Raw genomic sequence first — 57,671 nt, 5'->3', positions numbered from 1 at the left:
GGGCTCGGCTCGGCGGGGCGCACGGCGCGGGCGAAGAGGGCGCGGACGGCGGCGCGCAGATCGCGTACGGCGATGAGCGCGAGGTCGTCGGCGACGTACGCCTCGCTTCCCGGCAGGACATCCGGGTGCGCCCGTACCCAGGCGGTGAGGCCCGTGGGCTCGGCGAGATCGTCCGCGACTCCCCCGTGGTCGTCGTGCCGGACGGTCAGGGCGAGGTCGAGGGCGAGCCGTGCGTCCCTGCTGAGCGAGTCGTCCATGGCGCTAATGATACGTTCGCCCGCATCCATTAGATCCCTGCGTTGCCGCTCGCGTAGAGCCTTGCGTTGCCGCTGCGGGTGACACACCGGTCCGCGAGCACGTCCCGCGCACTCATACCGCGTCAGAGCATCGCCAGCCCGGGGTCGTGCAGGAAGGCGCCTGTGTCGGCGAGCAGCTGTGAGCCCTGCTGACCGTCGACGAGGCGATGATCGAAGGACAGTGCCAGCTGAGTGACCCACCGCGGCTCGATCTTCTCGGTCCCCGACGCGTCGGTCACGACCCAGGGTGTACGGCGGATGGCACCCATGGCGAGGATGGCCGCCTCACCCGGGTTCAGGATCGGCGTTCCCGTGTCCACACCGAACACGCCGACGTTCGTGATGGTGATGGTCCCGTCCATCATCGACTGGGGTGTTGTCCTGCCGTCGCGGGCTGTGCCGGTGAGCGCGGCGAGTGCTTCGGCGAGTTCACGCAGCGACATCCGGTCGGCGTGCTTGATGTTGGGGACGATGAGCCCTCGCCCTGTCGCGGCGGCGATGCCCAGGTTGACATAGTGCTTGAGCACGATCTCCTGCGCCGGCTCATCCCAACTGGCGTTCGCCTCGGGGGTGTTGCGCAGGGCCAGCAGGAGTGCCCGGGCCACGAACAGCAGCGACGTGACGCGCAGATCACGGAACTCGCGGCGGGCGGCGACCGTGTCACGGAGCCGCATGGTCGCCGTGATGTCGACCGTCATGAACTCGGTGACGTGCGGTGCCGTGAACGCGGAGGCGACCATGGCGGCCGCGGTGTGCTTGCGTACGCCGCGAATCGGGATGCGGGTCTCGGCTGCGGCCTCCGAAGTCGCGGGCTTCGGAGCTTCCGCCGCCACGGGCTGAGCCTCCGCTGCCCGGCGTACATCGTCGCGGGTGACGGTGCCCGCAGGGCCTGTGGGGGTGACGGTGGTGATGTCGACGCCGAGGTCTTTGGCGAGTTTGCGGACGGGGGGCTTGGCTGCTGTCCGCTCTGTGGCCGGTGCCTGGACGAGAGCCGGCGCTATTGGCTGGTCTGTAGGCGGTGTCGCCCCAGGCCGGCGACGTCTGCGGCGACCGCTGCCCTCCTGCGGGCCATACCCCACCAGCAGCGCCTCCCTGTCGGGACCCGGTTCCGTCACGTCGGGAGCGCCGCTGACCTCACTGAGGATGGTGATGAGGGGTTTGCCCACGGGCAGGGTCTCCCCGTCCTGCGCGTGCAGTGTCCCCACAACACCCGCATACGGAGAGGGGAGTTCGACGGCAGCTTTGGCCGTTTCCACCTCGACAATGATCTGGTTGATCTCCACGGAGTCGCCCACCTGCACTGCCCACTGGAGAATCTCGGCCTCGGTGAGTCCCTCGCCGACATCGGGCAGCAGGAAAACTTGCTCGTTCGACACGGTGATCCGCCCCTCCTCTAGTAGCTCAAGCTGTGGTCGAGGGCATCGAGGATCCGGTCGACACCCGGAAGCCAGTCCGACTCGAGGCGGCTCGGCGGGTACGGGGTGTCATATCCGGTGATGCGGAGAACCGGCGCTTCGAGGAAGTGGAACTCCTCCTGCTGGATCCTCGCGGCCAACTCCGCCCCGAACCCGTGGGACAGGGATGCCTCGTGGGTGACCAGGGCCCGGCCGGTGCGGTGGACGGACTTCCGTACGGTGTCCAGGTCCAGCGGTGACAGGGAGCGCAGGTCGATGACCTCGACGCTGCGGCCTTCTTCGGCGGCGGCCTCGGCTGCTTCGAGAGCTGCCGGGACCATGGGGCCGTACGCGATGAGTGTGGCGTCGGTGCCGTCCCGCAGCACACGGGCTCGGGCGAACGGTGCCGGTGTCCGGTCGGTGACCTCGCCCTTGGTCCAGTAGTGCCGCTTGGGTTCGAGGAAGATCACCGGGTCGTCGTCGTCCACGGCCTGGCGGATCATGTCGTACGCGTCCTGCGGGTTGGAGCAGGTGACGACCTTGAGTCCGGCGGTGTGGGCGAAGTAGACCTCGGGCGATTCCGAGTGGTGCTCGATGGAGCCGATGCCGCCGCCGAAGGGGATGCGGATGACCACGGGCAGGGTGATCACACCGCCCGAGCGGTGCCGGAGCTTCGCGAGCTGGCTGATGATCTGGTTGACGGCCGGGTAGACGAAGCCGTCGAACTGGATCTCGCACACCGGGCGATAACCGCGCATCGCGAGACCGATGGCGGAGCCGACGATGCCTGCCTCACCGAGGGGAGTGTCGATGACTCTCAGGCTGCCGAACTCCTTCTGCAGACCGTCGGTGACGCGGAACACCCCGCCGAGGCGTCCGATGTCCTCGCCCATCAGCAGGACTTTGGGATCGTCCTGCAGGGCTTTGCGAAGCCCGTTGTTGAGGGCCTTGACCATGGAGATGCTCATCGAACGGCTCCGATCTCCTGGCCGGCGGCGAGGTACTGCGAGTGCTCTGCCAGTTGGCGCCTGAGCTCGACCGGCATGTCTGTGTAGGTGTTCTCGAAGGACGAGGCATCGTCCGGCGGGGGCAGTGCCCGGCAGCCGGCCCTCAGACGTTCGGCCAGTTCTTGTTCTCGTCGCTCGATATCGGCGAAGTACTCCTCGTCGACTACGCCTTCGCCGCTCGCGGTGAGGTGCAGGCGCAGACGCTCCAGCGGATCCTTGGCCGTCCACTCGTCGGTCTCGGCGGAGGGGCGGTAGCGGGTGGCGTCGTCGGCGGTGGTGTGCGCGTTGATCCGGTAGGTCACCGCCTCGATGAGGGTCGGCCCGCCGCCGGACCGGGCACGGGTCAGCGCTTCACGGGTCGCCGCGAGACAGGCCAGCACGTCATTGCCGTCGACGGAGACGCCGGGAAAGCCGAAGCCGGCCGCGCGTTGAGCGACGGGGACACGGCTCTGCACGCTGTAGGGAGCGGAGATGGCCCACTGGTTGTTCTGGCAGAAGAAGACCACGGGGAGGTTCTGGGCGGCGGCCCAGAGGAACGCCTCGTTGGTCTCGCCCTCGCTCAGTGCTCCGTCACCGAGGAAGACCAGTACCGCGGTGTCGCGTGTGCCGTCCCCGGAGCCGATCACGTCGTCCCGGACCAGGCCCATGGCGTAGCCGACCGCGTGCAGGGTCTGCGCGCCGATGACCAGGGTGTAGAGGCCGAAGCGACGCTCGTACGGGTTCCAGCCGCCCAGTGTCGAACCGCGGAAGAGGCCGAGGAGCGACACCGGATCGAGTCCGCGGCACCAGGCCACGCCGTGTTCCCGGTAGGTGGGGAACACCATGTCCTGCTCGGCCAGCGCGTAGGCCGCACCGACCTGGGCCGCCTCCTGACCGCGCAGAGAGGGCCACAGGCCCAGTTCCCCCTGGCGCTGGAGCGCGATCGCCTCGGAATCCAGGCGGCGTACCAGCGCCATGTCCCGGTAGAGGGCCAACAGATCGATCGCGGGAGGGAGTTCGAGTCTGCTGTCGGGCCCGAGTATGCCCTCGGGTGAGAGGAACTGGATCGGGCCGTCGGCGGGTTGGGCGTCGTCGGTCGGCTTGGATTGTCTACGTGGCACAGCGGCTCTCGATTCGGATGCTCGCGTTTCGGGATGCTTGCGTTTCGGATGCGCCCGCCGATCGGGCGTCGGCGGATGGCTGGACGGCAATCACCGCTACGTGTCAGCGCGGTGCCATACGGAGCGCCCCGTCGAGGCGGATCACGCAGCCGTTGAGCATGGGGTTGTCGATGATGTGCTCGACCAGCGCGCCGTACTCGTCCGGCGCACCCAGCCTGGAGGGGTGGGGCACGGAGACCTCCAGCGCCGCACGCGCCTTCTGAGGCAGTCCCGCCATGAGCGGTGTGTCGAACAGCCCGGGCGCGACGGTGACCACTCGGATGCCCTTGTCCGCCAGGTCCCGTGCGGCGGACAACGTCAGCGAGACGACGCCGCCCTTGCTGGCGGCGTACGCGGCCTGCCCGATCTGCCCGTCGTACGCGGCGATGGAAGCGGTGCAGACGATGATCCCGCGGTCACCGTCGACGGGGTCGTTGCCCGCCATCACTGCCGCGGCGTTGCTCAGGACGTTGAAGGTCCCTACAAGGTTGATGTCCACCACGCGGCGGAACTGGTCGAGCGGGAGCACACCCCGGCTGCCGATGATCCGTCCAGGTGTGGCCACTCCGGCGCAGTTGACGGCCACACGGACCGTGCCGAGTTCAGCGGCCTCGGCGAATACCGCCCGCACCGCGGACTCGTCCGTGACATCGGCCGCCACGAAATGTGCGGGCTTGCCGAGGTGGTCGGCGAACTCACGGCCTGCTCCGGTGGGCAGGTCCAGAACCACCACGGTGGCTCCCTGCCAGTGCAACCTCTCGACCACGGCACGCCCGAGGCCGGAAGCGCCGCCGGAGACGACGGCTACGGCATCGCGATACTGCACGGCAGTTCTCCTCACAGGTAGACATCGTGTAGGCATGAAGGGTTGGCGTGCGGACATGCGGGTTGGCGTCTGTGGCGCTGGTCAGCGTGCGGGATCCGCGAGTTGACGACTGATCACCAGGCGCTGGATCTGGTTGGTGCCCTCGAAGATCTGCGTGATCTTCGCTTCCCGCATGAACCGTTCGACCGGGTGGTCGAGCACGTATCCCGCGCCGCCCAGCACCTGCACCGCATCGGTCGTGACCGCCATCGCCGTATCGGTCGCGATCAGCTTGGCCACACTGGCCTGCCGTGTGTACGGCTGGCCGTTGTCCTTGCGGCGTGCGGCGACCAGGTAGGTCGCTCGGGCGGCTTCGGTCCTGGCTGCCATGTCGGCCAGCAGGAATCCGACGCCCTGGTGCTCGATGACCGGCCGCCCGAACGTCTGCCGCTCCCGGGCATAGCCGACCGCGTAGTCCAGAGCGGCCTGTGCAATGCCGACGGCGACCGCGGCGATCCCGAGCCGGCCCGCGTCGAGCGCCGACAGGGCGATCTGCAGTCCCTGGCCGGGAGCGCCCACGACTCTGTCCTCGGGGATGACCGCGTCCTCGAAATGCATCTCGGCGGTGGTCGAGCTGCGCAGACCCATCTTGCGTTCCGGTGTTCCCGCGACAAGCCCTGCCGTGTCGGCGTCGACGTGGAAGCAGGAGATGCCCCCGCTCGCGTCAGGGGAGGTCCGCAGGAACACGGTGTAGAAGTCGGCCTGACCACCGTGTGTGACCCAGGCCTTGGTGCCCCGTGCCGTCCAACCGTGCGGCGCTGGTGCGGCGGACGCGCGCAGCGCCCTGGGATCGGAACCCGCGTGGGCTTCGGACAGGGAGTACGCGCCCAGAGCCTCGCCGCTCAGCATCCGCGGCAGGAGTTCGGCCTGCTGCGCCTCGGTGCCGAACGTGGTCACCGGGTGGCAGGACAGCGTGTGCACGCTCATGCCGACGGCCACCGCGGCCCAACGTGCGGCAATCTCTTCCAACACCTGCAGATAGACCGTGTAGGGCTGTCCCCCGCCGCCGACGTCCTCGCTGAACGGCAGAGTCAGCAGCCCGACCTCGCCCAGGAGGCCGAAGACCTCGCGGGGGAACTCGCCCCTTTCCTCGAACTCGGCGGCCCGTGGCCCCAGTTCCTTGTCCGCGACGTCCGTGACCAGTTCCAGCAGGTCATAGGCCTCGCGGGATGGCAGTTCGCGTTCCACTTTCACTGCATGGGCCCTCTCCTGCGGTCGCGTCCTGGTGGACTCGGGGATGACCACAGTCGACAGCGCGCTGCCCATGATGCAATTAACCTGCCGAGATCTTGTTGTGCGCGCAAACTTTATGAAGTCTGATCAGGGTTCTACGCAAAGAACCTGCTCATGAGTGAGGTGTGACCATGCCGGATACAGAGCACGTCGACAGCGTCGACAGCACGATCATCGACCTGCTGGTGCAGGACGGCCGCCGGACGGTCACGGAGATCGCGGAGCAGGTCAGCCTGTCTCCCTCCGCCGTGAAGCGGCGCATCGACCGCCTCGAACGGGTCGGGGTGATCGCGGGCTACACGGTCGTGCTGGATCACGGCAAGCTCGGCTCCAGCTTCGAGGCCTTCGTCGAGCTGAGGTTCTCGGGGGACGTGAAGGTCGAGATGATCACCATGGCGGCCACCAGCGTCACGGAGGTCCTGGAGGTCTTCACGGTGGCCGGGGATCCCGACGCACTGGTCCGGGTCCGCGTGTCCGGCGTCCAGCATCTCCGGGATGTCATCGACCGGCTGCGCCGCTCGGGGCCGGTGATCGGGACGAAGACCTTGATGGTGCTGGGTGCGTGGCGGCGGGACGGCCGAGCCTGATCGGACAATTATTTGCCCAGAGGGCACATTAAATTGCCTCCTAGGTTGACTTCCCTGGTTTGCCGGGCGCACGCTGAAGCAGGCCCAGCAGCACCGAACAGGGAGGCATGAGCACATGTCCGTGTCGACTGAGAGCGCCGGCGCAGAGGATCTGGACGGCATCGGCGAGCTCGACATACCCCAGCTGTCGGACGTGAAGGGTTCGGTCGAGTCCGAACGCCGGCACCGCAAGGAACAGCTCGCGATCGCCTTCCGGATCTTCGCGCGTTACGGCTTCGACGAAGGCATCGCAGGGCACATCACGGCACGCGACCCGGAGTTCCCCGACCGGTTCTGGGTCAACCCGTACGCCGTGCACTTCTCGAAGATCCGGGTGAGCGATCTACTGCTCATCGACGAGGAGGGGCAGGTGATCGAGGGCGATCGCCGCACCAACAAGGCCGCCTTCTGGATCCACTCCTCGATTCACCACGCGCGCCCCGACGTGGTCGCCGTCGCCCATGCTCATACGATCCACGGCCGGGCGTTCGCCTCGCTGGACAAGCTTCTCGACCCCATCGTCCAGGAATCGTGCGCCTTCGCCGGGGACCATGTGCTCTTCGACGAGTACAAGGGCCTCGTGCTGGAGAAGGCGGAGGGCGAGCGCATCGCCGACCGGCTGGGAGACAGCAGGGCGGCGATCCTGCGCCATCACGGGTTGCTCACCGTGGGCCGGTCCGTCGAGGAAGCGGCCTGGTGGTTCATCACGATGGACCGGGCCTGCCAGATGCAACTGCTGGCCGACGCGGCGGGCAAGCCGCGGATCATGAGCGACGAGGAAGTGACTCTGGCTCACCGGCAGTTCAGTAACGCCAACATGGCCCGGCACAACTTCAACCTCCTCGCCGGACTCGTGGTGGACGAGGAGCCCGACGTCCTGCGGTGACGGAGACGCCGAGGCGCGTGCGCCGATCCCGAAACGAGACTGGAGACGCAATGTCGATTCAACGAGTGAACCCGGACACCGTCGCGCCCCCGATCCAGGGCCTCTACACCCACGCGGCGATCGGCACGGGCAGCCGCTTCATCGCGATCGCCGGGCAGATCGCGCTCGACTCCGACGGCGAGCTCGTCGGACCTGGAGACCATGAAGCGCAGGCCGAACAGGCCTTTCGTAACTTCAAGGCCGCGCTGGAAGTCGCCGGCGCCACCCCGGACGATCTGATCAAGAACACGATTCACGTCGTCGGTCACAGACCTGAGTTGATCGGCCCCATCTTCGCTGCGGGGCAGCGTGCTTTTGACGGCAAATGGCCGGTATCGGCGAGCACTTTCCTCGGTGTGCAGACGCTCGGCCTCCCCGAGTGGCTCATCGAGGTCGACGGGTTCGCGGTTCTGCGGTGAGGCACGCCCACTTCCCCCGCATGCACGCAGCTACGACAAAGGATTCCTGATGCCGCTTCTCCCTGGCGTGCAGCGCCTCATCGACATGGCCTCGGACGGTCCGTCGTTGTCGGACATTCCCATTCAGCAGGCCCGGCTTCAACTCGACACGTTGGCGGCGAGTTTCGGCACGGGTGACCGAGTCGGCTCCACCTCAGACATCGACATCCCGACACCGTCGGGAACCGTCCGCGCGAGGGTCTATCACCCGGAAGAGAGCTCTGGCCTGCCGCCACTGCTGTACTTCCACGGCGGCGGATGGTCGGTCGGTGGGCTCAGCACCTCCGACGCCCTGTGCCGCAAACTCACCGCACGCAGCGGGGGCGTGGTGGTGAACCTCGACTACCGGCTGGCACCCGAGAACCCGTACCCCGCCGCCGTCGAGGACGCGCTCGCCGCAGCGGCTTGGCTCAGCCGGAACGCCGCCGACCTTAATGCCGGCGGACCAGGGATCCTCGTCGGTGGTGACAGCGCCGGGGGCAATCTCGCCGCGGTCGTCGCGCAGGCCTCGCGGTCCACGGACGAGTTCACGGTACGTGCTCAACTGCTCATCTGCGCGGCGGTGAACCTCGGCCATCGCCGTGGCTCCTACGTCGAGTTCGCCAAGGGCTACTTCGTGTCGACGAGCGAGTTCGAGCACTGGATCAGCCTCTACGCCCCTGACCAGGATCTGTCGGACCCTCGGCTGTCTCCGGCCGCCGCCACCGAACTCGCGGGCACACCTGCCGCCTTGGTGGTCACCGCCGAGTACGACCCGCTCCGTGACGCCGGGGAGGAGTACGCCCGCGCTCTCCGAGCCGCCGGGGTCGACGTGTCCCTGTTCCGCGTCGACGGGCAGGTCCACGACTTCCCCGTGCTGGGCAATCTCATTCCAGAGGGGGACACGGCGGTCGACGCCATCGTCGATCGGTGGCGCGCGCTGCTCGCAGGCGGGCCTGAGGTGAACTCCGCCTGATTTCCCGAGTACAGAGCGGCCATCGCAATTTCCCGCGATGGCCGCTGCTTTGTGCCTGGGCCCAACCCAGGTAAGGGCGCGGGGAGTTGTGCCAGCCCCCCGCGCCTTGTGGTCGAACGACGTCAGAAACCGCGCCGGGCCCCGCCGTCGACCGACAGCATCACCCCGGTCACATAGGAAGCCGCCGGCGACAGCATGAACGCACCCGCGCGCCCGAACTCCTCCGGAACTCCGTACCGGCGGAGCGGGATCGCGGACTCGTTGGCGGCTCGCTGGGAATCGGGATCGGGGGCCAGGCCGTCCAGCTCGCGCATGCGATCCGTACCGATCCGCCCCGGCAGCAGCCCGAAGACGCGGATGCCGCGCGGGCCCAGCTCGTCCGCGAGGGACTTGGCGAACCCGGCGAGTCCGGGCCGCAGTCCGTTGGAGATGACCATCCCGGGCGCCGGTTCGTGCGCCGTGATGGACAGTACGAACCCGATGGAACCCCCGTCCCCCAGTTCCGCGGCGGCCGCCCGGCCGAGCCGTACCGCGCCCAGGAACACCGACTCGAACGCCGCCTGCCACTGCTCGTCGGTGTTGTCCGCCACGTTGCCCGCGGGCGGTCCGCCGACGCTGACGAGGATGCCGTCGAAGCCGCCGAACAACTCCCGTGCGGCGGCGATCAGTTGCTGCGGCGCCTGCGGGTCGGAGTTGTCCAAGGCGACTCCGGCCGCGTTCGGCCCCAGCTCGGCCGCTGCCTCGGCGGCGCGCTTCTCGTCGCGGCCGGTGACGACCACCTTGGCCCCGTCGGCGACCAGTTCGCGCGCGACGGCGTAACCCAGCCCGCGCGTCCCACCGGTGACGACGTACACCCTGTCCTTCAGCTCGAGATCCATGACTCCGGTCCCTTCCTAGCGGCCGAGGGCCGTGGTGACGACCGCGTCCACCTGCGCCGCCAGCTTGGTGTCGTCCTCCTCCGTCCAGGCCCACACGACGTGTCCGTCGGGCCGGATCAGGGCGGCGCGTACGCCCTCCCAGGCGTCCCGCGTCCGGTCGGGCGCCCCGCCCTGCACGGTGACCCGCTCCTGGACGAGGTCGGCGAGCGCGCCGTCGGCAGTGAGATCGAGCAGGACGTACGAGTCCGCCCGCAGCGCGCCGAACAAGGTGCTCTCCGTGCCGGTGAGGGCGAGGTCGGGGGCGCGGGTGCCGGTCACCGGGTGGGCCGTCGGGTCGGTGCTCGGGTAGGCGACGTCGAGCGCGGTGAGCCGGCCGGCCAGAAAGTCGCTGAACTCCCGTGACTCGGGGACCATCCGGCTGAGCAGGTCGCGCAGGGCGAGCCCCTCGGGCGAGAAGGCGTGGAACAGGTATGTCTGCGCGCGGCTGTGCTCCATCAACTGCTCGCCGACCGGGTACCGGTCGCTGTGGTAGCTGTCAAGGAGCCCGTCCGAGGCCCACCCGTCGATCGTCGCGGCCAGCTTCCAGCCGAGGTTGAAGGCGTCCTGGAAGCCGACGTTCATGCCGACGCCGCCGGTGGGGTAGTGCTGGTGGGCGGCGTCGCCCGCGAGCACGACGCGTCCGCGCCGGTAGTGGGTGGCAAGCCGGGTGGCGTTGCCGAAGCGGGAGAGCCAGGACGGGTCGCGCATGCCGAAGTCGTCACCGGCGATGTTGATGACCTTCTGCCGCAGTTCGTCCAGCGTGAGGTCGCCGGGCCACTCGGTGGTCGCGCTGTCGGGGCTGGTGCCGGCGATGCGCCAGCGGTTGTCGGGCAGCGGAATGATCATCAACCCGCCGCGCTCGTCGAAGCTGTTGAAGCCGGGCGGGGGCGGGTTGTCGAAGAGGACATCGCCGAGCCAGCCGAGGTAGGTGGAGGGCGTGCCGGGGAAGTCGATGCCGGCGGCCTCACGCACGGTGCTCCTGGTGCCGTCGCAGCCGGCGATGTACTCGGCCTGGATCTCGTACGGCCCCTCCGGCCCCTCCACCTGGACGGTCACCGAGTCCGCGTGCTCGGTGAAGCCGGTGACGCGATGCCCGCGCCGGATGGTGGCGCCGAGCCCGAGGGCGTACTCCTCGAAGAGCGCCTCGGTGCGAGCCTGGGGGATGAAGAGGGTGTAGGGGAACGGCGTGTCCAGGACGGAGAAGTCGAGCCGGTTCGCGAGGTTGGCGAAATGGCCGGTGGAGATCTTCAGGCTCTCGTCGAGGAACCGCTGGTGGATCCCGCGTGAGGCCAGTACTTCGACGCCGCGCGGGTGCACGGTGAGCGCCTTGGAGCGCTGGTCGATCTCGGTGCGTTCTTCCAGAACGGTCACGGAGATGTTGTTCAGCCGCAGTTCGGCGGCGAGCCAGAGCCCGACGGGGCCGCCTCCGGCGATGACGACCTGCTGAGTTTCCATACGATCACCCATTTCCTGGTCGAATTCTTGGTCACCGACCAAGGCCTTCGAGATGCAGTAAACTAGGTCAGTGACCAATAGGCAACAGAGCGACCGGCTGGATCCGGCCACGGTGATCCGCGCAGGACTGGACCTCCTGGACGAAAAGGGCCTGGACGCGGTGTCCACGAGAGCGGTCGCCGACCGTCTCGGCGTGCGGATCAACACCGTGCAGTGGCATGTGAAGACCAAGGCCCGAATGCTGGAGCTCATGGCGGACGCCGTACTCGGCGAGATCCCGCTGACCGGCCTGCCGGCCGCCCCCCACGAACGCGCCCGCGAGCTGACCCGGCGCTACCGCCGCGCCCTGCTGTCCCATCGCGACGGCGCCGCACTGGTGGTGGGTACCTACGCCGCCGAGCCGAACACCCTGCGCTTCGCGGAGACCCTGGTGGAAGCGCTGCTGAAGTCCGGCCTTGGCGACCGCGAGGCCGCGTGGACCGCGTGGGCGGTCACCTACTTCACCCTGGGCCTCACCCAGGAGGAGCAGGCGGTCGACCAGCGCCCACTGGGCGACATCCTGGCGAGCGCGATCTCCGGGACGACCTATCCCTCCCTCCACCGCGTGGCCGGACATCTCGCACCGACGTCCTTCGACGAGCGGTTCGAATTCGGGGTGGCTGCGATCCTCGCCGGGACGTAAGGGGAGGCCGGCCGATATTTGCCAACTCGGCAACATGCGTTGTCTATGAGGCGTGTATGTTACGACCATGGCGGACGACAACGAGCTGGACGCTTGGGTAGGTCATCGACTGAAAGACCTGCGCAGTGAACGCGGCATCACACTGGTGACCTTGTCCGAGCAGACCGGCATCTCCGTCACACACCTCTCCCGCCTGGAGAAGGGGCACCGGCAGCCGTCCATCGGCAGCCTCCTCCAGATCGCCCGGGTGTACGGGATCTCGGTGAGCGAGCTGATCCAGGAGCAGGAGCTGGAGGACTACCACCTCGTACGAGCCGACGATGCGGTCGAGCACCCCGGGCAGGACGGGCACTACACCGTCCTGAGCGGCCCGGGATCGACGATCGCGGTCATCCGTGTCGAGGTGGAGCCCGGAAAGTCGACCAAGGACGCCAAGCACGCGGGCGAAGAGTGGCTGCACATCCTGTCGGGCGACGTCGATTTCCGCCTGGACGGCAAGGACATCGCCCTGAGCGCCGGCGATTCCCTTCACTTCGACTCGTCGAAGGTTCACCGCTTGACCAACAAGGGCGAGAAACCGGCCACCGTGCTGGTCGCGTCGACCGCCGCGACGATGCCGATGCATCACCCGGTTCCGTCACCGAAACCCCGGCGCTGACCGTTCGCCGACCGGTCAGAGAAGCGCGAGCAGTTCGCGGGCCAGGACCTGCGGCTGCACCAGTACCTCGACGTGAGTGACCTCAGTAAGGGTGACAAGGCGGAACCCGCGCTTGGCCACTGCCGCAGCGGTGTCGTTGAAGAACTCCTGGGCCGCGCAGTGAATGTAGGTCACCTGCTTGCCATCGAGGACTTCCTCGCTGCCGGGTCCCAGCGGTTCGGCATGGGTGAGGCGAGGCATGGGGGTCAGGCCGTTCTCCAGCCACGTGGCGCCGTCCTCGTCTGCGCCGAGCGCGCGCGGGTCCAGCGGGGCGACCTCCCAGTCCGGGCCTCCCTCGGGGGCCGTGAACGCGTCCTCCAGCCAAGGAAGCACCGTGAAGGCCGACTCACCGGTGGTGGGGGCGAAGGCGTCCACGTACACGATCTGACTGATGCGATCCGGGGCGAGGGCCGCCACCCCGGTGATGACCATGCCGCCGTAGCTGTGGCCCACGAGGATCGCGTCGTCGACCCCCTCGATGGCGAGCAGGTCGGCGACCTCCTGGACATTGGCGGAGAGCCCCACATCCGGCCGGGACAGATCGTGTTTCTCGGCGAACCCGGTGAGCGTGGGAGTCAGTACACGGTGACCCGCCTCTTCCAGAACGGGCCGCATGCGGTCCCAGACCCATCCCCCACCCCAGGAACCATGAATCAGTACGAATGTCGCCATTTCGCTCTTCCTCCTGCGAGTCGCGCGTCCCTGCGGACGGCTGCTCCCAGGATCGGGCGAGCAGCACACACGGTCAACCCACAGGGCGATTTAATTTGCCCAGTAGGCAAACACCACCCCGCAGTCGCCCGCCCGTAAGCAGCCGAACCATGCACGCCGCGCACCAGACGACACCCGAAGAGAAGCGCAACAACGCCGCCGGTCATGTACCTCAGCGGCCTCGGGCCGACCCCCGAGAGGGATCGGTCGGCGTCGGTGCACTCCCGCCGACGCGTACAGCGGTCATCCTCCCCTCCTGACCTCAAGAAAGAAGGGAGGATCACCTCCGAAGCAGCACAGGTCAGGTCAGGTCGAACTCGCCCTCCCGCGCCCCCGACACGAACGCGCCCCATTCCGCCGGGGTGAAGATCAGGGAAGGGCTCTCGGGCCGGCCACTGTTGCGCATCGCGATGAAGCCCTCGACAAAGGCGATCTGGACGTCTCCCCGTCCTCGGCTGCTGGAATGCCACTCTGCTGCACTGAGGTCCAGCTCCGGCTTGTCCCAGCCCGCGAGCGGGTGCTGCTCAATGGTGCTTTCGGCCACGTCCGTGCTCCTCCCGGTTCGTCGTCCGCGGCCAGCCTAGCGATCGGTTCGGGCGGCGGACAGGCCACGTGAGGGGGACGGTTTCAGGAGGCGGGCGGCGCGGCCCCGACCAGCCACATCGAGAAGAACTGGGATCCGCCGCCGTAGGCGTGCCCCAGCACCCGGCGAGCCCCGTCGACCTGGTGATCTCCGGCCTGGCCGCGCACCTGAAGTGCCGCCTCGGCGAACCGGATCATGCCGGAGGCGCCGATCGGATTGGTGGAGAGCACCCCACCCGACATGTTGACGGGCAGGTCCCCATCAAGCTCCGTCACCCCGGATTCAGTGAGCTTCCAACCCTCTCCCTCCTCGGCGAAACCGAGGTTCTCCAGCCACATCGGCTCGTACCAGGAGAACGGTACGTACATCTCGACGGCGTCGATGTCACGGCGCGGGTCCGCGATCCCGGCCTGCCGGTACACGTCGGCCGCGCAGTCCTTGCCCGCCTGCGGCGAGACAAAGTCCTTGCCCGCGAAGAGCGTTGGCTCGCTGCGCATCGCGCCGCCGTGCAGCCAGGCGGGCGGCCGCGGCGAACGGGCCGCCCCCGCGCGGTCGGTGAGAACCATCGCGCACGCCCCGTCCGAGGACGGGCAGGTCTCGGAGTACCGGATCGGGTCCCACAGCATGGGCGAGGCCTGGACCTTCTCCAGCGTGATGTCGTGCTCGTGGAGATGCGCGTACGGGTTCTTGAGCGCGTTGCGACGGTCCTTGTACGCGACCAGCGAGCCGACCGTGTCGGGCGCGCCCGTGCGCCGCATGTACGCCCGTACGTGCGGCGCGAAGAAGCCGCCCGCCCCGGCGAGAAGCGGCTGTGTGAAGGGGATCGGCAGCGACAGGCCCCACATGGCGTTCGACTCGGACTGCTTCTCGTAGGCGAGGGTCAGGACGGTGCCGTGGACGCGCCCCGCGATCAGGTTGGTGGCGACGAGTGCCGTCGATCCGCCGACCGAGCCCGCCGTGTGCACCCGGAGCATCGGTTTGCCGACGGCACCGAGCGCGTCGGCGAGATAGAGCTCCGGCATCATGACGCCCTCGAAGAAGTCGGGCGCCTTGCCGATGACGACCGCGTCGATGTCCGCCCACGTCAACTCGGCGTCGGCCAGCGCTCGTTGGGCGGCCTCGCGGACCAGTCCCGCCATCGACACGTCCCGTCGGGCGGCCACATGCTTGGTCTGGCCGATGCCTACGACGGCCACGGGCTCCTTGCTCATCGGGCATCCCCTTCGAGTACGGCGACCAGGTTCTGCTGGAGGCACGGGCCCGAAGTGGCATGGGCCAGCGCCCGGTCGGACTCACCGCGATGGATACGGGCGGCGGCCTCACCGATGCGGATGAGCCCCGTCGCCATCACCGGGTTGGCGGCGAGTGCCCCTCCGGAGGGGTTGACGCTCACCTCGTCCCCCAGGCGCAGCGACTTGCGCAGGACGACCTCCTGGGAAGTGAACGGTGCATGCAACTCGGCGGTGTCCACGGGCCGTTCGAAGGCGCCGGCCCGCTCGGCGGCGAGGCGCGTGGACGGCGAGTCGGTCAGGTCGCGGACGCCGAGGCTGTGCGCCTCGATGCGGTGGTCGATGCCCCGGATCCAGGCGGGCCGCTCGCAGAGCTCGCGGGCCCGCTCCCCCGCCGCGAGGATCACGGCGGCGGCTCCGTCGCCGATGGGCGGGCAGTCGCCGGTGCGCAAGGGACGTACGACGTAATCGCCCTGAGCAACCGAACCCCTCAGCTGGGCATGGGAGTTGGCGGATGCCGACGCGCGGCTCCGGGAGGCCACACCGGCGAGCGCGGGTTCGTCGGTCTCGCCCGCGTCGATGAGCGCCTGCGCCTGCAGTGCCGCGAGCGCGACGGAGTCCGGCCAGAGCGGCGCCAGGTAGTACGGGTCGAGCTGCCGGGTCAGGACGTCCCGTACGGAGCCGGGCGACGACTTGCCGTACCCGTACACGAGCGCCGTGTCGGCGTCGCCGGTCAGCAGCTTGGTCCACGCCTCGTACAGTGCCCAGGCGCCGTCCATCTCCACGTGCGACTCGGAGATCGGCGGCCAGGCGCCCACCCCGTCGAGCGCCATGGTGAAGGAGAAGGCACGGCCCGCGAGGTAGTCCGTGGAGCCGGAGCAGGTGAAGCCGATGTCGCTCGTCTTCAACCCCGTCTGGTCGAGGACGTCGTGCAGGACCGGGATGAGCATCTCCACCTCGGAGTGCTCGTCGCTGGTGCGCCGGTGGTCGGTCTGCGCGAAGGCGACCACGGCAATCTCACGCGTCACAGCAGCTCCTTGTACATCTCGTAGTCCGCATCCGGCTCGCCGGTCGGCCGGTAGTGCTCGGGGTAGCGGCCACCCTCCGTCCACACCGGCTCGACGCGCAGCCCCATCCGCACCTGGTCGTAGGGGATGCCGCCGATACGGCCGTGCAGCGCGAGGTCCGCGCCGTCGAGGGCGATGTGCGCGTAGACGTAAGGCACTTCGATGTCGAGGTTCTTCGCCTTGATGTTGACGATGCAGTACGTCGTGACCGTGCCGCCCGGACCCACTTCCACCTGCTCCGATGTGGCCACGCCACATGTGGGGCACGCACCCCTGGGCGGGACGTACACCTTGCGGCAGGACGGGCAGCGTTCGCCGACGGTCCGCTGCTCGGCGAGGGCGTTGATGTAGGCGGACTGGGCGCGGCCCGGCGAGTAGACGTAGTCGAGGCGGGCCGGGGCGACGATTCCGGTGACCATGTCCTCGAAGCGGCCGTCGTGCCCCTGCCCGGTGGGCTCCGACGGATCGCCGTCGTACGGCTCGAAGCAGGCGATGTCGGTGATGGCACCGGAGCGTTCGCCGGCCCAGCGGATGCGGACGCGCATGCCGGTGTGGACGGCGTCGGGGCCGGGGGCATCGAGTGCGTGCAGCAGGCCGGTGTCGGCGCCGTCGAGCCGGACCAGGACCCAGGCGAAGGGGGTGTCGAGGGGCTGGCCGCGGCGGGGTTCGTGATTCCACGCCCAGGTGGTGACGGTGCCGGTGGGCGCGACTTCGACGAGGTCGCGTATCTCCTCGGCGGTGACGGGGTCGTACTCGACGGGCGGGACGAGGGTGCGGCCGTCGCCGGTCCGCACGCCGAGCACGACGCGCTCGCGGAGACCGGTGAGGAACGCGCTCTGGACGGGGCCGAGCGAGCGGGTGAAGGGGAACTCGACGACGAGGGGGGCTTTGAGGACTTCGGGCATCCCGGATGTCTCCTTCGGAGGTCAGGCGCGAGTCTCTTTCGGAGATCAGGCGCGCCGGTAGACGGGCGGGCGCTTCTCGGCGAAGGCCCGGGACCCCTCCTTGGCGTCGGCGGTGTCGAAGACCGGCCAGCCGCGGGCCAGTTCGGCGGCGAGCCCGTCGGTCTCGGTCATCTCGGCGGTCTCGTACACGGATGCCTTGACGGCCTCGACGGCCAGCGGGCCACAGGCGTTGATCTGCTCGGCAATCGCGAGGGCCTTCTCCAGGGCGGTGCCGTCGGGGACGACATGCCCGATCAGGCCGATGTCGGCGGCTTCCCGCGCCGTGTACGGGCGGCCGGTGAGCAGCATTTCGAGGGCGTGGGTGCGCGGGATCTGCCGCTGGAGGCGGACCGTCGAGCCGCCGATCGGGAACAGGCCTCGCCGCACCTCGAAGAGCCCGAAGGTGGCCGACTGGCCGGCGACACGGATGTCGGTGCCCTGGAGGATCTCGGTGCCGCCCGCGACGCAGTGCCCTTCGACGGCGGCGATCACCGGCTTGCGGGGACGGTGGTGACGGAGCATCGCCTTCCAGTGCAGATCCGGGTCCGCCTTCATCCGGTCCCGGTACTGCTGGCCGTCCATGCCCTGGCCTGCCAGCGCCTTGAGGTCCATCCCGGCGCAGAAGGCGCCCCCCGCACCGGTGAGCACGATCGAGCGGATCGCGTCGTCCTCGTCGGCCTCGATCCAGCCGTCGTACAGGCCGACCAGCATCGGCAGCGAGAGCGCGTTCTTGGCCTCGGGCCTGTTGAGCGTGAGTACCAGTGTGGCGCCTTCGCGCTGCACGGTGAGGTGTTCTGTACCACCCATTTGGCTTCCTCCCCGTCTGGGACCGTCCCGGACCGTCTCCGGTCGCCTCCGGTCGTGCAGTCGTCTCCGACCGTCTCGGATGCGAGAACAGGTTGCAGGAGGCGCGGAGCCAGTACAAGAGTTTTCTGACAGGTAGTCAGATTTCTTCTGCGCGGACCCTTCACAGTTGGGTCCGGCTTTGCTCTGATGACCGTCGAGCCGATGGCGCCGAGCCGATGGGCCGCCAAAGTCGTCCGGGGTCAGGAGGAGCGGTGGAGTACAACCTTGCCGACCTGTTCGAGTCGGTCGTCGACGTGGTCCCCGACCGCGAGGCACTCGTGTACATCGACCACCCCGGCACGGGCGCGGAACGCCGGCTGACGTACGCGCAGTTGGACGCGGCCGCGAACCGCATCGCGCACCATCTGATCGACAGCGGCGTCCGCCCCGGCGAGCACCTCGGGCTGCACCTCTACAACGGCATCGAGTACCTGCAGACCGTGCTGGCCTGCCTGAAGGCGCGGATCGTCCCGGTCAACGTGAACTACCGCTATGTGGAAGAGGAGTTGGTCTACCTCTACCGGGACGCGGATCTGGTGGCCCTGGTGTTCGACGCGGAGTTCACGGAGCGGGTGGCGGCGGCGCTGCCGCGAGCCTCGGCCCTGCGGCATCTCATACGCGTGGGGACGGCACCCACGTCCACTGCTGCTTCGCCGCCCCTAGTGGACTTCGCCGACGCGGAGGCCGCCGGATCCCCCGAGCGGGGTTTCCCGGCGCGCTCGGCGGACGACCAGTTCATCATCTACACCGGCGGCACGACCGGAATGCCCAAGGGTGTGATGTGGCGTCAGGAAGACCTTTTCTTCTCCGGGTTGGGCGGTGGGGCCCCGACGGGCGAGCCGGTCAAGAGCCCGGAGGAGCTGGCAGAGCGCGTCGCGGCCGGAGGCGAGGGCATCACCTTCTTCCCCACTCCCCCGCTGATGCACGGCACCTCGACACTCACCGCCTTCATCGGCTTCAACTTCGGTCAACGCATCGTGATCCACCGCAAGTTCGTGCCGGAGGAAGTACTGCGGACGATCGAGAAGGAGAAGGTCACCAGTGTGTCCCTGGTCGGCGACGCGATGCTGCGGCCACTGATCGACGCACTGAATGGCCCCTTGAAGGGCACCGACTGCTCCTCCATGTTCAGCGTGTCCTCGTCCGGCGCGATCATGTCGGAGACCGTGCGCGAGCAGTTCCAGACGCTCGTGCCGAACGTGATGCTGCTGAACAACTTCGGCTCGTCGGAGTCGGGCTTCAACGGCACGGCGACGGCCGACTCGGGGCCGGAGCGGGGTTTCCGGATCCGCGTCAACTCCCGTACCCAGGTGGTGGATCCGGCCACCTACGAGCCGGTCGCGGTCGGCGAACCGGGGCGGGTGGCACAGCGCGGCCACGTGCCCCTCGGCTACTACAACGACCCGAAGAAGACCGCCGAGACCTTCTTCCAGAAGGGCGACGAGCGCTGGGTACTCCTCGGCGACATGGCCACCGTCGACGAGGAGGGCATCGTCACCGTCCTCGGCCGCGGCTCCCAGTGCATCAACACCGGCGGCGAGAAGGTCTATCCGGAAGAGGTCGAACAGGCCCTCAAGTCCCATCCGGACGTCTACGACGCCCTCGTCGCCGGCGTACCGGACGAGAAGTGGGGCAACCACGTGGCAGCGGTGGTCCAACTCCGCCGTGGCGCGGACCACCCGTCCCTGGACGACATCCAGACCCACTGTCGCACCCACCTCGCGGGCTACAAGATCCCGCGCCAGCTCGTCATCACGGAGACCATCCAGCGGTCACCGAGTGGGAAGGCGGACTATCGGTGGGCACGGTCGGTGGCGGTGGAGTCGGCCGACTGAGTCTCCCGGGGCACAAAAGCCCGGGTCTCAGGCGAACCGCTCCCGCAACTCCCGTTTGAGGATCTTCCCGCTGGCATTGCGCGGCAACTCGTCCACGAACAGCACCTTCTTCGGCGCCTTGAAGTGCGCGAGCTTCTCCCGTGCGTGCGCGAGGAGTTCGGCCTCGGTGACCTCACCGCGGGGGACGACAACCGCCGTGACCGCCTCGATCCAGCGCTCGTCGGGGAGGCCGATCACCGCCACCTCGGCGACTCCCTCATGCGTGTACAGCGCGTCCTCGACCTGGCGTGAAGCGACCAGTACGCCACCGGAGTTGATGACGTCCTTCACCCGGTCGACGACGGTGAAGTAGCCGTGGGCGTCCCGCACGACGAGGTCCCCGGAGTGGAACCAGCCGTCGCGGAAGGCCTCGGCCGTCTCCTCCGGCTTCTCCCAGTAGCCCTCGCACAACTGCGGTGAGCGGTAGATGACTTCACCCTGAGTCCCGTCGGGCACCTCCTTGCCGTTCTCGTCGACCACCCGCGCGTCGACGAACAGGACCGGGCGTCCGCAGGAGTCCATCCGCCCCTTGTGCTCGTCGGGCGCGAGGACCGTGGCCAGGGGACCGATCTCGCTCTGGCCGAAGCAGTTGTAGAAGCCCAGCTTCGGCAGCCGTTCGCGCAGCCGTTCCAGAACGGGCACCGGCATGATCGACGCCCCGTAGTACGCCTTGCGCAGTCCGCTCAGATCACGTGCAGCGAAGTCGGGGCGGTTCGACAGGCCGATCCACACGGTGGGCGGCGCGAACAGGCTGTCCGCGCGGCCGGCCTCGATCAGGTCGAAGATCTGATCGGCGTCGGGCCCGTCGAGGATGATGTTCGTCGCACCGACCGCGAGATACGGCAGCAGGAACACGTGCATCTGCGCCGAGTGGTAGAGCGGCAGCGAGTGCACGGGACGGTCCCCCGCGCTCAGGTCGAGGGCGGTGATCGCGCTGAGGTACTCGTGCACGAGGGCGCGGTGCGTCATCATCGCGCCCTTGGGCAGGGCGGTGGTGCCCGAGGTGTAGAGCAACTGCACGAGGGTCTCGCTCCGCGGCTCGGCGCCGTCGTAGGCGGGTGCCGTGTCCAGCCGCGCAAGCAGTGAGTCGTCCGCGTCGCGCAGTGGCAAGGTGCGTACACCGTCCGGCAGTTGACCCGCGAGGTCCGGGTCGGCCAGGACCAGCGAACTGCCGGACTGACCGACGATGTACGCGAGGTCGTCGCCGGTCAGGTTCTGATTGACAGGCACGTGTACGAGTCCCGCGCGGGCGCAGGCCAGGAAACCGATGAGGTACACGTCCGAGTTGTGGCCGTAGGCTCCGACGCGGTCGCCCGGGTCGAGCCCTTGCTCCAGCAGCACGCTCGCCGCGCGGGAGACGGCCTCGTCGAGTTCCGCATAGGTCCAGGAGCGCTCGCGGTAGTCGACCGCGACGCGAGCCGGGACACGCCGGGCGCTGCGCCGCAGGACTCCGTCAACCGTGCTGCCGTGTTCAGGCTTCATGACACGTGATCCTGGGTCCGCCGCACGAAGGAGGTCAAGCTGACGCACGTAGATCGGCAGCGCCCACCCCAAGGCTCCGGGGTCACCCGATGGTGCGGGCGGGCAGTGCTCGGCCGGACTCATCGTCCTCCGCGCTGTGCCGCCACCGCCCCCGTGTACGTCTCCCGCGTCAGATCCTGAGGGCCGATACCGAGTTCGGCGAGGACCGCGCGTACGTCGTCCAGCGCGGCCGTGAAGTCGTCCTCGGCCGCCAGGGTTTCCACCTCCAGGAACGTCCCGTCGATCTCGGGAACCCGGACCAGCGTGGCGAACATCTGTCGGCCGCGGGCCTCGAAGTCGTAGTTGCGGCACCGCTTCGAGAAGGCGATCGCCGGAACATAGCCGAGCCCCTGCAGGATGGCGTGCGCCGCCTGGGAATCCTCAACACGGGTTTCACGCTCGGGCCTCGAGCCGGAGGCCTCGTCGACGGTCGCGTCCTTGAACGTCAGCAACGTCCGCAGGCCGTTCGGGCTGCGGACGGTCCGCACCCGCAACTCCTGGTCCTGTCTCTCCAGCAAGCCGTCGGGCAGATCGTAATAGGTGTCCTGGTACACCTCGAGGCGAGCCTCAGCACGCTCGTCCAGCTGCCCCATGACCGCCTCGGGCGAGCGAACCCGCGCCTTCAACTCCACCTCGATCACAGGTCGTTCCCTTCTTCAGACTTCGCGACGACGATGCCGATTCCCGCATCGAAGGCGCTGCCGAACATGGTGGAGTCCATGCGGATGAGCCGCCAAGTAGCCAGCTCTAACCGTCATCGCGGCACAGGCAGAAGGGATGCCCGGCCGGGTCGAAGAGCACGCGCACGTTGTCCTGCGGTTGACCCGGCGCCAGGGACGCTCCCATGGCGACGGCCTCGGCGACCGCCTCGTCCAGGTCGCCCACCTGGAAGTCGAAGTGCATCATCGGGCGCTGCTCCCCGTCGGCCGGTGGCCACACGGGCGGCCTGTATCCGGTGGCCTGCTGGAAGACGACGTAGACGGACCCCTGCGGCGGAGCGACGACGGCCGTGCCGGGCTCCTCGTGCACGATCGACCAGTCCAGCAGTTCCGCGTAGAAGCGGGCCAGGGCCCCCGGGTCCGGCGCTTCGAGCGCGGTCCCCCACCACATGCCGCTCGTTCGAGATCGCATGCTCGACCGTATCCCGGGGCTACCAGGGTCGGCACCTGTCCTTCGGATCACCATGCGGCCGGGGGCGCAGCTCTCTCCCCCCTCCCCCGGTCGACCGGGAATCGCGTCACCCGGTCACCCGACCCACCGACCCACCGAAGAGGCTCGCGAAACATCCTGGCGGTCGCGCGTCGGTCCCCGGCACAATCCTCGCCATGAAGATCACCGCGCGCGAGCTCAACCGGGCCACGCTGAGCCGCCAACTCCTGCTGGAGCGGGAGCCGCTGAACGTCGTCGATGCGGTGCGTCGCGTTGTCGCGCTGCAGGCGCAGCACCCCGCTTCGCCGTACCTCGCGTTGTGGAACCGACTCGAAGGCCTTTCCCTGGCCGATCTGGACGCCGCCTTCGCCGACCGCGCGGTCGTCAAGGCGACCCTGATGCGGATCACGCTGCACGCGGTTCATGCCGACGACTACCAAGTGTTCCGCGAGGCGATGCAGCCGACGCTGTACGGCTCGCGTCTGGGCTACCGCTTCGCTGAGGCGGGGCTCACTCCGGCGGACGGCGAGGAACTGGTGCCGGAGCTGCTGGCGTTCGCCGACCGGCCGCGGACGGCCGCCGAGATGCAGGAATGGGTCGAGGAGCGGCTCGGGGCGGAGAAGAAGGCAGGGGCGTGGTGGGGGCTGCGGGCGTATGCACCGCTGCTTCATGTACCGACGGGCGGGCCGTGGTCGTTCAACACCCGGTCGTCGTACGTCGCGGCGCGGACAGGGCCCGTGCCCACGGGGCGGGAGACGGCACCGCAGGCGCTGCAGAGGCTCGTCCTGCGCTATCTGGAAGGGTTCGGTCCGGCCTCGGTGGCGGACGTGGCCCAGTTCGCCATGGTGCAGCGCGCACCGATCCGCGCGGCTCTACGCGCACTGGGCGGCTCCCTCGATCAGTTCGAAGGACCCGACGGCACCAGCCTGTTCGACATCCCCGGCGCCCCGCGCCCGCCCTCGGACACCCCGGCCCCGCCTCGGGTCATGGCCATGTGGGACAGCACCCTGCTGGCCTACGCCGACCGCAGCCGCATGATCCCGCCGACCTATCGACGACTGGTGACCCGCAACAACGGCGACGTGTTGCCCACCCTGCTGGTCGACGGCTACGTCGCCGGCGTATGGCGCCCGGCTGACGGCGGCATCGAGGCCACGGCCTTCCACGACCTTCCGCCCGCGGCGTGGGAGGCACTCGCCGAGGAGGCGCGGTCACTGACCACGGTGCTGGCCGACCGCGACCCCCGGGCCTACAGCCGCTACGACCACTGGTGGGCCAAGCTTCCCAACCTTCAGGCACGACTCCTGCTGGCCTAGACCACTCGGGTGCGCCCCTCCCAATACGGATCCCGCAGCCGCCGCTTATAGAGCTTCCCGTTCGGATCGCGAGGCATCGTCTCGATGAAGTCGACGCTCTTGGGGCGCTTGTACCCCGCGAGTTGATGTTCGCAGTGGTCGAGGATGTCCGCGGCGAGGGCGGCGCCGGGCTCATGTCCGGGCGCGGCCTCGACCACCGCCTTGACCTGCTCGCCCCAGTCGTCGTGCGGGATACCGAAGGCGGCCGCGTCGGCGACGGCGGGGTGGGTGAGCAGCGCGGCCTCGATCTCGGCCGGGTAGATGTTGACCCCGCCCGAGATGATCATGTCGATCTTGCGGTCGCGGAGGAAGAGGTAGCCGTCCTCGTCGAGGAGGCCGAGGTCGCCGACGGTGAAGAAGTCGCCGATGCGGTTCTTCTTCGTCTTGCTCTCGTCCTTGTGGTACGAGAATCCGCCGGTGCTCATCTTCATGTAGACGGTGCCGAGTTCACCGGGCGGCAGCCGGTTGCCGTCGTCGTCGAAGACGGCGAGTTCGCTGATCGGCCAGGCCTTACCGACCGTGCCGGGCTTCTTCAGCCAGTCCTCGGCGGTCGCGAAGGCCCCGCCGCCCTCGCTGGCCGCGTAGTACTCCTCGACGCACTCGCCCCACCACTCGATCATGGCCCGCTTCACGTGGTCGGGGCAGGGCGCGGCGCCATGGATGGCATGCCGCATCGACGACACGTCGTACGCCTGCCTTATGTGGTCCGGCAACGCGAGCAGTCGGTGGAACTGGGTCGGGACCATATGAGTGTGCGTGCAGGCATGGGCATCGATGACACGGAGCATCTCTTCGGGTGTCCACTTGTCCATCAGCACCAGCCGGTGGCCGATGTGCAGGGACGCGCCCGCGAACTGGAGCACTGCGGTGTGGTAGAGCGGCGAGCAGACGAGGTGCACATTGTCGTCGTACGGCTTGATGCCGAAAATCCCGAGGAAGCCGCCGAGGTACGTCTCCTCGGGGAGCTTGCCGGGCAGCGGGCGCCTGATGCCGCGGGGGCGGCCCGTGGTGCCCGAGGTGTAGTTCATGACCCAGCCGAGGGTGCGGTCCTCCGGCGCCGACTCGGGCTGTCCGTCAAGGAGTTCGGCGTACGGCCGGAAGCCCGCGAGCGAGCCGACCGCGTAACGCTGCGTGGCGGGGAGCTTGGCCTCGTCGGCGGCATGGCGGGCGGCGTCCGCGAACCGTTCGTGCGCGATGAGCACCTTGGCGCCCGAGTCGGAGACGATCCAGGCGATCTCGGGGCCGACGAGGTGGTGGTTGACGGGGACGAGATAGAAGCCCGCCTGGGAGGCAGCGAGGTAGGCGACGAAGAACTCGACGCTGTTGGGGAGAACGACCGCGAAGGCGTCGCCGCGTGCGAGGCCGGCGGCGCGCAGGCCATGGACCAGCTGGTTGGCCGAGGCGTGCAGCCGGCCGGCGGTCCACTCGTCTCCGTCCGGGGTGATCAGGACCGTACGCCCCGGGTCCGCTGCGGCCTGGGCCCAGAAACCGTTCGGCGGCGTGGCCCCCGCCGCACTCGCAACCTTGCTCACGACTGCTCGCCCCTTCCCGCGATGCGGTTGATCCGGTCGACGGCGTGCTCGAACCCCCGGGTCAGGTCGTCGAAGACGGCCTGGACGCTGCGTTCGCTGTTCATCCGGCCGACGATCTGCCCGACCGGTGTGCCGAGCAGCGGCTCCACCTCGTACTTCTGGATCCGGGAGAGCGCCTCGGCCACGAGCAGTCCCTGCAACGGCATGGGAAGCGTGCCGGGCCCGTTCGGGTCGTCCCAGGCGTCGGTCCACTCGGTGCGCAGCTGACGTGCCGGCTTGCCGGTCAGCGCGCGCGAACGGACCGTGTCGCCGGATCCGGCGGCGAGCAGCTTCCGCGTGACGCCGCGCGAGTGCATGTCCGCCTCTGTCACGGTCAGCCACACGGAGCCGAGCCACACACCTTGGGCGCCGAGGCTGAGCGCGGCGGCCACCTGCTGCCCGCTGCCGATGCCGCCCGCCGCGAGTACGGGCAACGGGTCGACGGCGTCCACGACTTCCGGCGTCAGCACCATCGAGGCGATCTCCCCGGTGTGGCCGCCCGCCTCGTAGCCCTGCGCGACGACGACGTCGATGCCGCCCTCGGCGTGCTTGAGGGCGTGCCGGGCACTGCCCGCGAGGGCGGCGACGAGCGCTCCCTGCTTGTGGGCGCGCTCCACGACGTCGACGGGCGGGGAGCCGAGCGCGTTGGCGAGCAGCTTGATCGGGTAGTCGAAGGCGACGTCGAGCTGGTTGCGGGCGACCTGCTCCATCCACCCCGTGATACGCCACCCGGACACCTCGCCCTCGGCGAGTTCGGGTACGCCGTACTTGGCCAGGGTGTCCTTGACGTACTGCCGATGCCCCTCGGGGATCATCGCCTCGACGTCGGCTTCCGTCACACCCTCCACCTTCTTGGCCGGCATGACGACGTCCAGGCCGTAGGGCATGCCGTCGACATTGGCCTCGATCCAGTCGAGGTCGCGTTTGAGGTCGTCGGGGGCGGTGTAGCGGACCGCACCGAGCACACCGAATCCGCCCGCGCGGCTGATGGCCGCAGCGACGGCGGGAAACGGCGTGAAGCCGAAGATGGCGTGCTCGACTCCCAGTCTCTTGCTCAGCTCCGTCTGCATGGCCGCAGGATGCCGCAGTCCTCCGGACGAGGGAAGACCTTTTCTGATGCTCCGTCAGATTTACCGGAACCGCCTGCCACGGTTGACACACTCTCCCCCTGACAGGAAAGTTTCACCCCGCAAGGCGAACCAGGAAAGATACTTTCAGGCGGCGCGGCGGGAGACTTCTCGATGACCGATGAAGCAACGGGTGGAGCACACAGCCGACTGACCCGTCGTCAACTGGGCAGACGGGTGGCGGCCTTGGGAGGTTCCCTGGCCATCGCCCCCTTCCCCGCAGGACCCGCCGCATCCGCCGCTGCCGCCGGGGGAACCGGTGGCGGACTGCCGACACTGCGGCACGGATCGGCCGAGCGTGCCGGACTGCTGTCGGGCCATCTGCGCCAACTGGTCGCCGACGCCGAGGCGTTCCTCGGCCCCTCCCCCAGGCACCCCTGGTACGCGGGCGCCGTACTCCTCGCCGGGCGCGGCGGCACCGTGGCCCTGCACCAGCCGATCGGCATGGCGGTGCGCTATGCGGCGTACGACGAGAAGACCGACACCGGCGTCGAGTTCCCCGCCGACCAGCAGATCGCGGCGGCCGAGGACACCGTCTACGACCTGGCCTCCGTCTCGAAGCTGTTCACGTCGATCCTCACGGTCCAGCAGATCGAGCGCGGCGCGCTGGCTCTGGAGGCGACGGTCGCCTCGTACCTCCCCGAGTTCGCGGGCGGCGGCAAGCAGACCATCACGATCCGCCAACTCCTCACCCACACCTCAGGCTTCCGCGCCTGGATCCCCCTCTACAACGCGCCGACCCACGAGGGAAAGCTCCAACTCATCTGGAACGAGGCCCCGCTCAACCCCCCGGGCACCAAGTACCTCTACTCGGACCTGAATCTGATCTCGCTCCAGCTCGTCCTGGAGAAGATCACCGGCCGCACCCTCGACACCCTCCTCCACGAGGAGATCACCGCCCCGCTCGGCATGCACCGCACCCGCTACAACCCGCCCGCCTCCTGGAAGCCGAGGATCGCCGCCACCGAGGACGCACGGCTGCCCTGGTCGGGGCTGAACCGGGGCCTTGTGTGGGGCGAGGTGCACGACGAGAACGCGTACTCCCTCGGTGGTGTGGCCGGCCACGCGGGCGTGTTCTCCTGCGCCTGGGACCTGGCGATCCTCGGCCGCACGCTGCTCAACGGCGGCGCGTACGGCGGGGCGCGCATCCTGGAGCCGGAGACGGTGGACCTGATGTTCACCGACTTCAACACGGCCTTCCCGGGCGACGAGCACGGCCTCGGCTTCGAGCTCTACCAGCACTGGTACATGGGCGCGATGGCCACCCCGCGCACCGCGGGCCACACCGGCTTCACCGGCACCTCCCTCGTCCTCGACCCGACGACCGACTCCTTCCTGATCGTTCTCGGCAACTCCGTCCACCCCGCCCGCAGTTGGCGATCGGGCTCCGCTCCCCGGGTCGCCGCGGCGAACAACCTGGCCCGCGCCGTGCCGGTCCGCCCCGCGCGCGGCCGCACATCCTGGTTCTCCGGGATGACGGGCACGACGACGGCCACACTGACGCTGCCCGCGCTCGACACTGCCACCGGTCCCGTACGCCTGCGCTGCGCACTGTGGTGGGACACCGAACCCCAGGCGGACCGTCTCTCCCTGGAGACGTCGGCCGACGGCGGTACGACCTGGCAGCCGGTTCCCTTCACGACGGCCCCGCATGGCGAGGAACCGCAGGAGCACCCCACCGGCGCGGTCACCGGCTGGTCCGGACGGGTCTGGCACCGGCTCACCGCGGACCTGCCCCAGGTGCGGCAGCTCACCGCGCGCTGGCGGTATGCGACCGACCAGCTGTACGTCGGTCGTGGCGCCTACGTCGACGCGCTCCGGGTCGACTCCGGAGACCAGGTCCTCTTCGACGAGGCACGTCCGGCGGACGCCGCGCGCATTGTTGCGGTGGGCTGGGTGGCGTCCCGGGACTGAAGGCTCGAAGGTGAGATGTGTGCGTCACGGACCACAGATCCACCCGTGAAGGCCCACATCCACCATGAAGGCCCGCATCCACCGGGAACAGGAAAGGGAGCGACAGCATGGGAAGGATCATCGTCACCGAATTCGTCTCGCTCGACGGCGTCCTCGAGGCGCCCGGCGGAGGCGAGGGCTTCAAGTACGACGGCTGGAGCTTCGAGATCGACCGTGGGGACGAAGGCAACCAGTTCAAGCTCGAGGAGACGCACGACTCGGACGCGCTGCTGCTCGGCCGGGTCACCTACGAGGGGTTCGCCGCCGCCTGGCCCTCTCGCGAGGGCGAGTTCGCCGACAAGTTCAACAGCATGCCCAAGTACGTCGTCTCCTCGACCCTCGACAAGGCCGAGTGGAACAACTCCACGGTGCTCAGCGGCGATGTCGTCGAGGAGGTGGCGGCTCTCAAGGAGACGCAGCCCGGGAACATCGTGGTCCACGGCAGCGCCCGCCTGGTGCAGACCCTCATCGAGAAGGACCTCGTCGACGAGCTCCGCCTGATGGTCTTCCCAGTCGTCCTCGGGACCGGCAAGCGCCTCTTCGGCGCGACGTCCGACAAGAAGCGTCTGCGCCTGAAGGACTCCAGGGTCGTCGGCGACGGAGTCACCATCCTCACCTTCGAACGGGCGGGACAGCCGGACGAGGCAACCGCCTAGCGCGGCCCGCCAAGACCTGGCTCCTCCAGCATGGCCATCGCCGCGTTGTGCCCGGGCACCCCGCTCACCCCGCCGCCACGCACCGCGCCCGCCCCGCACAGCAGGACGTTCGCGTGCCGGGTCTCGACGCCCCAGCGTCCCGTGCCCTCCTGCGCGTACGGGAAGGCGAGATCGCGGTGGAAGATGTTGCCGCCGGGCAGCCGCAGGTCGCGCTCCAGGTCGAGTGGGGTCTTCGCCTCGATGCAGGGGCGGCCGTCGGCGTCGGTGGCCAGACAGCCGACGAGGGGTTCGGCGAGGTGGGCGTCCAGCTGCGCGATGGTCGACTTCAGCAGCTCATCGCGTACGGCGTCGTTGTCGCGAGCGAAGAGCCCGGCCGGCGTGTGCAGTCCGAAGAGGGTGAGGGTCTGGTAGCCCTGCTCGACCAGGTCCCGGCCGAGGATGCTCGGGTCGGTGAGCGAGTGGCAGTAGATCTCGGAGGGCGGCGCGGTGGGCAGCTCGCCGGCCGCCGCCTGCGCGTGGGCGGTGGCCAACTGCTCGTATCCCTCAGCGATGTGGAAGGTCCCGGAGAACGCCTCGCGCGGGTCGACGGAGGTGTCGCGAAGCCTCGGCAGCCGCTTCAGGAGCATGTTCACCTTGAGCTGGGCGCCCTCGGCGGGGGCGGGCGGTTCGTCGCCGGTGAGGCGCGCGAGCTCCTGCGGCGAGGCGTTCACCAGGACGTGCCGGGTCGCGACGACGCCCTCGCCGTCCGCGCTCCGGTAGGTGACCTCGGCGGCCCGCCCGTCCGTCTCGATCCGCACGGCCTCATGGCCGGTCGCGATCACGACGCCCGCGTTGCGCGCCGCCGCGGCGATCGCGTCCGTCAGGGCGCCCATACCGCCGACCGGCACGTCCCAGGCGCCGGTGCCGCCGCCGATCACGTGGTAGAGGAAGCAGCGGTTCTGCCGCAGGGACGGGTCGTGGGCGTCCGCGAAGGTCCCGATGAGGGCGTCGGTGAGGACGACACCGCGTACGAGGTCGTCGGCGAAGTACTCCTCCACGGCGGCGCCGACCGGCTCCTCGAAGAGCACCCGCCACGCCTCCTCGTCGTCGACACGCCGACGCAGCTCATCGCGCGTGGGCAAGGGCTCCGTGAGCGTGGGGAACACCCGCTGGGCGACGCGGCCCGTCATCCCGTAGAACCGCTGCCACGCCGCGTACTCACTGTCCGATCCGGTCAGCCGCGCGAACGCCTCACGGGTGCGCCGCTCACCACCGCCGACAAGCAGTCCGGTCGCCTTTCCGTCGCGCTCGACAGGCGTGTACGAGGAGACGGTGCGCCCGCGTACCCGGAAGTCCAGGCCGAGATCCCGCACGATCTTCCGCGGCAGCAGGCTGACCAGGTACGAGTAGCGCGACAGCCGCGCGTCGACCCCGGCGAACGGCCGCGTGGACACAGCGGCCCCACCGGTCGTCCCCAAGCGCTCAAGGACCAGCACCGACCGCCCGGCCCGGGCCAGGTAGGCAGCGGCGACGAGCCCGTTGTGTCCCCCGCCGACGATCACGGCGTCGTATCCCTCGAGTGCAGGCATGGTTCTTGGTAACACGTGATGATCTACGGCGGCCAGGGGTACGCGGCAGGCGGCGGGCACCCGTACGGGGCCGCGCCCCCGCAGGGGCGCGGGGAACTGCGCGACAAGCCCCCACAGCCCCGCAGCAAAAAACGACCCAGGGGGCCTGGGGCGCAGCCCCAGAAGGACGGGACGGGTAGGGGCGGAGGGGGCGAAATCCCACCACCCCAACCACACTCAATGCCCCCCGGACGCCCGCTGCTGCCGCAACGCAGCCACCCTCCGATACAGCTCCACGGCCTCCTGCCCCCGCCCCAGCTGCTCCAGACAGTGCGCCTCGTCGTTACGGCTGGCAAGCGCGTCGGGATGATCGGCCCCGAGCACCCGCTCGCGAGCGGAAGCCACCCCGCGATACTCGGTGAGCGCGTCGGCCCACCGACCGAGCCACCCAAGACCGACGGCAACCTCGCGCCGACTGACAAGAGTGTCCGGATGGTCGCCCCCGAGCACCCGCTCGCGGATGGCACACACGTCACGCGACTCCGCGAGGGCCTCCTCCCAGCGCCCCATGCGGCCAAGGTTGACCCCGAGACCGTGCCGGGCACGCAGGGTCTCGGGATGCGCGGAGCCGTGCACGCGAGTGCGGTCGTCGATCAGATCGCGGTACAGCTCAAGCGCCTGCGCACTGCGGCCGAGCCGCCCGAGGCTGATGCCGACCTCATAGCGGGCGGCGAGCGTGTCCGGATGATCGGGACCCAGCGCCTGCGCGCGAGCCTCGGCCACCTCCTGGTAGGTATGCAGCGCCTCGGGCCAACGCCCCAACTGTCCGAGCGCGTAAGCGACTTCGTACCGCGTGACGAGCGTGTCGGGGTGCATCGCGCCGAGCACCCGCGCACGGGCGGACGCCACCTCGCTCGCCATGCGGTACGAGTCCTCAAGGCGCCCGAGTCTGCTCAGGTTGAAGGCGAGGTTGTGGCGGCAGCGCAGGGTGTCGGGATGGTCGGGGCCCATGGCGCGCTCCCGGGCGGCGAGCACGGAAGTGTAGGCCTGGTGGGCCTCGAAGTGGCGGCCCAACTGGCCGAGGACATACGCCATTTCCTGCCGCGCGGCGAGCGTGTCGGGGTGGTCGGCGCCGAGCACCCGCTCCCTGGCCTGGGCGACATGCGCGTACTCGCGCAGCGCCTCGGCGGGGCGTCCGGTGCGGCTGAGCGTGAACCCGACCTCGTAGCGGGAGGCGAGCGTGTCGGGGTGGTCAGGACCGAGGGCGTGCTCCCGCTCGGCGGCGACCGCGCGGTGCACCTCGCCCGCCTCCGTCCACCGGCCGAGCCGCCCGAGACTCAGGCCGGCGTTGTGCCGCCCCGCCAGAGTGGTGATCAACTCCGGTGAGGGAGTGGGCCGTTCGGTGCGCTCGGGCGAGCGCGCCACAGCCGTGGACGGACGCGCGATCCACTCGCCGGTGAGGCCCGCAGAAGCGTCCGGGGGTGTGACGCGCAGCCCGGCGCCGGTCGCCTTGTGGCCCGTGGTCATGCCGCGGGTCCAGGAGGGCAGCCGGGGTTCGCGCGAGGGCGGCTGCTCGGGGCGCGCCTGGGCCGAGGGCGCCAACGGTCGCTGCTCCGGCCCCGGTTGCCGGATGGCGGGAGTCACCACGGTCGGCACGTACATCGGAGTGGTGCGGCCCGCGTTGATGCGGCGGCCGAGTTCGCGGGCGTCCTGCGGGCGCTCCTCAGGCTCCTTGGCGAGCAGATCCAGGATGATCTTCTCGAAGTACTCGGGGAGTTCGGCCCGGTGTCGGCGCGGCGGTTCGGGAGTCGTGTCCCGGTGTCCGACGAGCACAGCCCAAGCGTCGTCGAGGTCGAACGGCGGTGCCCCGGTGGCGATTTCGTAGAGCACGCACCCGAAGGAGTACAGGTCGCTGCGCTGGTCGACATGGGTGCCGCTGATCTGCTCCGGCGACATGTAGTGCGGGGTGCCCATCGCGATACCGGTGCCGGTCAGACGTGAGGTGAACCCGATGTCGTGGCCGAGGCGCGCGATGCCGAAGTCGCAGATCTTCACCGTGCCGTCGGTGAGCCGCATGATGTTCGCGGGCTTCAAGTCGCGGTGCACGATGCCCTGTTGATGGGTGTACGCGAGGGCCGCGGCCACCTGGTCGGCGACATCGACGACGTCGGCGACCGGCAGCGGGTGTTGCTTGTTGTCCTCCAGGAGTTGGCTGAGGTTCCGCCCTTCCAGCAGCTCCATCACGAGATACAGCACGCCGTCGGACTCACCGAAGTCATGGACGACCGTCACCCCGCGGTGCTGGAGGGCGGCGGCCACCCGGGCCTCGCGCCGGAACCGCTCCCGCAGCACTCGGGTGAAGGACTGATCGTGGTGCGGGCCGAGGGGCTTGAGGCACTTGACCGCCACATGCCGGCCCAGCGACTCGTCCCGCGCACGCCACACCTCACCCATACCGCCCCGCCCGATGAGATCGAGCAGCCGGTACCGGCTCTGGATCAGCCTGGTCTCCGCCATCTCCTGCGACCGCCCCCGTCGATACTCGCCCCGCGCCCTCCCCCGGCCCGTCCAGTATGGCGAGTTATCTGTCGACTTTGTACGGCGCCGGGCGCGAGCCGGGGCCGAGTCGTGACATGGCGCGGAGAATGTGTTTGGGCGGAAGTTGCCAGCGCAGACGTGCGGGAACACAGCGCAGCATGGTGCCCGTGACACGCAGGCGCCGGGTCACCACGGCGGGCTCCGGAGCCGCTCTGCCGTACAACTCGTGGGCGTACGGCGGCAGAGAGGCGTACGCCAGATGCGCCACGCGCCGCCACAGCAAGGCGCGCGCCGGTACAAGCAACGGGTGTGTCGGCGGGCGCAACAGGAAGTCGTCCACGTCCCGCGCCTCCGGGCCTGCCGCCAGCTCGGGCAGCACCTTCTCGAAATACTCGGCCAGTTGGGCCCGGTCCGCAGGTACGACATCGGGGTCGAGCCCCACCAGCCGTGCGCTGACCCGGTGTTCACCGATGTAGCGGTCCGCCTGCGCATCCGTGAGGCGGAACCCCGAGCGCCGCAGGACGTGCAGATAGGAGTCGATCTCGGCGCAGTGCACCCACAGCAGCAGCTCGGGCTCGTCAATCCGGTACTGCTCCCCCGTCTCCGGGTCCTCGGCTGTGAGCATCGTGTGAATCTTCCGCACCCGCACCCCCGCTTTCTCAGCGGCCTCGCTGGTCCCGTACGTCGTCGTCCCCACGAAGTTCGCGGTGCGCATCAGCCGGCCCCACGCGTCGCGCCGGAAGTCGGAATTCTGCATGACACCCCGCACCGCACGCGGGTGCAGCGCCTGCAGATAGAGCGCGCGGACTCCGGCGACCCACATCATCGGGTCGCCGTGCATCTGCCAGGTCACCGACTCAGGAGTGAAAAGTCCCGGGTCACCGGTCTGAAAGGCGTCCACACCAGCAGTGTGACCAGGGTTGCCAGTTGGCGCCAGCCAACCGGCTACGCCGAAGTGAGGGGCAGAGCGGCGAAGGCATGGTGTTCCCAGAGTCGGCGGGCAGCCTCCTCCGGGTACGCGGTGACCGCCGGTTCCGTATCGAAGAGCTGGACGAGACGGCGATCGGCGTCGTACGCGGGCCAGCCCGGGTCACCCCCGGTCGCGAAGGCGGTCCAGGCGGAGCGGAAGCGGGCGGAGAGCGCCTCGGTCTCGGGCGAGGGAGTGGGCCCGACCAGCATGGCACCGAGGCCGCCGTATGTGCCGAAGGTCAGGGGTACATCGAGGCCGTGACAGGCGCCCAGAGCGCCGTGGTTGGCGGGTGCGGCCCAGGTGAGTTCGTAGGCGTGTGCCCGGCCACCACCGGCCACCTGCGCCTCTGCCAGGTGAAGCGAGGGCATGCGGAACAGCCAGTCGGACTGCACCAGTTCGAACAAATACTCCGCCGAGGCGTCCGGGAACGCGGTGCGGTAGGCCTGTTCGCCGTCCGGCGTCGGCCCGAACAGGCCCAACGCCATCGAGGCCAGGCTCTCGTCCACCCGACCGAGCAGCCCGCCGAGCATGAGGAACAGACGATATTCGTCCCGGTTGTGCCCGGTGATCAGCTCCACGTCCCGTGCGGCGCCGTTCGCGAGAGCCTGCCACGGCGCGGTGGGCAGGACATCGCCGTCGACGACGGGCGAGAAAGGGGTTGGGGTGAGAGCGACCGGACCCCAGCGGTGCACATACTCGCGCATCCGGGCGGTCAGTACAGCTCCTGCCTCAGGGAGTTTCCGGGGATCCACGTCCGACAGATCGGCGACCGTCGGGCGCAGCCCCAGCCCGCCGGCCAGGGCCTCGGCGATGTCACGGGCCAGTGCGCCTGAGAAGAAGGTGCCCGGCACACTCTGGGCGATGGCCCGCCGGAACAGACCCCGTGCTCGCGGCATGGCCATCAGGGCGGCGATGGACCCGGCGCCTGCGGATTCACCGAAGACGGTGACCCGGTCGGGGTCGCCACCGAAGGCGGTGATGTTCTCGCGCACCCACTCCAGTGCGGCGACCTGGTCAAGCAGTCCACGGTTCGCGGGTGCGCCCTCGATCAGGGCGAACCCCTCGACACCGACTCGGTAGTTGAGTGTGACCACGATCAGATCGCCCTCGCGGGAGAGGCGGCTGCCGTCATAGGCCGGGTCGTCGGAGGAGCCGAACTTGTAGGCGCCACCGTAGATCCACACCATCACCGGGCGTCGTGCGGCCGGGTCCGTCTCCGGAGTCCAGACGTTGACCGTCAGCCAGTCGTCACCGCCCGGAAGGCCGGCGGGAAGCTCGGCCTCGGGGCCCATCTGCTCCTGCGGAGGTGGCGGACCGAACGCGAACGCCTCCCGCACGCCGTCCCAGGCATCCACTCGTCGCGGCGCCGCGAAGCGGGCCTCACCCACCGGCGGCTGTGCGAACGGGATGCCCCTGAAGACCTCCAAGCCACCCTCACGGCGCCCGCGGACCGCGCCCGCCACCGTCCTGACCTCTGGGAACTCGCTGCTGCTCATCGTTGACTCCTCACCCACCCTAGTGTGAACTATATTTCACTGTACGAACATGCCTTTCGGCAGAATCGTGCTTCGAAGCGCCTACGGGCGGCTCTACGGATGTGGAGGTCGCACCCGGCTCTGGCACGGACGGGCGGACGGGTGCGGCTTCGGCCGGAGACGTGGTACATCCCCGGCCGAAGCCGTCCTGGCCCGCGGTGTACCGACCGTCAGCCCGGGAGCACCGTGACAGGCGTGGTCATGGTGCGGGTGTGGTCGACCATGCGCTCGTCTCCTTGCAGGGTCACCTGGACGGGGACGCCGGGATCGCCCGCCGACTGGGCGACGGTGAACGTTATGCCGCCGGGTTCGACGCGTCGGCGCAGATCCCTTCCCGTGAAGCTGGTCATGTCCGTGTGGACCTGGAACTCGACGACACGGGTTTCACCGGCGGCAAGGTCGACACGGGTGAACCCGATGAGCTGGCGCACGGGGCGGGTGACCGAGGCGACCGGGTCGGTGAGGTAGAGCTGGGGCACGAAGGTGCCCGCTCTTTCGCCGGTGTTGGAGACCGCGGCTCGTACCGTGATCGTCGCGTCGACGGGCACGGCGGCTTCGTCCACATGCACGTCCCCGATGGCGAAGGTCGTGTACGACAGGCCGTGGCCGAACGGGAACGCAGGTGTGGGGTCGATGTTGCTCACCCCGTCGCTCTTGAGGGCGAGCGGGGGCGCCAGGTAGGTGCCCGGCTGCCCGGCCATGTCACCCGGGATCTGCACCGGAAGGCGTCCGGAGGGGTTGATCCGCCCGGAGATGACTCCGGCGATCGCCGCCGCCCCCTCCTCGCCGGGGAAGAACACCTGGACGGTCGCGTCCGCGTTCCGGGCGTGCCGGCCGATCGCGTACGGGCGGCCCGAGACGACGACGAGGACGGTACGGTTCGCCGCAGCGAGGACGGCCTCGACGAGCTCGTCCTGCACTCCCGGAAGCGTCAGATCGCCGACGTCGCAGCCTTCCCCGGAGGTTCCGTGACCGAACATGCCGGAGCGGTCGCCGACGACGAGAACCGTCACGTCGGCCGCCGCGGCCGCGGCCACCGCCGCTTCGACACCGCTGGGGTCGTCCCCGGTGACGGGGCAGCCGACCTCGTACCGCACGGTGACATCGGGGAACTCCCGCCGGATGGCGTCCAGCACGGTGGGTGCCTCGATGCCCATGGGGATCTCGGGGTTGTGAGGGAGGACGTGGTTGGGGAAGGAGTAGCAGCCGAACAGGCAGTGGGCGTCGTCGGCCGTGGGGCCGATCACGGCGACGGAGCGCGCGCCGGTGAGTGGCAGCAGGTCGGCGGCGTTGTCCAGCAGGACGACGGACTCCTCGGCCAGCGCGCGGGCGACGCCTCGGTTGAGGGGCGAGTCGAAGTCCGCGGGGGCCGTGTACCGACGGGGATGCCAGTCCGGGTCCAGCAGGCCGAGTTCGGCCTTCTGCGTCAGAACGCGCAGCACCGCGCGGTCGAGCAGGCCGACGGGGACGCGACCGTCCCTCAGCTGGGCCTGCAGGGCTTCTCCGTAGGCCGTGGTGTGGGGCAGCTCCACGTCGATGCCGGCGTGCAGCGCGGCACGTGCCGCGTCCGGGATGTCGGCCGCCACGTGGTGCAGGGAGGCGAGAAAGGCGATCGCCCAGTAGTCGGACACCACCGTGCCCTCGAACCCCCAGCTTTCGCGCAGGAGTTGGGTGAGCAGGGCCTCGTCCGCGGCGCAGGGTACGCCGTCGATGTCGTTGTACGCGTTCATCACCGAGCCGACCCGGCCCGTGACGACGGCCTTTTCGAAGGGGACGAGGACGACGTCGGCGAGTTCGCGCGGGCCCAGCGCGGCTGGGGCATGGTTGCGGGCCGCCCGGGAGGCGGAGTAGCCGGCGAAGTGCTTCAGGGTGGCGACGACACCGCCTGACTGCAGGCCTTGGACATAGGCCAGCCCGAGCTCCGAGACGAGGTAGGGGTCCTCGCCGAGTGTCTCCTCCACCCGGCCCCAGCGATAGTCGCGTACGACGTCCAGGACGGGTGACAGTCCCTGGTGGACACCCACGGCCGCCATGTCCGAGCCGATGGCCGCGGCCATCCGGTGCACGAGGCCGGGGTCGAAGGTGGCCGCCCACGCGAGCGGGGTGGGGTAGACGGTCGCCTGCCAGGTGGTGAATCCGGTCAGGCACTCCTCGTGGGCGATGGCCGGGATACCGAAACGGTTCGCCGCGACAACCCGCTCCTGCAGGGCGGCCAGCCGCTCGCGGCCCGCTTCGGGAGCCAGCGGTGCTGTGCCGAACACTCGCGTCACATGTCCGAGCCCGTCCACGACCGCCTCGTCGAAGCTCTCGGCGCCCCTGAAGGTGTCCTGCATGGGGGCGACGTCGCCGGCCATGTCGTGACCCGGCCATGTGCTGCCGAGCTGCGCTGTCTTCTCGGCCTCGGTCATGACGTCGAGCAGGGCCCGGGCGCGGTCGGAGGCCGGCAGGGCGGGATCGTTCCACAGCCCGGTCGTCGCCGGGCGCTCGTCGCTGATCGTCAAAGGGTCATCCGTTTCTGTGACGGGTGCCGCGAACGGCGTGGTTCGGGGAAGTCGAAGCAGAGTCGTGCGGGCAGGCCGGACCGGAGTCGGGCCCGGGCAGCGGTCCTGGGGAGGCGGACGCGCGGGACGGCACCGTGAGGAGGTTCTCCTCGGCACCTGAGGGTGCCCGGGCCCGGCTTCGATCTCCGTCCCACCTCGTCAGGTCGGGCGGGACGGCGGAGCCGCTACTTGCCGCCGGCGCCCATGAGGCCCGCGACGAGGGCCCGCCGGGCGAAGAGGTAGACGACGAGGATGGGCACCGCGGACATCAGCACCGCGGCCAGGAGAGCCGGGACGTTGGAGCCGTACTCGGAGACGAAGTTGTACAGGCCGAGGGTCACCAGCTTCGTGTCCTCGGACTGGGCCATGATCAGCGGGAACAGGAAGCCGTTCCATGCCTGCAGAGCCGCGAAGACGGACGCGGTCGCGATGGCGGAGCGCGACATCGGGATGACCAGGGTCACCAGTGTCCGGGCCGGACTGGCGCCGTCCAGAGCCATGGCCTCGTACAGCTCGTTGGAGATGTCCCGCATACCGCCGCTGAGGACCAGCACGCTCACGGGGAGCGCGAAAGCCGCCGTGGGCAGGATGATCCCCCACAGGGTGTCGTACAAGCCGAGGTCGTTGACGATGAGGAAGAGCGGGATGATGACCGCCTGGGAGGGGATGGCCAGGCCCAGCAGGAACAGGCGGAACACTCCCTTGGAGATCCAGCCCCGGCCGCGGACCACCGCATAGCTGATCGGTACGGCGAGCGCGAGCACGATGGCGACGGTGGCCACGGCGACGACGACGGTGTTCCATATGTAGTGCAGGAACCCGCTGTCCACCACAGTGCGGAAGTTGTCCCACGTCACCGTGGAGGGGATCGAGACCGGTCCCTTGTCGGTGTACTTCGTCTGCGGTTGCACCGCCGTGTTCGCCAGCGCGTAGAGCGGGACACCGATGATCACCAGCCAGACGAGGGCGGCCGCGCCGGCGAGGTAGTTCGGGCGCGTCCTCACAGCCCCTCCATCGTGCTCGTCATCTTGTCGTACCCACTGAGCTTCGTGAGGAGGACCGAGGCCACGGTGGCGAGCAGCAGCAGGAAGCTCGCGATGGCACTCGCATATCCGTAGTCGTACGTGCGGAAGGCCGTCTGGTACATCGAGAAGGGCAGGATCGAGGTGTCCGTGCCGGGACCCCCGTTGGTCAGCAGCAGCACGATGTCGAAGGCCGTGAGACCGCCGATGACCATGAAGGTGGTCGAGGTGATGATCGTGTTGCGCAGCTGCGGCAGGGTGATGTGGACGAACTGCCGCACCCGTCCCGCGCCGTCGATCGCGGCCGCCTGGTAGAGCGTGTGGGGGATGGCGCGGGCGGCGCCCTGGTAGAGCAGGCTGTGGAAGGGGATGAACTGCCAACTGGTGACCAGGACCAGACAGGCGATCGAGCCTGCCTGGGAGCCGAAGGGATTGCTGCCGCCGAACAACCAGTCGACCTTCGACGGCAGTCCGAAGTTCGGGTCGAGCAGCTGGCGCCACATGATGGCCGTGGCCGCTGTGGACAGCAGCAGTGGCAGGAAGAAGATCGCCGACAGGACGGCGCGGTTGCGCTGGTGGCCGGCAGCCCAGACTCCCAGCAGGATGCTGATCGGCGCCTGCACAGCGATGTTCCCGACCAGCAGGACGCCCGTGACGAGGGTTGACTGGCGGACCTGGCTGTCGCCGAAGAATCGCGACCAGTTGTCCAGGCCGGTGAACTGCGGCGAGCTCAGGCCGTCCCAGTGAGTGAGGGAGAGGTAGAGCACTCCCGCCATCGGCACGATCGCGAAAACGAGGAAGAACAGCAGCCCGGGGACCGCCCAGGCCACGCCGGGCCGTTCCAGTGTGGGAGGAGCGGCCCGGTCGCGTGCCCGCGTCTTGCTCGCGAACCGCGATGTCGTTGCGGAGACCACGTGGACTTGCCTTCCTACTTCTTGATCGCCGAGACCGCGCTGACGAACTGCTCAGGCGAGCTCTGTCCGTTGAACAGCTTCTGGATCTCGGTCAGCAGCGGGGTGCCGAGGGTGAGGCCGAGCGCCTGGTCCCAGGACTGAGTGAAGGACGGGGCCTTCGCCACCATGTCGTACTGGAACTTCGCGTACGCCGGGTCGGGCGCCTTGGCGAGCAGCTTCTCGGCATTGGTCGTGACCGGCACCTCGCCCTTCTCGATGAGCCCCTGGACATAGCTGTCGCTGTAGGTGGTCTTGAGGAACTCCGTCGCGGTGTCCTTGGGGGCCGCGGTGGTCACCGAGATGTAGTTGGTGGGGTTGCCGACGACGTTGGCGGCGTCGCCCTTGCCGCCCTCGACGCTCGGGAAGGCCACGTACCCCAGGTCGTTCTTGGCGAAGTCGGGGGCCTCGCCCTGCTGGACGGCGTACTCCCACGAGCCCATCAGGACCATCGCGGACTTGCCCTTGTTGAGCAGGGTGGAGGTACCGCCGGCGCCGTAGTTGACCGAACCGAAGTTCTTGCCGAAGGCACCGCTGTCCACCAGGTCCTTGATCATCTGGGCGGTCTTCAGGACGGTCGGGTCCTCCCACTGCGACCAGTCGCCACCCTGGATCTTGTCGAACAGCTCCGGTCCCGCGAGGCGGTCGACGAGGTACTCGACCCACATCAGCTCCGTCCACGACGAACTTGCGTTGCCCGCAAGCGCGAACGGTGTGATCCCCTTGCCCTTGAAGACCGTCACGAGACTCTGCAGCTCGGTGTAGGTCTTGGGCGGCTCGACGCCGGCGTCGGCGAAGACCTTCTTGTTGTAGAAGAGGAACACGGGCTGTGTGCCACGGCACGGGATGCCGACCAGCTTGTTGTCGACCTTGCCGGCGGCCAGCGCGGAGGGCAGGAAACGCCCTCCCAGCATCCCGTCGAGCTCCACGAGCTTGCCCGCCTTGACGTAGTCGTCAAGGCTGCCGCCGCCCCAGCTGAAGAACAGTCCGGGCATCTTCGAAGAGCCCATCGCAGTGCGCAGCTTGTCCTTGTACCCGTCCGTGGCGATCACGGTCATGCTGACCTTGCCCTTGCCGGCAGAGTTGAACGAGTCCACGGCGGCCTTCTGCACCGAGTTGGTCGGGTCCTGGAGCGTCCAGAAGTCCGCATTGCCGGTGGGCGAGGACGTGGAACTGCCGGACGAGCCGCAGCCCGCCACGGTGACGCTCAGCGTGGTCGCCGCCGTCGCGGTGAGAAACCACCGTCGGGACACTCTGTTCATCGTTGAACACCTTTCGTGTCGGCAATGCCCTCTGTACGGGTGGGCTCACCCGACAGGCCGTCCCGGCCTGTTCGCACTGAGGGATGTGGGTCGATGGCCAAGACCGTCAGGTGCTTTCGCGCAAGGGTTGCGTCCCGTTGCTCCTGCGGTTGAGCTGGCGTCGGTCACGCTAAGCGGCGTAATTCGGCCGCGGCAATACCGGAAGGGCTTCAGTTCCGAAAGACTTTCGTAGTCCGAGGGCTTGCGAAATCGAGGTCAAGCGCGCCCGCTCTTTTCGCCCCGGGGCGAGGCAGTGGACATGCGCAGGACCAATTCCGTCGCGAGTTCCCTGCGCGTCGTCGCGGGCGGCCTGCCGTCGGCCAGGTTCAGCAGGATGCGCGTGGCCTCCTGACCGAGCTCACGGAACGGCTGCCGCACGGCGCTCAGCGGTGGCGAAGCCATTGCTGCCACCAGGGTGTCGTCGAACGACATGACCGACAGACCGCTCGGCACGGCGACACCGAGCCTCCGGGCGGCCTCCAGGGCACCGAGGGCCTGGACGTCACTCGCGGCGAAGAGAGCCGTCGGCCTCTCACTCCGGTCCAGGACGCTGCGGGCAGCGCTCAGCGCCTCGCCGTAGTCGAAGTCCGTCGACCGGACGAGCGCGGGATCGTACGGGATCCCGGCCTCCGCCAGAGCGGCCCGGTAGCCGTGCAGACGTGCGGACCCGGCCAGCGAACTCGACCGGCCTGCCAGCATGCCGATCCGGCGGTGTCCGAGGCCGATCAGGTGCTGGACCGCGGTCGTCGCACCGTGCCAGTTCGTCACCCCGACGCTCGGGATGTCCACGCTCGGCGCGTTCAAGGGATCGACGAGCACCACCGGCAGCCCCTGATCCAGGATCCTGCGCTGGTCCCGGTCGGCAAGAGCCGAGATGACGATGACGACTCCTGCGGCGCCCATCGCCACGGACTTCTGAAGCCACTGCCCTATCGAGCTCCTACTGGTCGTACCGACGGTCGTGTGCACACCCACCTCGGCCGCCGACTCCACGATGCCCCGGACGACTTCCAGGGTGTACGGTCCGGCCAGGTCCCGGAACACGGCAAGGATCTGCCGCGGCCGGCCCGCGTCACCCTCCCAGACACGGACGTAGCCGTATTCGGCGAGCAGTGTCTCGATCCGCTCCCGCGTCGCCTCGGACACGTCACGCCGCCGGTGAACAACCTTCGAAACCGTCGCAGGCGAGACGCCGGCCTCGTTGGCGATCGAGGTGAGAAGCCCGTACTGGGCGTTCTGGCTCGGCCTGGCTGGGCCCGTCACTTCGGCGTGGACCTTCCTGTCGGCATACGCAGACTGCGTGCGGAGTGAAAGTACACGCCGAATCGAACACAGCGTCCGGTGCCAAGCGTCGGAAAGCCCGAAGACCTGCGAAATTCAACGACCTTCGGCCTGCGAAAGTCTTTCGCCGTCCAGCTGGGCAACTCTTGTAGGCTCCGCCGCAGCCTGTTCGAGCCGCTCAGGCACGCCACTTCCGGGAGGCCGGGCATGCCGGTGCACAGCATCCACGACACGCAACCCGCCGACCGCTGGGAGGACTCCTTCCTCTCCGGCAACGGCGAGTACGGGATCATGGTGTTCGGGCATCCCCACCGGGAACGGATCGTTCACAACCATCACCGGTACGTCCTGCCCAACGAGTCCCTCGGGATGCGGCCGCCGGCTGTCGCCGACCGCCTCGGACACGTCCGCGACCTGGTCCTCGCAGGGCAGCGGGAACAGGCACAGCGCGAGTTCTCCGACGGCAGGGCGATGGCCTGGACGCAGTCCTTCCATCCGGGGCACGTGCTGCATGTGGACGCGGCGGCCGGGGACAGCCCGGTGGAGTGCTACCGCAGGGTCACCGACTTCTCCACCGGCGAGGTACGGGTCACGTGGTCCGACGGGAACGGGGAGTGGTCGCGGCGTGCCTTCGTGTCGCGCACCGATGCCGTCGCGGTCGTCGAGATCACCGGTCCACGGCTCGACCTGGCCATCCGGCTCTCCGGCGAGGTGCCCGGCCGCCCCTCCGAGGTCACCTTCACGACGTCCACCGAGGCCGGCGGGGACGGTGAAGCATCACTCGCCGTCGTGGGGGCCTATCCGCCTGGGCTCGGTGCGGCGGGATTCGCCGGCGTCACCCGGGCCGTCGTCGCCGGTGGCCGGGTCCGGGCGGAGGGGGACGTGGTCCGTGTCGAGGGGGCGACGCGCGTGGTCCTGCTGACTCGGATGGACCGCTCAGCGCCCCTTCCCCGCACCGACCTGCTCCGCACGACTCTGGACGAACTGCCCGCCGAATACGACGAGTTGCTCGCCCGCCATGTGCCCGTACACGGCGAACTCTACGGCCGGGCCGAACTCGACCTGGGCGTGCCCGACAGCGCCCGCAGCCTCCCCGTGAGCGAGCTGATCGCCCGCGCCGACCCCAAGGTGCTGGACGGCGCGCTGGTCGAGGCGCTGTTCCACTGCGGCCGCTACCTGCTGCTCAGCTCCAGCGAGGTCCTTCCGCCCCGGCTGACCGGACTGTGGCTGGGAGCCTGGGGGGCGGCCTGGTCCGGCGACTACACCACCGACGCCAACATCAACCTCCAGATGGCCGGGGCGGTCCTCACCGGCATGCCCGAACTCATCGCGCCGTACGCCGCGTTGATCGGCGGGCAGATCGAGGACTGGCGCACCAACGCCCGCACGATCTACGGCACCCGCGGGGTCCTCGCGCCCAGCCGGACCGACGGCGAACACGGGCTGCTCTTCCATCTCGACGACGACTGGCCCTGGACCATGTGGCTGGCGGGCGCGGACTGGCTGCTGTTCCCGCTGTACGAGTACTGGCAGGCGACCGGCGACGACGACTTCCTCGCCCGTACCCTCGCCCCCTGGCTCGTCGAGGCCGCCGTCTTCTTCGAGGACTTCCTCACCCGCGAGGACGACGACGGACACGTCGTCCTCGTCCCGTCCTACTCCCCGGAGGTCGGCCCGAAGGACGAACGGGGCGCGGCCGGGGTGAACGCCACCATGGACGTGGCCGCGGCACGGCACGCGCTCTCGACCGCCGCCGACGTCTGTACACGGCTCGGGATCGAGCAGGCCGCGGCCGTCCGCTGGCGTGCGCTGGCCGAACGACTGCCGCCCTACCGCGTCGACAACCACGGAGCTCTCGCCGAGTGGGCATGGCCAGGACTGGAAACCGCCGACGACCATCGCCACGTCAGCCATCTCTACCCGGTCTGGCCGCTGCACGACATCACCCCGGACGACACCCCCGACCTGGCCGCCGCCGCTCGCGAAGCCCTGCTGCGGCGTGGTGACGAGAACATCTCCGCGCATGGGAGCCTGCACCGCGCCCTGTGTGCGGCACGTCTGAAGGACAGCGAGACGGCCAGGGCGAACGTACTCAAGATCCTTGGCCGGAACATGGTCTTCCGGTCGCTGATGACCTCGCACAACCCTGATCTGGACATCTACAACGCGGACGCCGCCCACTGTCTGCCGGCCGTGGTCGTGGAGATGCTGCTCGACTCCCGTCCCGGGATCGTGGAACTCCTGCCCGCCCTGCCCCCGGAGTGGCGCTCCGGCAGTCTGCGCGGCATCGCCACGCGCGCCGGGGTGAGCGTCGACGAGCTGACGTGGGACGTGCCGGAGGGCTTCGCCCGGGTGGTTCTCACATCGCCGACCGAGCGGGACGTCACCCTCGTATGCCGTGGTGCCGCGGACCGGCGACAGACCGTGCATCTGCCGCCAAACGCCCCCACCACGGTGACCGTCCCGCTCGTCTGACGCCTGAGGGGCGGGCTCTCGTCTGACGCCCGCCTCTCGGCAACGCCGGTCAAACCGACCTGGCCGATGCGCCACTGCTGGCCGGTGGATCAGAAGCAGGCCGGCCGGCGCACCGACGTCGAGGCGGCGTATCCGTCACATCACGCGGGCGAGGCCCAGCTCGTGGTCAGTCAGCACCGTCGCGACCTGCGGGCATGTTCGCCGGGTAACCCCCCGACGTTCACCGGTCCCCTCCCCGCCCGGTCGATGTCGGAGACAGGGGCCAGGGCCGAACTCGCCCTGGGCGTGCCACCGTACAGAACAGACAGGGCGCGCAGTGGGGTGCGGCCGCACCGTCGCGGTCGCACCCCATTGGTTGCGTACTATCCCCGGCTCCACCTCTGGGTGGCGTTGCCGAGAGCCGTCCACAGCTGCACCTTCGATCCGTTGGCCGTCGACGAGTTGGTGACGTCGAGGGCGTGACCGTTGGAGCGGTTGATGACGGATCCGTCCAGGCGGAACCACCACTTCTGGCTGGACTTCCCGTTGCAGGACCACAGGATGAGCTTGGTGCCCGGCGTGGTCCCGTCACCGTCTGCGGCGAGGCACTTGCCGGCGACGCGGAGTTCGCCGGCGGTGGTCTGCGTGATGGTCTGGTTCGCGTTCCCGGAGCAGTCGTAGATCTGCACCTGCACGCCTGTCTGGCCGTTCGGCACGTCGAGACAGCGGCCGGAGTTGGCGCCCTTCAGCGTGAAGGTCGCATCCGTCGGCAGCGGATCCTGGACAAGCTGCCACTCCTGCGCGTCGTCCGCCGAGGCATTGCCGGATGCGTCGATCGATGCCCCGAGATCGACGGCACCGTTCTGTGTCGCCCCGGTCATGAACAGGCTCGTGTTACGGACCGAGCGGATCTTGTAGTAGCCGTCGGTCGAGGAGACGAGGGTCCACTGCTTGTCGGTGGCGCCGTCGTCGACCCACTGGGCGAGCTTCTGCCCGGCCGTGGCGCTGCCGGTCCAGATGGCGGCCGAGCGGCCGCCGGCCTTGTTGAGCAGGGTGACGTCGTTGCCCTTGGCGGTCAGGTGCCAGCGCTGTGTGTCGTCCGTGGCGTTGCGGTCCCGCAGGACGAGGTCAGGTACGTTCCCCGTGAGGTTGGCGTCCTGAGTCTTGCCTGCGTCGGGGCTGAGGGCCTGACCGGTCGCACGGTTGACGAGCGTGCTGTAGGCGCCCTGGGACCGGCCGAGGTCGACCTCGCCGTAGCGTATGGGACCGTAACCCGTGCCGAAGTCTGCCTGAAGGATGACGACGCGTCCCGTGCCCTCGACGTACTGGAGATTGCGGCTGTAGCCGTTGGTGACCGGCGTCTGGTACTCCTTCCAAGTGCCGTCGCTCTTACCGGACTCGTTCACCCAGACGCTGCCGCTGCCGGCCGCGTTGTAGAGGATCCGCCCGTCCGGCAGCGGGGCGAGCACCGGGCTGCCGCTCGTCGACAGCGTGTGTCCCCCGGAGGGCACCGGCAGGTTGGTGATCGGGAGGTCCGTCACGCTGTTGGGATAGAACTTCAGCGGGTCGTCCGCGAGCCTGTATCTCACGTTCGTTCCGCCGCCCCAGTACTCGTAGGTGAGCAGCCATTTGCCGTCGGTGGTCGGGGCGATCGTCGTCATGCCGGGGCGGCCGTTGCCGATCAGTGTCTTTCCGTTGAGGTTCTCGGTCGTGCCCGGGACGTCGACGATCGGCTGGGTCCAGGAAGCGCTGGTGCCGTCCCAGGTCGCGTGTACGAGGATCTGGTTGTACGAGTCGGTGGCCGTGTCGTCGTCCGGGTCGCGGGTCGGTACTCCGGTGTCGGCGTTGAAGCCGAGGTAGTCGTGCTCGTCGGAGTAGTAGGCGACGAGCTGACCATTGCGGGCGATCAGGTACGGCTCCCAGAGTGGGTCGGACTGCCCGTTGGTGTTGGCGTTCGAGACGCGGCTGCCCTGCCACCCACCGGCGGCGATGATGTTCTGGATGCTCCAGGTCGCGCCGTCGTCGGTGCTGGAGTACAGCGCGATCGCCACGTCCTTGCGGTCGCCGTCACCGTCCGCTGTCCAGTTGGGGTCGGCGGCCTTGTGCTCCTTGTAGTAGTAGTCGTCCCCCGAGACGACGCTCGCCAGGAGCAGGGTGCCGGCCGTCAGAGATCCGACGTTCTGCGGAAGCACATAGAGGTACGGGTTCGTCCAGTTGCTCGTGTACTTCGCGTACTTGGGGTCGCTGGACAGAGCGGCGGGCGCTTTGACATCGGTCAGCTTCTGCCAGGTGGTGCCCTCGTCGTCACTCTTGTAGACGGGCAGCGTCTGTCCCACCGGGTCACCCTTGCTGTTCTCGAACGACGCCACGATGCGGCCGCTCGGAAGCTGGGCCGACTTCGGGTAGAGAACACAGGGCTTCTTGCTGCACGTGGCGCTGTCCTGCGACACGTACAGGTTCGTCTGGCTCGGCTGATACGCCGAGGCACTCCCTGCGGAGGCAACGGCGAATGCCGCGCCGAGACCGAAGGCTGTCGCTGCCGCGAGAACCTTCCGCGCCATTTTCTGAATCATTTGCGATTCCTCTGAGCGTTGGTTAGCGGCACTTGGAGCTGCGAAAAGGCAGCTCGGTAACCGAAACGGAAAACGGCTCACATCAGACTGCAGCCGGAAAGGCGTCCACCTGTCCGACAGTTGCCGCCAGAATTCCCTTGCCGCCCCTCGCCCTCAGGGGGACAACGTAATTCGCCAAGTAGCCCATGCTGTTTCTCTTGCCTGGTTCGGCCGCAGGACTGCGGTCGACTGATTCCCATGGATCGGCGTTCGTTGGGCGAGAAGCACCTCGCGAACCGCCATGAGACGGGGTACGCAGCCGACAGCGGCGACTCATGGATCCGAATTTCGGTCGATGAGACGTGAGCCGGATGGGGAAAGTATTAGGACGCGGCGCCGCTATGTCACTGGCGCGTTTCCGAAAGTATTTCGCACGCCGCCCGTCATCAAGTGTTGACGTGGCGGAAACCATGACGCCCAGACCCTCTGAGACGCGAGGGCTCGGCTTGGAAACTGCTCGTCGCCTACAGCAGCTGTTCAAGCGACCATCGCAGGACGGACACAGGCCACCACGATGACCACATGACCGAGCGTCGCAACTCAGGGATCAACAACACCGGCGCCTACTGGCGGAGTGTCACTTCAGCAGGCGAATGCCGTGCTCCTCGACCTACTCCCTTCCCGGACGTGGCCGAACAGCACACGGTCCTGCGCCGGCGCCTCGCCTTCCTGGAGGCGCCGGCGAGCTTCGTCTACGACGGAGACCGCCCCCTGCGCGCCGAGGAGGTCACCGACCCCTACCGGCGCGGCCTCCTCCTGACCGCCCGCGCCACCAGCCGCGCCGAACGCGCCTGGCTCCGCGAGGTGCTGGGCGAGGAACCGCCCACGTACTCCTGAAAGACATCGGAGGTACTTCCATGCTCGCGTCCTGGTACGACGAACAGGGCCCCGCCGCCGACGTCCTGCACGTCGGTGAACTCCCCGACCCCGAGCCCGGCCCCGGCGAGGTCCGCGTCCGTGTGAGCGTCTCCGGTCTCAACCCCGGCGACACCAAGAAGCGGCGCGGCTGGCTCGGTTCCTCGATGCCCTGTACAGCGTCGTACCCGACCATCAGGCCGTCCGGCTGCCCGGCCACCTCGGCGACGAGCTGGGCGCGAGCCTCGGCATTCCCGGAATCACCGCCCACCGCGCGGTGTTCGCGGACGGCCCGGTCGACCGGAGGATCGTGCTCGTGCACGGAGCGCTCGGCGGCGTCGGCTCCCTGGCGGCTCAACTCGCCCGCTGGGGCGGCGCCACCGTGATCGGTACGGTCCGCCGCAGCGGCGATCTGGACGGCGTCGACCTCGACAACGCGGTCACCGCGCCCGACGCCGTCATCGCTGCCTACGGAACCCACACCGACCGCACCGAACTTCCCTTCTGACCACTGCTGTTCAACAACGTCACTATGCGCCTGCTCGGCAGCGACGACTTCCCGGCCGAGGCAAAACGCAGGCCGCACGCGACCTCACCGTCGACCGCTACCCCTGGAGGACATCGCCAAGGCCCACGACCGGGTCGACGCAGGCCAACGCGGACGCGTACCGATCACCGTCAGCCCCTGACCAGCACATCGCCGGTCACCGGTCGCCGCGCCACAAGAACGAGAGGCATTAGTACCGGGGTACTAACCGCACCCCGACGGTTCGGTCCCACAGGGGGCAGGGAGCGCGAGAAACCGCCCCTAGCTTGAGATCAAGGGTCGATCGACCCCGCGCACTCACGTAACGATCTCTTCTCCTGTGGGAGTAATCCGTGGCCACCTTCCTGTACCGACTGGGACGGCTCGCCTTTCGGCGACGACGCCTCGTCGTCATCTTGTGGATCGCCGTCCTGGCCGCCGTAGGCATCGGCGCCATGAGTTCCACCGGCAAGACCTCGGACAGCTTCACGCTGCCCGGCACCCAGTCCCAGAAAGCCATCGACCTGCTGGGCGAGGAGTTCCCGCAGGCATCCGCCGGCGGCGCCTCCGCCCGGGTCGTGTTCGAGGCGGCCGACGGGCAGAAGCTGACCGCCACTGCCCACAAGGCGGCGGTTGAGTTGCTGGTGGCGAAGCTGGAGAAGTCGCCGCAGGTGGCGAGCGTCTCCGACCCCTTCACCAGCGGCCAGGTCAGCAAGGACGGCACCATCGGCTACGCCGGGGTGACGTACAAGGTCGCCCAGGCCGACGTCAGTGACGCCGCGCACGACGTCCAGACCGCTGTCGTCGCGCAGGGCGAGAAGGCCGGCATCACGGTGAGCCTGGGCGGCGACGCCGTCGCCGACACCGCCGCCAGCAAGGCCGCCGAGCTGATCGGTCTCGGCGTCGCCGCGGTCGTCCTGGTGATCACCTTCGGTTCGATGATCGCCGCCGGACTGCCCCTGCTCACCGCGATCCTCGGCGTGGGTGCGGCGATCCTGTCGATCACCGTCGCCACCCAGTTCTTCGACATCGCCTCCCAGACGTCCGCGCTGGCACTGATGCTGGGCCTGGCCGTCGCCATTGACTACGCCCTGTTCATCGTCTCCCGCTACCGCAACGAGATCCGCGACGGGCACGATCCGGAAGAGGCCTGCGGACGGGCCCTGGGCACCGCCGGCTCCGCGGTCGTCTTCGCCGGCCTGACCGTGATCATCGCGCTGGCCGGCCTGAGTGTCATCGGCATCCAGATGCTCACCTCCATGGGTCTGGGCTCCGCCTTCGCCGTCGCCGTCGCCGTGGTGATCGCGCTGACCCTGCTGCCCGCCCTGCTCGGCTTCGCCGGTACGCGGATCATGAAGGCCAAGATGTTGTCCCCCCGCATGAAGGCGCTGGAGCGCGGCGAGGGCGAGTCGATGGGCGTGCGCTGGGCGAAGTTCGTCACCCGCAACCCGGTCAAGGTCCTCGCCGTCTCGGTGATCGGCCTCGGACTGCTGGCCATCCCCGCCATGTCACTGCGCCTGACCCTGCCCGACGACTCCATGAAGCCCCCGGACAGCACCCAGCGTCTCGCCTACGACACCCTGAGCAAGGGCTTCGGTCCGGGCTTCAACGGCCCGCTGACCGTGGTCGTCGACGCCCGCGACAGTGACGACCCCGAGGCCGCCGCCGCAGACGCGACCGCGGTGCTCGGCAAGCTGGACGACGTCGCCTCGGTCCGTGACGCGGCCTTCAACGAAGCCGGTGACGTCGCGATCATCGGTGTCGTCCCGGAGAGCTCCCCGACCAGTCAGGCCACCAAGGACCTGGTCGCCGACATCCGCGACCACAGCGCCGCCCTGCAGAAGGACACCGGAGCCGACCTGATGGTCACCGGCACCACCGCCGTCAACATCGACGTCTCGACCAAGCTCGCCCAGGCCCTCATCCCCTACCTCGCCATCGTCGTCGGCCTGGCCCTGATCCTGCTCCTGCTGGTCTTCCGCTCGATCCTGATCCCGCTCAAGGCCGCCCTCGGCTTCCTGCTCACCATCGCCTCCACCCTCGGCGTCCTGGTCGCCGTCTTCCAGTGGGGCTGGCTCGCGGATGTCTTCGGCGTCGACCAGACGGCGCCCATCGTCAGCGTGCTGCCCATCCTGCTGATCGGTGTCGTCTTCGGCCTCGCCATGGACTACGAGGTCTTCCTCGTCACCCGGATGCGGGAGGAGTACGTCCACGGGGCCACCCCCACACAGGCCGTCATCGGGGGCTTCCGGCACAGCGGCCGGGTGGTCACCGCCGCCGCGGTCATCATGATCGCCGTCTTCTCCGGCTTCCTCCTCGACGACGCGGCACTGATCAAGTCGGTCGGCCTGGGACTCGCCTCCGCCGTCCTCTTCGACGCCTTCGTGGTCCGCATGACCATCGTCCCGGCGGTGCTGGCCCTGCTCGGCCATCGCGCCTGGGCCCTGCCCGCATGGCTCGACCGCGCCATGCCCAACGTCGACGTCGAGGGCGAGAAACTGCGCCACACGCTGGACGCCGACAGCACGAGCACCGCACCCGAACCCGTACTCGCCGGCGTGGGCGCCGGGGTCCACCAGGGCTCGGACAGCTACAGCGCCCCGCAGGTCTTCACCAGCGGCTCCGGCGCCGATGCCTCGGACACGGCCACGTTCACGTCGCCGCTTCCGCGACACCACCACGGCCGGCCCCGGGGGCTGTCCGGACTCAGGCAGCGCCGCGCTGACAACCGTGGCGCCGAGACCCTCGCGGACACGGACGCCGGGAGCGACGCGGCGTCGGACAGCGGCTCCACCGGCGTCAACGGCCCTGGCGACACGGAGACGCCGAGCCGTCGTGCAAAGCTCCGCAGCGAGAAGCTGGGACTGTCCAGGTTCAAGCAGCGTCTCGCACGCACCGGTGACGCCACCCCGCCCGCCGACACGACCGAGCCGAAGGCCAGCGCGATGAAGGGGATACGGAAGAAGATGTTCCGCAAGCGCTGACAGAAGCGAGCCGCAGCGACAGCTGCCGACCACCCGCCCGACCCACAATCGGAACGGCCACCTCCCACCGGCCGGCTCCCCGGCCCCCGCCCGCCGGTCCAATCCCCCGGGACCGGCGGGCGGCCCCCGACCCGTGAAGGACCCCCGTGACCGTACCGAGCGCCCCCGCTTCCCGCCCGGACGACGACCGGACCCTGGAGACCCTGGCCGGCGATTCCGTGATCGCCTCTGTCGCCTACCGGCTGGCAGCGCTGCGGCGGGCCGACCGGGCCCACCCCAAGGTCCGGCACTGGGGTGTTCCGGTCTTCTGCGCCGCGCTCGGTGTCAACTCCTACCTCAACCCCTACAACACCGGCGACATCCCGGCGCAGGTGGCACTCATCGCCGCCTTCGCCGTCCCGCTGCTGTGGCGGGAGCGCCGGCCCATGCTCGTCTTCGCCCTCACCACCGCCGTCTCCGTGGTGGCCCTCCCGCTGGGGGTGATGACCGGCTCCGAGTCCGCGCGCGTCGTGGCGATCTTCAACGTCGGCCGCCATTGCTCGCCGCGCCAACTGGCCCTCGCCGTCGGTATCACCACCGCGCAGCTCGTCGCGTGGGCTGCCGTGTTCGCCGGGCGCCAGCTGGAGTACGCCACACGACCGGAGGTCGTGACCACGCTGGCGATGACCGCGATGGCGGCGTTCGCCGCGCTCGGTCTGCTGAGCCGACTGGCCGGCGCCTACATCGACGCCCTGAAGAAGGAACGCGACCAGCAGGCCCGCCTCGCCACCGCGCAGGAACGCGCCCGCGTCTCCCGCGAGATGCACGACATCCTCGGCCACACCCTCTCGGTCATCGTCGGCCTCGCCGACGGCGCCGCCGCCCTCGCCGAGACGAAACCGGAACGCGGCGCCCAGACACTCCGCATCATCAGCGCCAGCGGACGCGACGCCCTGGCCGAACTGCGCCGCCTGCTCGCCGTCATCGGCGAGGACAACGAAGGAGCGGACAACGCGCCGCTCGCCCCACAGCCGGGTCTCACCGACCTCGACTCACTGCTGGAGCGCGTCCGTGCGGCGGGCCCCACCGTCACCCTGGACACCCACGGCGACCTCACACGCCTGCCACCGGGTCTCCAGCTGTCCGTCTACCGCATCGTCCAGGAGGCCCTGACCAACACCGTCAAGTACGCCGCCTCCGACACCTCGGTCCGTGTGTCCCTCACCTCCGGCCCGGAGGCCCTCCACGTCACCGTGGAGGACGACGGCCCGCCCCGTATTCCGCAGACCCGTCGTCGGCAATCCGGGGGCGGTCGTGGCCTGGTCGGCATGCGCGAACGCGTCGCCCTCTACAAGGGCACCGTCACCGCGGGCCCCAACTCCCGTGGCGGCTGGACCGTCCGCGCGTTCCTCGTCCCCAACCCGCCCTCCCCCAACTTCTCGACCTCGCACGAGCAGGGGGAACCCCCATCCTCCCCGGAGCACCGCTCATGACCACAGTTCTCATCGTCGACGACCAGGCCCTGCAGCGCATGGGCTTCAACATGCTCCTGGAGGCCCAGTCCGACATGACCGTCGTCGGGGAGGCCACCAACGGCGCCGAAGCGGTCCGCATGACCGCCGAACTACGCCCCGACGTCGTCCTGATGGACGTGCGCATGCCCGGCATGGACGGCATCGAGGCCACCCGGCGCATCGTCGAGTCGGGCGGCCGCTCCCGCATCCTGGTGCTCACCACCTTCGACCTCGACGAATACGCCTACGACGCCCTGCGCGCCGGAGCCAGCGGCTTCCTGCTCAAGGACGCCCTTCCCGAGGAACTCGTCGCCGGTGTCCGCGCGGTGGCCGCCGGCGACGCCGTCATCTCCCCCGGCCTCACCCGCAAACTCATCGACACCTTCGGCGACCGCCTCCCCGGCCACTCCCCGCAGCAGCAACGCCGACTGGACGAACTCACCCAGCGCGAACGCGAAGTCCTCACCGCCATCGCCAGTGGCTGGACCAACACGGAGATCGCCGAACGCCTCCACCTCGCCGAATCGACCGTCAAGTCCCACATCGGCCGCATCCTCACCAAGATCGACGCCCGCGACCGCGTCCAAGCCGTGATCTTCGCCTACGACACCGGACTCGTCCGCCCGGCCTGACCCACCCCGCTCGCCCCGCTCGCCCTACCCGGCTCCCCACGTCCCCGCACCGAAGTTGAGCAGCCACCACGACTGAACAGGACACAGCAATGGGACCGTTGGCACGAACCGGCATAGGCGTGGCCCTGGCGTGCGGGGTACTGGTCACCGCCGTCAGCATCGGACAGAACTCGGAAGGCGACAGCGGCAAAGAACAGGCGAAGAAGACATCGGCGTCGGCACCGACATCTGTGCCGGCACCTCCCAAGGGGCCGTACGTCGCTCTTGGGGACTCGTACACCTCGGGCCCCAAGATCCCTCCCCAGACCGGCGATCCGGCCGGCTGCGACCGGTCCGGCCGCAACTACCCGTCCGTCGTGGCGAAGGCACTCGGTATCGAGGCGGCCGACTTCCGCGACGTCAGCTGCAGCGGCGCCACCATCACCGACCTCACCACTCCCCAGTCCACCGACCACGGCACCAACCCCGCCCAGCTCTCGGCGCTTTCCGCCTCCACGAGGATGGTCACCCTCGGCATCGGTGGCAACGACATCGGCTTCAGCTCGATGATGACCAAGTGCGTCGCCACCGGATCGCTCTTCAAGCTGGCCGACAGGCTCACGGACGTCACCGACAACGCGCCCTGCAAGGAGAAGTACGCCTCCGGAGACACCGACGAAGTGGCCCAGAAGATACGCGCCACGGGCGACCGCCTCGCTCGAGCTCTGACCGAGGTCGGCCGCCGCGCGCCCAAGGCCAGGGTCTACGTCGTCGGCTACCCCGCGATCCTGCCCGCCGAAGGCACCCACTGCGGCGGCGAACTGCCCCTTGCCCCCGGCGACGTAGCGTTCCTGCGCCAGAAACAACAGGAGCTCAACACCATGCTCAGCAAACGCGCCCAGGCCGCCGGAGCGACGTACGTCGACACGTACGCCCCGTCCGCCGGACACGACGCCTGCTCCCCTGCCGCCACCCGCTGGATCGAACCCCTCCGGCCCAGCAGCCCGGCAGCCGTCGTCCACCCCAACGAACACGGTGAACGAGGCATGGCCACCGCCGTCCTGAGCGCCATGAAGAACTGACGACACCCCAGCAGGACGTAGGCCGAAGGTCACCGGCAGGCAGTCCGCCTCATCCACGTCCTTCACACACCCGCGGCTCCGGGCGCGTGTGCTCGAGCGGAGCGCGCGCCCGGTACGCACCGGCCGCCCGTGGGGACAGGCGCCCGGTGCGAGGAAGGGCCCGGCCGCGATCCGGAACGTCTCACGATCCGCGGCCGGGTCCTCACCCTCTGCTCCGCCCCGCTCCGAACATGGCGGCCGAACGCCTCCGGGCCCGGTCCGCCGGGAGAACGCCCGCATGACCACCGTACTTATCGTCAACGAGCAGGCCCTTCAACGTCTCGGCCTGCGCATGTTCCTGGATGCCCAGCCCGACCTCACGGTCGTGGGCGAGGCGACCGACTGCGCCCAAGCAGTCCGAGCCGCCACCGCGCTCCAGCCCGACGTGGTCCTCCTGGACCTGGGCCGAACGGACGCCGACCGCATTGAGGCCATACGTCGCATCACCCAACCCGACTGCCTTGCCAAGGCGTCTCGCCCCGAACCGGCAGGCGGACTCCCCCCGCGGGTGCTCGTGCTGATCGCATCCGACGGCGACGAGTACTCCTGTGCCACCCTGCGCGCGGGCGCCGACGGAATCCTCCTCAAGGACGCGCTCCCCGAAGAACTAGCCGCAGCCGTGCGCATCGTCGCGCTGGGAGGCTCAGTTCTGTCTCCTCGTCTCACGCGCGCCCTGATCGAGGCCGTCCGTGAACGGGATTCCACCGACAGGCCCGACCGAAGACGGAGGCTGTCACGCCTCACCGAACGCGAAACCGAAGTACTTGCCGCTCTCGCCTCCGGCTGGAGCAACTCTGAGATCGCCGTGCGGCTGTCGATAGCACCGACCACGGTGAAGACCCACATCAGCAGCATTCTGGCCAAGATCGGCGCCCGTGCCCGGGTGCAGGCCGTCGTGTTCGCCTACGAGACAGGTCTGGTCAGGCCGCCATGGCAGCAACCTCGTCCGCGCGATTCAGACTTCTCGGATCAGCCAGGAGGAGGGTTCCGGTCCGCCTAGAGGACGGTGACAGCCACCTTGGTCTTCGTAATCCAAGTCGGCAGCCAGCATCCGAAAGGGCCGAGGCCTGGCCGCGCACCACGGGGCTGACGCATCGCTGTAGGGCTCGGTCGACGTCCGAATCCGGTTCTACTGGAAATCCTCGTCACAAGTCGGCTAACGCCGTACCCGCGGCATCCCCAGACCGATCCACGAGATGATCTCCCGCTGGATCTCGTTGTTGCCGCCACCGAAGGTGAAGATCACCGCTGACCGGTAGCCGCGTTCCAGTTCGCCGTGCAGGACCGCGCCCGTGGATCCCTCCTTGAGTGCGGCGGGGGCGGCGACGATCTCCATCAGCCAGGCGTAGGCGTCCCGGCGGGCCTCGGAGCCGTACACCTTGACGGCGGAGGCGTCCTGCGGGGTGAGGGTGCCTTCCTGGACGGCGTTCACCATCTGCCAGTTGAGGAGTTTCATGGCGTCGAGCCTGGTGTGGGTCTGGGCGAGACGGCGGCGCACCCAGGGCAGGTCGACGACGCGGCGGCCGTCGGCGAGCTTCGTCTCCATCGCCCAGTGCTGTACGTCGTGCAGCGCGCGGATCGCCATGGTGCCGTGCGCTGCGAGGGTGACCCGCTCGTGGTTGAGCTGGTTGGTGATCAGCCGCCAGCCCTTGTTCTCCTCGCCGACGCGGCGCGAGACGGGGACGCGGATGTTCTCGTAGTAGCTCGCGGTGGTGTCGTGCGAGGCGAGGGTGTTGATGAGGGTGCAGGAGTAGCCGGGGTCCGAGGTCGGGACCAGGAGCATGGTGATGCCCTTGTGCGGCGGTGCCCCGGGGTCGGTGCGGACGGCGAGCCACACCCAGTCGGCGGTGTCGCCGTTGGTCGTCCAGATCTTCTGCCCGTTGACGATGTAGTCGTCGCCGTCCCTGACGGCCTTCGTCTTCAACGCGGCCAGGTCCGTGCCCGCGTCCGGCTCGCTGTACCCGATCGCGAAGTCGATCTCGCCGGACAGGATCCTGGGCAGGAAGTACCTCTTCTGCTCCTCCGTGCCGAACTGCATGATCGTCGGGCCGACCGTGTTCAGGGCCATCAGCGGCAGCGGTACGACCGCCTGCGCC

The 57,671-nt window shown here is 69.1% G+C and carries 45 protein-coding genes and 3 pseudogenes (2 of these 48 running past the window's edge); 18 read left to right on the top strand and 30 right to left on the bottom strand.

Annotated elements, in window-relative coordinates:
- The 6 genes from OG266_RS43345 to OG266_RS43320 form a co-directional block, all read right to left on the bottom strand.
- Positions 1-257, bottom strand: the 5' portion of a protein-coding gene (locus tag OG266_RS43345; protein ID WP_371552329.1) for an ABATE domain-containing protein. It extends 343 nt beyond the left edge of the window; the window shows 257 of its 600 coding nt (coding positions 1-257); it begins with the start codon at positions 255-257; its stop codon lies beyond the left edge, outside the window.
- Positions 258-379: 122 nt separating this feature from the next.
- Complete coding sequence (locus OG266_RS43340; RefSeq protein ID WP_371553166.1) at positions 380-1,678, bottom strand: dihydrolipoamide acetyltransferase family protein; 1,299 nt, start codon at positions 1,676-1,678, stop codon at positions 380-382.
- 11 nt (positions 1,679-1,689) lie between these two features.
- Positions 1,690-2,658, bottom strand: a complete 969-nt coding sequence (locus OG266_RS43335) for an alpha-ketoacid dehydrogenase subunit beta (RefSeq protein WP_266470266.1) — start codon at positions 2,656-2,658, stop codon at positions 1,690-1,692.
- Entirely contained in the window at positions 2,655-3,797 is a 1,143-nt protein-coding gene (locus OG266_RS43330; protein ID WP_266470263.1) for a thiamine pyrophosphate-dependent dehydrogenase E1 component subunit alpha, read from the bottom strand. The genes OG266_RS43335 and OG266_RS43330 overlap by 4 nt, the downstream gene beginning before the upstream one ends.
- 103 nt (positions 3,798-3,900) lie before the next feature.
- Positions 3,901-4,662 (bottom strand): SDR family NAD(P)-dependent oxidoreductase, encoded by a 762-nt coding sequence (locus OG266_RS43325; protein WP_371552328.1) that lies wholly within the window; start codon positions 4,660-4,662, stop codon positions 3,901-3,903.
- Between the two features lie 81 nt (positions 4,663-4,743).
- Complete coding sequence (locus OG266_RS43320; protein ID WP_371552327.1) at positions 4,744-5,895, bottom strand: acyl-CoA dehydrogenase family protein; 1,152 nt, start codon at positions 5,893-5,895, stop codon at positions 4,744-4,746.
- 170 nt (positions 5,896-6,065) lie between these two features.
- Here OG266_RS43320 and OG266_RS43315 point away from each other — a divergent pair, with 170 nt between their 5' ends.
- The 4 genes from OG266_RS43315 to OG266_RS43300 all read left to right on the top strand — a co-directional run bounded on the left by OG266_RS43315 (position 6,066) and on the right by OG266_RS43300 (position 8,898).
- Positions 6,066-6,521 carry an Lrp/AsnC family transcriptional regulator gene (locus OG266_RS43315; protein ID WP_266470254.1) on the top strand — a complete coding sequence of 152 codons (456 nt, stop codon included), beginning with the start codon at positions 6,066-6,068 and terminating at the stop codon, positions 6,519-6,521.
- Between the two features lie 115 nt (positions 6,522-6,636).
- Entirely contained in the window at positions 6,637-7,446 is an 810-nt protein-coding gene (locus tag OG266_RS43310) for a class II aldolase/adducin family protein (protein ID WP_371552326.1), read from the top strand.
- A 65-nt stretch (positions 7,447-7,511) separates the two neighbouring features.
- The gene (locus tag OG266_RS43305) at positions 7,512-7,904 is read left to right on the top strand and encodes a RidA family protein (RefSeq protein ID WP_371552325.1); all 393 of its coding nucleotides are present in this window, start codon (positions 7,512-7,514) and stop codon (positions 7,902-7,904) included.
- Positions 7,905-7,953: 49 nt separating this feature from the next.
- Positions 7,954-8,898, top strand: a complete 945-nt coding sequence (locus OG266_RS43300) for an alpha/beta hydrolase (RefSeq protein ID WP_371552324.1) — start codon at positions 7,954-7,956, stop codon at positions 8,896-8,898.
- Positions 8,899-9,020: 122 nt separating this feature from the next.
- On the opposite strand, the gene OG266_RS43295 is transcribed toward OG266_RS43300, so the two are convergent.
- Together OG266_RS43295 and OG266_RS43290 are read right to left on the bottom strand one after the other, a co-directional pair.
- Complete coding sequence (locus OG266_RS43295; protein WP_371552323.1) at positions 9,021-9,776, bottom strand: SDR family NAD(P)-dependent oxidoreductase; 756 nt, start codon at positions 9,774-9,776, stop codon at positions 9,021-9,023.
- Between the two features lie 15 nt (positions 9,777-9,791).
- The gene (locus tag OG266_RS43290) at positions 9,792-11,270 is read right to left on the bottom strand and encodes an FAD-dependent monooxygenase (RefSeq protein WP_371552322.1); all 1,479 of its coding nucleotides are present in this window, start codon (positions 11,268-11,270) and stop codon (positions 9,792-9,794) included.
- Positions 11,271-11,340: 70 nt separating this feature from the next.
- Between OG266_RS43290 and OG266_RS43285 the strand changes: the two genes are divergently transcribed.
- Entirely contained in the window at positions 11,341-11,952 is a 612-nt protein-coding gene (locus tag OG266_RS43285; protein ID WP_371552321.1) for a TetR/AcrR family transcriptional regulator C-terminal domain-containing protein, read from the top strand.
- Positions 11,953-12,019: 67 nt separating this feature from the next.
- Positions 12,020-12,610 carry a cupin domain-containing protein gene (locus OG266_RS43280; RefSeq protein ID WP_266470234.1) on the top strand — a complete coding sequence of 197 codons (591 nt, stop codon included), beginning with the start codon at positions 12,020-12,022 and terminating at the stop codon, positions 12,608-12,610.
- Between the two features lie 15 nt (positions 12,611-12,625).
- Here the strand turns inward: OG266_RS43280 and OG266_RS43275 are convergent, their stop codons facing one another.
- The 6 genes from OG266_RS43275 to OG266_RS43250 form a co-directional block, all read right to left on the bottom strand.
- The gene (locus OG266_RS43275; protein WP_371552320.1) at positions 12,626-13,321 is read right to left on the bottom strand and encodes an alpha/beta fold hydrolase; all 696 of its coding nucleotides are present in this window, start codon (positions 13,319-13,321) and stop codon (positions 12,626-12,628) included.
- Positions 13,322-13,661: 340 nt separating this feature from the next.
- Positions 13,662-13,904: a DUF397 domain-containing protein gene (locus tag OG266_RS43270; protein ID WP_266470230.1), complete on the bottom strand. Its 243-nt coding sequence runs from the start codon at positions 13,902-13,904 to the stop codon at positions 13,662-13,664.
- Between the two features lie 83 nt (positions 13,905-13,987).
- On the bottom strand, positions 13,988-15,154 hold the full coding sequence (locus OG266_RS43265) for a thiolase domain-containing protein (protein ID WP_266470228.1): 1,167 nt from the start codon (positions 15,152-15,154) through the stop codon (positions 13,988-13,990).
- Positions 15,151-16,200: a thiolase domain-containing protein gene (locus OG266_RS43260; protein ID WP_371552319.1), complete on the bottom strand. Its 1,050-nt coding sequence runs from the start codon at positions 16,198-16,200 to the stop codon at positions 15,151-15,153. The genes OG266_RS43265 and OG266_RS43260 overlap by 4 nt, the downstream gene beginning before the upstream one ends.
- A complete protein-coding gene (locus OG266_RS43255; protein ID WP_371552318.1) occupies positions 16,197-17,144 on the bottom strand; it encodes a Zn-ribbon domain-containing OB-fold protein in 948 nt (315 codons plus the stop codon). The genes OG266_RS43260 and OG266_RS43255 overlap by 4 nt, the downstream gene beginning before the upstream one ends.
- Before the next feature lie 45 nt (positions 17,145-17,189).
- Complete coding sequence (locus OG266_RS43250) at positions 17,190-17,990, bottom strand: crotonase/enoyl-CoA hydratase family protein (protein ID WP_371552317.1); 801 nt, start codon at positions 17,988-17,990, stop codon at positions 17,190-17,192.
- 251 nt (positions 17,991-18,241) lie between these two features.
- Between OG266_RS43250 and OG266_RS43245 the strand changes: the two genes are divergently transcribed.
- On the top strand, positions 18,242-19,864 hold the full coding sequence (locus OG266_RS43245; protein ID WP_371552316.1) for an acyl-CoA synthetase: 1,623 nt from the start codon (positions 18,242-18,244) through the stop codon (positions 19,862-19,864).
- Positions 19,865-19,891: 27 nt separating this feature from the next.
- On the opposite strand, the gene OG266_RS43240 is transcribed toward OG266_RS43245, so the two are convergent.
- From OG266_RS43240 to OG266_RS43230, 3 genes are all read right to left on the bottom strand, one after another.
- Positions 19,892-21,385, bottom strand: coding sequence for an acyl-CoA synthetase (locus OG266_RS43240; RefSeq protein WP_371552315.1), 1,494 nt, complete (start codon positions 21,383-21,385; stop codon positions 19,892-19,894).
- Between the two features lie 119 nt (positions 21,386-21,504).
- Positions 21,505-22,065 carry a class IV adenylate cyclase gene (cyaB, locus tag OG266_RS43235; RefSeq protein ID WP_371552314.1) on the bottom strand — a complete coding sequence of 187 codons (561 nt, stop codon included), beginning with the start codon at positions 22,063-22,065 and terminating at the stop codon, positions 21,505-21,507.
- Between the two features lie 106 nt (positions 22,066-22,171).
- Entirely contained in the window at positions 22,172-22,555 is a 384-nt protein-coding gene (locus OG266_RS43230; RefSeq protein WP_371552313.1) for a VOC family protein, read from the bottom strand.
- A gap of 194 nt (positions 22,556-22,749) precedes the next feature.
- On the opposite strand from OG266_RS43230, the gene OG266_RS43225 reads away from it, so the two are divergent.
- Positions 22,750-23,889: a winged helix DNA-binding domain-containing protein gene (locus OG266_RS43225; RefSeq protein ID WP_371552312.1), complete on the top strand. Its 1,140-nt coding sequence runs from the start codon at positions 22,750-22,752 to the stop codon at positions 23,887-23,889.
- On the opposite strand, the gene OG266_RS43220 is transcribed toward OG266_RS43225, so the two are convergent.
- Together OG266_RS43220 and OG266_RS43215 are read right to left on the bottom strand one after the other, a co-directional pair.
- Entirely contained in the window at positions 23,886-25,460 is a 1,575-nt protein-coding gene (locus tag OG266_RS43220; RefSeq protein WP_371552311.1) for an acyl-CoA synthetase, read from the bottom strand. The two genes, OG266_RS43225 and OG266_RS43220, sit on opposite strands and share 4 nt — an antisense overlap.
- Positions 25,457-26,569: an NAD(P)H-dependent flavin oxidoreductase gene (locus OG266_RS43215; protein WP_371552310.1), complete on the bottom strand. Its 1,113-nt coding sequence runs from the start codon at positions 26,567-26,569 to the stop codon at positions 25,457-25,459. The genes OG266_RS43220 and OG266_RS43215 overlap by 4 nt, the downstream gene beginning before the upstream one ends.
- Positions 26,570-26,740: 171 nt before the next feature.
- Between OG266_RS43215 and OG266_RS43210 the strand changes: the two genes are divergently transcribed.
- Together OG266_RS43210 and OG266_RS43205 are read left to right on the top strand one after the other, a co-directional pair.
- On the top strand, positions 26,741-28,540 hold the full coding sequence (locus tag OG266_RS43210; protein WP_371552309.1) for a serine hydrolase: 1,800 nt from the start codon (positions 26,741-26,743) through the stop codon (positions 28,538-28,540).
- 107 nt (positions 28,541-28,647) lie between these two features.
- On the top strand, positions 28,648-29,235 hold the full coding sequence (locus tag OG266_RS43205; RefSeq protein ID WP_266470203.1) for a dihydrofolate reductase family protein: 588 nt from the start codon (positions 28,648-28,650) through the stop codon (positions 29,233-29,235).
- On the opposite strand, the gene OG266_RS43200 is transcribed toward OG266_RS43205, so the two are convergent.
- The 9 genes from OG266_RS43200 to OG266_RS43160 all read right to left on the bottom strand — a co-directional run bounded on the left by OG266_RS43200 (position 29,232) and on the right by OG266_RS43160 (position 42,901).
- Positions 29,232-30,803, bottom strand: coding sequence for a phytoene desaturase family protein (locus OG266_RS43200; RefSeq protein WP_371552308.1), 1,572 nt, complete (start codon positions 30,801-30,803; stop codon positions 29,232-29,234). The genes OG266_RS43205 and OG266_RS43200 overlap by 4 nt on opposite strands.
- A gap of 216 nt (positions 30,804-31,019) precedes the next feature.
- The gene (locus tag OG266_RS43195) at positions 31,020-33,299 is read right to left on the bottom strand and encodes a tetratricopeptide repeat protein (RefSeq protein WP_371552307.1); all 2,280 of its coding nucleotides are present in this window, start codon (positions 33,297-33,299) and stop codon (positions 31,020-31,022) included.
- A gap of 64 nt (positions 33,300-33,363) precedes the next feature.
- Positions 33,364-34,161 carry an oxygenase MpaB family protein gene (locus OG266_RS43190; protein ID WP_371553164.1) on the bottom strand — a complete coding sequence of 266 codons (798 nt, stop codon included), beginning with the start codon at positions 34,159-34,161 and terminating at the stop codon, positions 33,364-33,366.
- A gap of 104 nt (positions 34,162-34,265) precedes the next feature.
- Positions 34,266-35,786 carry a carboxylesterase/lipase family protein gene (locus OG266_RS43185; RefSeq protein ID WP_371552306.1) on the bottom strand — a complete coding sequence of 507 codons (1,521 nt, stop codon included), beginning with the start codon at positions 35,784-35,786 and terminating at the stop codon, positions 34,266-34,268.
- 209 nt (positions 35,787-35,995) lie between these two features.
- Positions 35,996-38,326, bottom strand: coding sequence for a beta-glucosidase (locus OG266_RS43180; protein WP_371552305.1), 2,331 nt, complete (start codon positions 38,324-38,326; stop codon positions 35,996-35,998).
- Positions 38,327-38,550: 224 nt separating this feature from the next.
- Positions 38,551-39,369: a carbohydrate ABC transporter permease gene (locus tag OG266_RS43175; protein ID WP_266470195.1), complete on the bottom strand. Its 819-nt coding sequence runs from the start codon at positions 39,367-39,369 to the stop codon at positions 38,551-38,553.
- The gene (locus tag OG266_RS43170; protein WP_371552304.1) at positions 39,366-40,301 is read right to left on the bottom strand and encodes a carbohydrate ABC transporter permease; all 936 of its coding nucleotides are present in this window, start codon (positions 40,299-40,301) and stop codon (positions 39,366-39,368) included. Before OG266_RS43170 ends, OG266_RS43175 begins: the two co-directional genes overlap by 4 nt.
- A gap of 14 nt (positions 40,302-40,315) precedes the next feature.
- Positions 40,316-41,599, bottom strand: coding sequence for an ABC transporter substrate-binding protein (locus OG266_RS43165; protein WP_371552303.1), 1,284 nt, complete (start codon positions 41,597-41,599; stop codon positions 40,316-40,318).
- A gap of 255 nt (positions 41,600-41,854) precedes the next feature.
- On the bottom strand, positions 41,855-42,901 hold the full coding sequence (locus tag OG266_RS43160) for a LacI family DNA-binding transcriptional regulator (RefSeq protein WP_371552302.1): 1,047 nt from the start codon (positions 42,899-42,901) through the stop codon (positions 41,855-41,857).
- A gap of 225 nt (positions 42,902-43,126) precedes the next feature.
- Between OG266_RS43160 and OG266_RS43155 the strand changes: the two genes are divergently transcribed.
- Complete coding sequence (locus tag OG266_RS43155; RefSeq protein ID WP_371552301.1) at positions 43,127-45,394, top strand: glycoside hydrolase N-terminal domain-containing protein; 2,268 nt, start codon at positions 43,127-43,129, stop codon at positions 45,392-45,394.
- Positions 45,395-45,756: 362 nt separating this feature from the next.
- Here OG266_RS43155 and OG266_RS43150 read toward each other — a convergent pair whose 3' ends face one another.
- Positions 45,757-47,934, bottom strand: coding sequence for an RICIN domain-containing protein (locus OG266_RS43150; RefSeq protein WP_371552300.1), 2,178 nt, complete (start codon positions 47,932-47,934; stop codon positions 45,757-45,759).
- Positions 47,935-48,606: 672 nt separating this feature from the next.
- Between OG266_RS43150 and OG266_RS43145 the strand changes: the two are divergent.
- The 7 genes and pseudogenes from OG266_RS43145 to OG266_RS43115 all read left to right on the top strand — a co-directional run.
- Positions 48,607-48,822 (top strand): annotated as a pseudogene (locus tag OG266_RS43145) (PadR family transcriptional regulator); the annotation flags it as partial.
- Positions 48,823-48,842: 20 nt separating this feature from the next.
- A pseudogene (locus OG266_RS43140) lies at positions 48,843-49,529 on the top strand (NADPH:quinone reductase).
- 190 nt (positions 49,530-49,719) lie between these two features.
- Positions 49,720-51,936, top strand: a pseudogene (locus OG266_RS43135) (MMPL family transporter); the annotation flags it as partial.
- 560 nt (positions 51,937-52,496) lie between these two features.
- Positions 52,497-53,822, top strand: a complete 1,326-nt coding sequence (locus tag OG266_RS43130) for a sensor histidine kinase (protein WP_371552299.1) — start codon at positions 52,497-52,499, stop codon at positions 53,820-53,822.
- On the top strand, positions 53,819-54,475 hold the full coding sequence (locus tag OG266_RS43125; RefSeq protein WP_266470184.1) for a response regulator transcription factor: 657 nt from the start codon (positions 53,819-53,821) through the stop codon (positions 54,473-54,475). Before OG266_RS43130 ends, OG266_RS43125 begins: the two co-directional genes overlap by 4 nt.
- Positions 54,476-54,564: 89 nt before the next feature.
- On the top strand, positions 54,565-55,536 hold the full coding sequence (locus tag OG266_RS43120) for an SGNH/GDSL hydrolase family protein (protein ID WP_371552298.1): 972 nt from the start codon (positions 54,565-54,567) through the stop codon (positions 55,534-55,536).
- Between the two features lie 277 nt (positions 55,537-55,813).
- On the top strand, positions 55,814-56,575 hold the full coding sequence (locus OG266_RS43115; protein ID WP_371552297.1) for a LuxR C-terminal-related transcriptional regulator: 762 nt from the start codon (positions 55,814-55,816) through the stop codon (positions 56,573-56,575).
- A 156-nt stretch (positions 56,576-56,731) separates the two neighbouring features.
- On the opposite strand, the gene OG266_RS43110 is transcribed toward OG266_RS43115, so the two are convergent.
- Positions 56,732-57,671, bottom strand: partial view of an acyl-CoA dehydrogenase family protein gene (locus OG266_RS43110; RefSeq protein ID WP_371552296.1) — the 3' portion only. Its footprint extends 239 nt past the window's final position; the window shows 940 of its 1,179 coding nt (coding positions 240-1,179); the start codon falls outside the window, past its right edge; it ends in the stop codon at positions 56,732-56,734.

The sequence above is a fragment of the Streptomyces sp. NBC_00554 genome (genome assembly GCF_041431135.1).
In the GTDB taxonomy this organism is placed as follows: Bacteria; Actinomycetota; Actinomycetes; order Streptomycetales; family Streptomycetaceae; genus Streptomyces.
The sequence above is the reverse complement of the archived record's forward strand: the minus strand, read 5'-3'. Positions and strand labels throughout refer to the sequence as shown.

Coding starts and splice junctions, on each gene's coding strand:
- OG266_RS43335 (WP_266470266.1), bottom strand. CDS start 2,658: ATGAGCATCTCCATGGTCAAGGCCCTCAACAACGGGCTTCGCAAAGCC.
- OG266_RS43315 (WP_266470254.1), top strand. CDS start 6,066: ATGCCGGATACAGAGCACGTCGACAGCGTCGACAGCACGATCATCGAC.
- OG266_RS43310 (WP_371552326.1), top strand. CDS start 6,637: ATGTCCGTGTCGACTGAGAGCGCCGGCGCAGAGGATCTGGACGGCATC.
- OG266_RS43300 (WP_371552324.1), top strand. CDS start 7,954: ATGCCGCTTCTCCCTGGCGTGCAGCGCCTCATCGACATGGCCTCGGAC.
- OG266_RS43295 (WP_371552323.1), bottom strand. CDS start 9,776: ATGGATCTCGAGCTGAAGGACAGGGTGTACGTCGTCACCGGTGGGACG.
- OG266_RS43290 (WP_371552322.1), bottom strand. CDS start 11,270: ATGGAAACTCAGCAGGTCGTCATCGCCGGAGGCGGCCCCGTCGGGCTC.
- OG266_RS43280 (WP_266470234.1), top strand. CDS start 12,020: ATGGCGGACGACAACGAGCTGGACGCTTGGGTAGGTCATCGACTGAAA.
- OG266_RS43275 (WP_371552320.1), bottom strand. CDS start 13,321: ATGGCGACATTCGTACTGATTCATGGTTCCTGGGGTGGGGGATGGGTC.
- OG266_RS43265 (WP_266470228.1), bottom strand. CDS start 15,154: ATGAGCAAGGAGCCCGTGGCCGTCGTAGGCATCGGCCAGACCAAGCAT.
- OG266_RS43255 (WP_371552318.1), bottom strand. CDS start 17,144: ATGCCCGAAGTCCTCAAAGCCCCCCTCGTCGTCGAGTTCCCCTTCACC.
- OG266_RS43250 (WP_371552317.1), bottom strand. CDS start 17,990: ATGGGTGGTACAGAACACCTCACCGTGCAGCGCGAAGGCGCCACACTG.
- OG266_RS43240 (WP_371552315.1), bottom strand. CDS start 21,385: ATGAAGCCTGAACACGGCAGCACGGTTGACGGAGTCCTGCGGCGCAGC.
- OG266_RS43230 (WP_371552313.1), bottom strand. CDS start 22,555: ATGCGATCTCGAACGAGCGGCATGTGGTGGGGGACCGCGCTCGAAGCG.
- OG266_RS43225 (WP_371552312.1), top strand. CDS start 22,750: ATGAAGATCACCGCGCGCGAGCTCAACCGGGCCACGCTGAGCCGCCAA.
- OG266_RS43215 (WP_371552310.1), bottom strand. CDS start 26,569: ATGCAGACGGAGCTGAGCAAGAGACTGGGAGTCGAGCACGCCATCTTC.
- OG266_RS43210 (WP_371552309.1), top strand. CDS start 26,741: ATGACCGATGAAGCAACGGGTGGAGCACACAGCCGACTGACCCGTCGT.
- OG266_RS43205 (WP_266470203.1), top strand. CDS start 28,648: ATGGGAAGGATCATCGTCACCGAATTCGTCTCGCTCGACGGCGTCCTC.
- OG266_RS43200 (WP_371552308.1), bottom strand. CDS start 30,803: ATGCCTGCACTCGAGGGATACGACGCCGTGATCGTCGGCGGGGGACAC.
- OG266_RS43195 (WP_371552307.1), bottom strand. CDS start 33,299: ATGGCGGAGACCAGGCTGATCCAGAGCCGGTACCGGCTGCTCGATCTC.
- OG266_RS43190 (WP_371553164.1), bottom strand. CDS start 34,161: ATGCACGGCGACCCGATGATGTGGGTCGCCGGAGTCCGCGCGCTCTAT.
- OG266_RS43185 (WP_371552306.1), bottom strand. CDS start 35,786: ATGAGCAGCAGCGAGTTCCCAGAGGTCAGGACGGTGGCGGGCGCGGTC.
- OG266_RS43165 (WP_371552303.1), bottom strand. CDS start 41,599: ATGAACAGAGTGTCCCGACGGTGGTTTCTCACCGCGACGGCGGCGACC.
- OG266_RS43155 (WP_371552301.1), top strand. CDS start 43,127: ATGCCGGTGCACAGCATCCACGACACGCAACCCGCCGACCGCTGGGAG.
- OG266_RS43150 (WP_371552300.1), bottom strand. CDS start 47,934: ATGGCGCGGAAGGTTCTCGCGGCAGCGACAGCCTTCGGTCTCGGCGCG.
- OG266_RS43125 (WP_266470184.1), top strand. CDS start 53,819: ATGACCACAGTTCTCATCGTCGACGACCAGGCCCTGCAGCGCATGGGC.
- OG266_RS43120 (WP_371552298.1), top strand. CDS start 54,565: ATGGGACCGTTGGCACGAACCGGCATAGGCGTGGCCCTGGCGTGCGGG.
- OG266_RS43115 (WP_371552297.1), top strand. CDS start 55,814: ATGACCACCGTACTTATCGTCAACGAGCAGGCCCTTCAACGTCTCGGC.